The sequence below is a fragment of the Streptomyces sp. NPDC041122 genome (genome assembly GCF_055592445.1).
The window spans coordinates 230,686-287,135 of the sequence record NZ_JBVIYQ010000002.1 but is presented as its reverse complement, the minus strand read 5'-3'; the positions used below and the strand labels follow the sequence as shown (position 1 = coordinate 287,135).

The 56,450-nt window shown below is 73.7% G+C and carries 50 protein-coding genes, 1 pseudogene and 1 riboswitch (2 of these 52 only partly in view); of the genes and pseudogenes, 39 read left to right on the top strand and 12 right to left on the bottom strand.

Annotated features, from left to right (window positions below):
- Nucleotides 1-198, bottom strand: the 5' portion of a protein-coding gene (tsaD, locus tag ACZ6B8_RS07580) for a tRNA (adenosine(37)-N6)-threonylcarbamoyltransferase complex transferase subunit TsaD (protein ID WP_471077098.1). The gene continues 894 nt to the left of window position 1, outside the view; the window shows 198 of its 1,092 coding nt (coding positions 1-198); its start codon is at nt 196-198; the stop codon falls past the left edge of the window.
- 145 nt (nt 199-343) lie between these two features.
- Here tsaD and cbiE point away from each other — a divergent pair, with 145 nt between their 5' ends.
- Nucleotides 344-1,594: a precorrin-6y C5,15-methyltransferase (decarboxylating) subunit CbiE gene (gene cbiE, locus ACZ6B8_RS07575; protein WP_471077095.1), complete on the top strand. Its 1,251-nt coding sequence runs from the start codon at nt 344-346 to the stop codon at nt 1,592-1,594.
- Nucleotides 1,591-2,340 carry a precorrin-4 C(11)-methyltransferase gene (cobM, locus tag ACZ6B8_RS07570; RefSeq protein ID WP_471606597.1) on the top strand — a complete coding sequence of 250 codons (750 nt, stop codon included), beginning with the start codon at nt 1,591-1,593 and terminating at the stop codon, nt 2,338-2,340. Before cbiE ends, cobM begins: the two co-directional genes overlap by 4 nt.
- 180 nt (nt 2,341-2,520) lie before the next feature.
- On the opposite strand, the gene ACZ6B8_RS07565 is transcribed toward cobM, so the two are convergent.
- Nucleotides 2,521-3,717 (bottom strand): cobalt-precorrin-5B (C(1))-methyltransferase, encoded by a 1,197-nt coding sequence (locus ACZ6B8_RS07565; protein ID WP_471606596.1) that lies wholly within the window; start codon nt 3,715-3,717, stop codon nt 2,521-2,523.
- Nucleotides 3,718-3,734: 17 nt separating this feature from the next.
- Here ACZ6B8_RS07565 and ACZ6B8_RS07560 point away from each other — a divergent pair, with 17 nt between their 5' ends.
- Complete coding sequence (locus ACZ6B8_RS07560) at nt 3,735-4,505, top strand: cobalt-precorrin-6A reductase (RefSeq protein ID WP_471606595.1); 771 nt, start codon at nt 3,735-3,737, stop codon at nt 4,503-4,505.
- A gap of 415 nt (nt 4,506-4,920) precedes the next feature.
- Here the strand turns inward: ACZ6B8_RS07560 and ACZ6B8_RS07555 are convergent, their stop codons facing one another.
- The 3 genes from ACZ6B8_RS07555 to ACZ6B8_RS07545 are packed head-to-tail and all read right to left on the bottom strand — an operon-like array spanning nt 4,921 to nt 8,401.
- On the bottom strand, nt 4,921-6,459 hold the full coding sequence (locus ACZ6B8_RS07555) for a precorrin-2 C(20)-methyltransferase (RefSeq protein ID WP_471606594.1): 1,539 nt from the start codon (nt 6,457-6,459) through the stop codon (nt 4,921-4,923).
- On the bottom strand, nt 6,456-7,082 hold the full coding sequence (locus tag ACZ6B8_RS07550) for a precorrin-8X methylmutase (protein WP_471607168.1): 627 nt from the start codon (nt 7,080-7,082) through the stop codon (nt 6,456-6,458). The genes ACZ6B8_RS07555 and ACZ6B8_RS07550 overlap by 4 nt, the downstream gene beginning before the upstream one ends.
- 11 nt (nt 7,083-7,093) lie before the next feature.
- The gene (locus ACZ6B8_RS07545; RefSeq protein ID WP_471607167.1) at nt 7,094-8,401 is read right to left on the bottom strand and encodes a cobalamin biosynthesis protein CobG; all 1,308 of its coding nucleotides are present in this window, start codon (nt 8,399-8,401) and stop codon (nt 7,094-7,096) included.
- A 107-nt stretch (nt 8,402-8,508) separates the two neighbouring features.
- Nucleotides 8,509-8,642: riboswitch (cobalamin riboswitch) on the top strand.
- 36 nt (nt 8,643-8,678) lie between these two features.
- On the opposite strand from ACZ6B8_RS07545, the gene cobN reads away from it, so the two are divergent.
- Nucleotides 8,679-12,287: a cobaltochelatase subunit CobN gene (gene cobN, locus ACZ6B8_RS07540; RefSeq protein WP_471606593.1), complete on the top strand. Its 3,609-nt coding sequence runs from the start codon at nt 8,679-8,681 to the stop codon at nt 12,285-12,287.
- A gap of 33 nt (nt 12,288-12,320) precedes the next feature.
- On the opposite strand, the gene ACZ6B8_RS07535 is transcribed toward cobN, so the two are convergent.
- Nucleotides 12,321-13,667 (bottom strand): amidohydrolase, encoded by a 1,347-nt coding sequence (locus ACZ6B8_RS07535; protein WP_471606592.1) that lies wholly within the window; start codon nt 13,665-13,667, stop codon nt 12,321-12,323.
- Nucleotides 13,668-13,872: 205 nt separating this feature from the next.
- Here ACZ6B8_RS07535 and ACZ6B8_RS07530 point away from each other — a divergent pair, with 205 nt between their 5' ends.
- Together ACZ6B8_RS07530 and ACZ6B8_RS07525 are read left to right on the top strand one after the other, a co-directional pair.
- Nucleotides 13,873-14,520 carry a histidine phosphatase family protein gene (locus ACZ6B8_RS07530; protein WP_471606591.1) on the top strand — a complete coding sequence of 216 codons (648 nt, stop codon included), beginning with the start codon at nt 13,873-13,875 and terminating at the stop codon, nt 14,518-14,520.
- A 114-nt stretch (nt 14,521-14,634) separates the two neighbouring features.
- Nucleotides 14,635-14,814: a hypothetical protein gene (locus ACZ6B8_RS07525; protein WP_471077070.1), complete on the top strand. Its 180-nt coding sequence runs from the start codon at nt 14,635-14,637 to the stop codon at nt 14,812-14,814.
- 52 nt (nt 14,815-14,866) lie between these two features.
- Here the strand turns inward: ACZ6B8_RS07525 and ACZ6B8_RS07520 are convergent, their stop codons facing one another.
- Nucleotides 14,867-15,310, bottom strand: a complete 444-nt coding sequence (locus ACZ6B8_RS07520; RefSeq protein WP_471077067.1) for a DUF5994 family protein — start codon at nt 15,308-15,310, stop codon at nt 14,867-14,869.
- Between the two features lie 582 nt (nt 15,311-15,892).
- Here ACZ6B8_RS07520 and ACZ6B8_RS07515 point away from each other — a divergent pair.
- The 3 genes from ACZ6B8_RS07515 to ACZ6B8_RS07505 all read left to right on the top strand — a co-directional run bounded on the left by ACZ6B8_RS07515 (nt 15,893) and on the right by ACZ6B8_RS07505 (nt 17,383).
- On the top strand, nt 15,893-16,237 hold the full coding sequence (locus ACZ6B8_RS07515) for a hypothetical protein (protein WP_471077064.1): 345 nt from the start codon (nt 15,893-15,895) through the stop codon (nt 16,235-16,237).
- A gap of 162 nt (nt 16,238-16,399) precedes the next feature.
- On the top strand, nt 16,400-16,978 hold the full coding sequence (locus tag ACZ6B8_RS07510) for a DUF5994 family protein (protein WP_471606590.1): 579 nt from the start codon (nt 16,400-16,402) through the stop codon (nt 16,976-16,978).
- A 48-nt stretch (nt 16,979-17,026) separates the two neighbouring features.
- Nucleotides 17,027-17,383, top strand: coding sequence for a hypothetical protein (locus tag ACZ6B8_RS07505; protein WP_471077058.1), 357 nt, complete (start codon nt 17,027-17,029; stop codon nt 17,381-17,383).
- 47 nt (nt 17,384-17,430) lie between these two features.
- On the opposite strand, the gene ACZ6B8_RS07500 is transcribed toward ACZ6B8_RS07505, so the two are convergent.
- Entirely contained in the window at nt 17,431-18,486 is a 1,056-nt protein-coding gene (locus ACZ6B8_RS07500; RefSeq protein WP_471606589.1) for a fatty acid desaturase family protein, read from the bottom strand.
- A gap of 328 nt (nt 18,487-18,814) precedes the next feature.
- On the opposite strand from ACZ6B8_RS07500, the gene ACZ6B8_RS07495 reads away from it, so the two are divergent.
- On the top strand, nt 18,815-19,312 hold the full coding sequence (locus ACZ6B8_RS07495) for a peptidylprolyl isomerase (protein WP_471077052.1): 498 nt from the start codon (nt 18,815-18,817) through the stop codon (nt 19,310-19,312).
- Between the two features lie 192 nt (nt 19,313-19,504).
- The gene (locus ACZ6B8_RS07490; protein WP_471606588.1) at nt 19,505-20,440 is read left to right on the top strand and encodes a restriction endonuclease; all 936 of its coding nucleotides are present in this window, start codon (nt 19,505-19,507) and stop codon (nt 20,438-20,440) included.
- 54 nt (nt 20,441-20,494) lie between these two features.
- Here the strand turns inward: ACZ6B8_RS07490 and ACZ6B8_RS07485 are convergent, their stop codons facing one another.
- Both ACZ6B8_RS07485 and ACZ6B8_RS07480 read right to left on the bottom strand, forming a co-directional pair.
- A complete protein-coding gene (locus ACZ6B8_RS07485) occupies nt 20,495-21,547 on the bottom strand; it encodes a MerR family transcriptional regulator (RefSeq protein ID WP_471077047.1) in 1,053 nt (350 codons plus the stop codon).
- Nucleotides 21,541-22,251, bottom strand: coding sequence for a HEAT repeat domain-containing protein (locus ACZ6B8_RS07480; protein ID WP_471077044.1), 711 nt, complete (start codon nt 22,249-22,251; stop codon nt 21,541-21,543). Before ACZ6B8_RS07480 ends, ACZ6B8_RS07485 begins: the two co-directional genes overlap by 7 nt.
- Nucleotides 22,252-22,550: 299 nt before the next feature.
- Between ACZ6B8_RS07480 and ACZ6B8_RS07475 the strand changes: the two genes are divergently transcribed.
- From ACZ6B8_RS07475 to ACZ6B8_RS07340, 28 genes and pseudogenes are all read left to right on the top strand, one after another.
- A complete protein-coding gene (locus tag ACZ6B8_RS07475) occupies nt 22,551-22,790 on the top strand; it encodes a DUF3253 domain-containing protein (protein WP_471078437.1) in 240 nt (79 codons plus the stop codon).
- 259 nt (nt 22,791-23,049) lie between these two features.
- A complete protein-coding gene (locus tag ACZ6B8_RS07470) occupies nt 23,050-23,427 on the top strand; it encodes an STAS domain-containing protein (RefSeq protein WP_471077041.1) in 378 nt (125 codons plus the stop codon).
- 32 nt (nt 23,428-23,459) lie between these two features.
- A complete protein-coding gene (locus ACZ6B8_RS07465; protein WP_471606587.1) occupies nt 23,460-24,116 on the top strand; it encodes a response regulator in 657 nt (218 codons plus the stop codon).
- Complete coding sequence (locus ACZ6B8_RS07460; protein ID WP_471077035.1) at nt 24,113-25,231, top strand: PAS domain-containing sensor histidine kinase; 1,119 nt, start codon at nt 24,113-24,115, stop codon at nt 25,229-25,231. Before ACZ6B8_RS07465 ends, ACZ6B8_RS07460 begins: the two co-directional genes overlap by 4 nt.
- Nucleotides 25,228-25,629 (top strand): response regulator, encoded by a 402-nt coding sequence (locus ACZ6B8_RS07455; RefSeq protein ID WP_471077032.1) that lies wholly within the window; start codon nt 25,228-25,230, stop codon nt 25,627-25,629. Before ACZ6B8_RS07460 ends, ACZ6B8_RS07455 begins: the two co-directional genes overlap by 4 nt.
- A 128-nt stretch (nt 25,630-25,757) precedes the next feature.
- The gene (locus tag ACZ6B8_RS07450; protein WP_471606586.1) at nt 25,758-26,627 is read left to right on the top strand and encodes a helix-turn-helix domain-containing protein; all 870 of its coding nucleotides are present in this window, start codon (nt 25,758-25,760) and stop codon (nt 26,625-26,627) included.
- Nucleotides 26,624-26,827, top strand: coding sequence for a DUF397 domain-containing protein (locus ACZ6B8_RS07445; protein WP_471077025.1), 204 nt, complete (start codon nt 26,624-26,626; stop codon nt 26,825-26,827). Before ACZ6B8_RS07450 ends, ACZ6B8_RS07445 begins: the two co-directional genes overlap by 4 nt.
- A 468-nt stretch (nt 26,828-27,295) precedes the next feature.
- Complete coding sequence (locus ACZ6B8_RS07440; RefSeq protein WP_471077022.1) at nt 27,296-28,774, top strand: sugar transferase; 1,479 nt, start codon at nt 27,296-27,298, stop codon at nt 28,772-28,774.
- Nucleotides 28,775-28,864: 90 nt separating this feature from the next.
- Nucleotides 28,865-30,190: a nucleotide sugar dehydrogenase gene (locus ACZ6B8_RS07435; RefSeq protein WP_471606585.1), complete on the top strand. Its 1,326-nt coding sequence runs from the start codon at nt 28,865-28,867 to the stop codon at nt 30,188-30,190.
- Nucleotides 30,180-31,454 (top strand): glycosyltransferase family 4 protein, encoded by a 1,275-nt coding sequence (locus ACZ6B8_RS07430; protein WP_471077016.1) that lies wholly within the window; start codon nt 30,180-30,182, stop codon nt 31,452-31,454. The genes ACZ6B8_RS07435 and ACZ6B8_RS07430 overlap by 11 nt, the downstream gene beginning before the upstream one ends.
- Nucleotides 31,451-32,818: a Wzz/FepE/Etk N-terminal domain-containing protein gene (locus ACZ6B8_RS07425; protein ID WP_471606584.1), complete on the top strand. Its 1,368-nt coding sequence runs from the start codon at nt 31,451-31,453 to the stop codon at nt 32,816-32,818. The genes ACZ6B8_RS07430 and ACZ6B8_RS07425 overlap by 4 nt, the downstream gene beginning before the upstream one ends.
- Nucleotides 32,815-34,338: a Wzz/FepE/Etk N-terminal domain-containing protein gene (locus ACZ6B8_RS07420; protein ID WP_471606583.1), complete on the top strand. Its 1,524-nt coding sequence runs from the start codon at nt 32,815-32,817 to the stop codon at nt 34,336-34,338. Before ACZ6B8_RS07425 ends, ACZ6B8_RS07420 begins: the two co-directional genes overlap by 4 nt.
- 3 nt (nt 34,339-34,341) lie before the next feature.
- The gene (asnB, locus tag ACZ6B8_RS07415; protein WP_471606582.1) at nt 34,342-36,267 is read left to right on the top strand and encodes an asparagine synthase (glutamine-hydrolyzing); all 1,926 of its coding nucleotides are present in this window, start codon (nt 34,342-34,344) and stop codon (nt 36,265-36,267) included.
- A gap of 27 nt (nt 36,268-36,294) precedes the next feature.
- Nucleotides 36,295-38,505: a bi-domain-containing oxidoreductase gene (locus ACZ6B8_RS07410; RefSeq protein ID WP_471606581.1), complete on the top strand. Its 2,211-nt coding sequence runs from the start codon at nt 36,295-36,297 to the stop codon at nt 38,503-38,505.
- Nucleotides 38,502-40,496, top strand: a complete 1,995-nt coding sequence (locus tag ACZ6B8_RS07405) for a heparinase II/III family protein (RefSeq protein WP_471606580.1) — start codon at nt 38,502-38,504, stop codon at nt 40,494-40,496. Before ACZ6B8_RS07410 ends, ACZ6B8_RS07405 begins: the two co-directional genes overlap by 4 nt.
- A 15-nt stretch (nt 40,497-40,511) precedes the next feature.
- Nucleotides 40,512-42,026, top strand: a complete 1,515-nt coding sequence (locus tag ACZ6B8_RS07400) for a right-handed parallel beta-helix repeat-containing protein (RefSeq protein ID WP_471607166.1) — start codon at nt 40,512-40,514, stop codon at nt 42,024-42,026.
- Between the two features lies 1 nt (nt 42,027).
- A complete protein-coding gene (locus tag ACZ6B8_RS07395) occupies nt 42,028-43,260 on the top strand; it encodes an O-antigen ligase domain-containing protein (protein WP_471076998.1) in 1,233 nt (410 codons plus the stop codon).
- A 2-nt stretch (nt 43,261-43,262) separates the two neighbouring features.
- A pseudogene (locus ACZ6B8_RS07390) lies at nt 43,263-44,534 on the top strand (glycosyltransferase); the annotation flags it as partial.
- Between the two features lie 3 nt (nt 44,535-44,537).
- Nucleotides 44,538-45,791, top strand: a complete 1,254-nt coding sequence (locus ACZ6B8_RS07385; protein WP_471078431.1) for a class I SAM-dependent methyltransferase — start codon at nt 44,538-44,540, stop codon at nt 45,789-45,791.
- A complete protein-coding gene (locus tag ACZ6B8_RS07380; RefSeq protein ID WP_471606579.1) occupies nt 45,788-46,594 on the top strand; it encodes a glycosyltransferase family protein in 807 nt (268 codons plus the stop codon). The genes ACZ6B8_RS07385 and ACZ6B8_RS07380 overlap by 4 nt, the downstream gene beginning before the upstream one ends.
- Nucleotides 46,591-47,238 (top strand): PIG-L deacetylase family protein, encoded by a 648-nt coding sequence (locus ACZ6B8_RS07375; RefSeq protein WP_471076992.1) that lies wholly within the window; start codon nt 46,591-46,593, stop codon nt 47,236-47,238. Before ACZ6B8_RS07380 ends, ACZ6B8_RS07375 begins: the two co-directional genes overlap by 4 nt.
- A gap of 3 nt (nt 47,239-47,241) precedes the next feature.
- Nucleotides 47,242-48,267, top strand: coding sequence for an NAD-dependent epimerase/dehydratase family protein (locus ACZ6B8_RS07370; RefSeq protein WP_471606578.1), 1,026 nt, complete (start codon nt 47,242-47,244; stop codon nt 48,265-48,267).
- 17 nt (nt 48,268-48,284) lie between these two features.
- Nucleotides 48,285-49,538 carry a DUF4910 domain-containing protein gene (locus tag ACZ6B8_RS07365; protein WP_471607165.1) on the top strand — a complete coding sequence of 418 codons (1,254 nt, stop codon included), beginning with the start codon at nt 48,285-48,287 and terminating at the stop codon, nt 49,536-49,538.
- Nucleotides 49,535-50,854, top strand: coding sequence for a hypothetical protein (locus ACZ6B8_RS07360; protein ID WP_471606577.1), 1,320 nt, complete (start codon nt 49,535-49,537; stop codon nt 50,852-50,854). The genes ACZ6B8_RS07365 and ACZ6B8_RS07360 overlap by 4 nt, the downstream gene beginning before the upstream one ends.
- Nucleotides 50,851-51,816, top strand: coding sequence for a glycosyltransferase family 2 protein (locus ACZ6B8_RS07355; RefSeq protein WP_471606576.1), 966 nt, complete (start codon nt 50,851-50,853; stop codon nt 51,814-51,816). The genes ACZ6B8_RS07360 and ACZ6B8_RS07355 overlap by 4 nt, the downstream gene beginning before the upstream one ends.
- On the top strand, nt 51,813-53,123 hold the full coding sequence (locus tag ACZ6B8_RS07350; RefSeq protein ID WP_471606575.1) for a polysaccharide pyruvyl transferase family protein: 1,311 nt from the start codon (nt 51,813-51,815) through the stop codon (nt 53,121-53,123). The genes ACZ6B8_RS07355 and ACZ6B8_RS07350 overlap by 4 nt, the downstream gene beginning before the upstream one ends.
- On the top strand, nt 53,120-53,671 hold the full coding sequence (gene rfbC, locus ACZ6B8_RS07345; protein WP_471076978.1) for a dTDP-4-dehydrorhamnose 3,5-epimerase: 552 nt from the start codon (nt 53,120-53,122) through the stop codon (nt 53,669-53,671). The genes ACZ6B8_RS07350 and rfbC overlap by 4 nt, the downstream gene beginning before the upstream one ends.
- Before the next feature lies 1 nt (nt 53,672).
- The gene (locus ACZ6B8_RS07340) at nt 53,673-55,016 is read left to right on the top strand and encodes a glutamate-1-semialdehyde 2,1-aminomutase (protein ID WP_471076975.1); all 1,344 of its coding nucleotides are present in this window, start codon (nt 53,673-53,675) and stop codon (nt 55,014-55,016) included.
- Nucleotides 55,017-55,078: 62 nt separating this feature from the next.
- On the opposite strand, the gene ACZ6B8_RS07335 is transcribed toward ACZ6B8_RS07340, so the two are convergent.
- Nucleotides 55,079-55,849 carry a phosphatase PAP2 family protein gene (locus ACZ6B8_RS07335; RefSeq protein WP_471607164.1) on the bottom strand — a complete coding sequence of 257 codons (771 nt, stop codon included), beginning with the start codon at nt 55,847-55,849 and terminating at the stop codon, nt 55,079-55,081.
- A 156-nt stretch (nt 55,850-56,005) separates the two neighbouring features.
- Nucleotides 56,006-56,450: the 3' portion of a flavin reductase family protein gene (locus tag ACZ6B8_RS07330; protein ID WP_471606574.1), read on the bottom strand. 80 nt of this gene lie beyond the right edge of the window; 445 of the gene's 525 nt are visible here — the last part of the coding sequence; its start codon lies beyond the right edge, outside the window — the gene reads right to left on this strand; it ends in the stop codon at nt 56,006-56,008.

Below are 56,450 nucleotides of genomic sequence, written 5' to 3'. Positions count from 1 at the left end.
GTCGAGCGCCCGGCGGACCACCGGGGTGAAGGAGTGGAGGTGGGCGCGGGCGGCGATCTCCGGGACGACCCCGCCGTAGCGGGCGTGCTCGTCCATGCTCGACGCGACCGCGTGGCCGAGCAGCCGGCCCTCGCGGACCAGGCCCGCGCCCGTCTCGTCGCAGGACGACTCGATGCCGAGCACCACCGGAGAGCCCATCGCACAGCGGCCTTTCTGCCCAGGGGGCCGCGCGGGACGGCCGCACGGCTTATTGCAAGTAGTTCGCAATAAGGGTACGCCGCCCGGTCACCAGTAGAGTGCGGCTGCGCAGCTTCTTCCCGAACCCCGAGGTCAGGTACCCGCAGTGACCCCCGCACCCCCCGCAGACATACCGGCCGTGACCGTCGTCGGGATCGGGGCCGACGGCTGGCAGGGGCTGCCGGACGCCTCGCGCGCGGCGCTGCGTGCCGCCGAGGTCCTGATCGGCGGCCCGCGCCAGCTCGATCTGCTGCCCGCCGACCGCTGCGCGGGCGAGCGCGTCGCCTGGCCCTCGCCGCTGCGGCCGGCCGTGCCCGGTCTGCTCGCCGCCCACGCGGGGCGCCGCGTCGCCGTCCTGGCCAGCGGCGACCCGATGTTCTACGGCATCGGGCGGGCCCTGAGCGAGGAGCTCGGCGCCGCCGCGCTGCGCGTCCTGCCGCACCCGTCCTCCGTCTCCCTCGCCTGCGCGCGCCTCGGCTGGCCCGTGGAGGACACCGAGGTGATCACCGTCGTCGGCCGTCCTGCCGCGCGGCTCGCCGCCGCGCTGCACGACGGGCGCCGCCTCCTGGTGCTCAGCGCGAACGCGGCCACGCCCGGTGAGATCGCCGCCCTGCTGCGCGAGCGCGGCTTCGGCCCGAGCCGGCTGCGGGTCCTCGAACAGCTCGGCGGGGCGGGCGAGTCGACGTACGACGGACACGCCGACACCTGGTCGCGCCCGCCCGGCGACGCGCTGAACGTCGTCGCCGTCGAGTGCCGCCGCTCCCCCGACGCGCTGCGGCTCGGCGTGGTGCCCGGCCTGCCCGACGCCGCGTACGAGAACGACGGCCAGCTCACCAAGCGGTACGTGCGCGCCGCCACGCTCGCCGCCCTCGCGCCCGCCCCCGGCGAGCTGCTCTGGGACATCGGCGGCGGCTCCGGATCGATCGCCGTGGAGTGGCTGCGGGCGCACCCGTCGTGCCGTGCCGTCACCGTCGAGAAGAACCCCGTGCGCGCCGAGCGGATCACCCGCAACGCCGAACGCCTCGGTGTGCCCGCGCTGCGCGTCATCACCGGCGCCGCGCCCGCCGCGCTCGCCGGACTCCCCACGCCGGACGCCGTGTTCATCGGCGGCGGCCTCACCGCGCCCGGCCTCCTCGACGGCGCGTTCGCCGCGCTGCCGCCCGGCGGGCGCCTGGTCGCCAACACCGTCACGCTGGAGTCGGAGGCGCTGCTCACCGAGTGGTACCGGCGCCACGGCGGCGAGCTGGTGCGGCTCGCCGTCGCGCAGGCCGTCCCCGTGGGCGGCTTCACCGGCTGGCGGCAGGCCATGCCGGTCACCCAATGGTCCGTCACCAAGTCTGGAGAGCAAGAACGATGACCGTGTACTTCATCGGCGCGGGTCCCGGCGCCGCCGACCTGATCACGGTCCGCGGCGCGCGGCGGATCGCCGCCTGCCAGGTCTGCCTGTACGCGGGCAGCCTGGTCCCGCGCGAACTGCTCGCCGAGTGCCCGGACGGCGCACAGCTCGTGGACACCGCTCAGCTCACCCTCGACCAGATCACCGAGAAGCTGGTGCACGCGCACGAGCGGGGTCTCGACGTGGCACGGCTGCACTCGGGCGACCCCTCGGTGTTCAGCGCGGTCGCCGAGCAGATGCGGCGGCTCGACGCGGCCGGGGTGCCGTACGAAGTGGTACCGGGCGTCCCGGCGTTCGCCGCGGCGGCGGCCGCGCTGAAGCGGGAGCTGACGGTGCCGACCGTCGGCCAGACCGTCATCCTCACCCGGATCGCCCAGCGCGCGACCGCCATGCCGGAGGGCGAGGACCTGGCCACGCTCGGCCGCAGCGGCGCGCTGCTCGTGCTGCACCTGGCCACGGGGTACGTCGACCGCGTGGTCGAGGAGCTCCTGCCGCACTACGGCGCCGACTGCCCCGCCGCCGTGGTCGCCCTCGCGAGCCGTCCCGACGAGGTGATCCTGCGGGGCACGCTGGAGTCCATCGCGGGGCAGGTCAAGGAGGCGGGGATCGTACGGACCGCCGTCATCATGGTGGGCCGGACGCTGGGCGCCTCGCAGTTCCGCGACAGCCATCTGTACTCGGCGGAGCGGGACCGGCACGCGTGCTGAGCGCGGGCTTGCGGGGGATTGTCGTCCGTGACCGCGGCTCGTCCGGGGCTGGGTGCGCAGCTCCCCGCGCCCCTTACGCAGCACCCCGCGTCTTCCCGGGCACGGCCGTTCGCAGAGCCGCGGTCCGTCCGTGGCCGGGCGCGCAGTTCCCCGCGCCCCTCACTTAGCAACCCGCACCTCTCACGGGGCGCGGACCCCGCTGCGGCCCACCACCGTGCCCGCGCGGTCGATGCAGATGACGTCCACCCGGACCGGGGCGCCCCGCAGCACCGCGAGCGCCTCGTCGCGGGCGGTCTCGGCGACCAGATCCCCGAGCGGCACGCCCGCCGCCGCGCACAACTGGAGTGCGGCGAGGCCCGTGTTGGCGTCGGCGACCCGAGCGGCCAGGCCGTCGTCGGCGCCGCCCCGGCGGGCGAGCTCTGCCAGGAAGCCCTTGTCGACCTGGGAGCGGGCCGAGTGCAGGTCCAGGTGGCCCGCCGCGAGCTTCGACAGCTTGGCGAAGCCGCCGCAGACGGTGAGGCGGTCGACGGGGTGGCGGCGCACGTACTTCAGGACCGCGCCCGCGAAGTCCCCCATGTCCAGGAGCGCGTCCTCCGGCAGGCCGTACTCGGCGACGACGGTCCGCTCCGACGTCGACCCCGTGCACCCGGCGAGATGGGTGCGCCCGGCCGCCCGCGCCACGTCCACGCCGCGCCGGATGGAGTCGATCCACGCCGAGCAGGAGTAGGGGACGACGACGCCGGTCGTGCCGAGGACCGACAGGCCGCCGAGGATGCCGAGGCGCGGGTTCCAGGTGGAGCGGGCGATCTCCTCGCCGTGGTCGACGGAGACGGTGATCTCGACGTCGCCGGTGCCGCCGTGCGCCGCGGCGACCGCCGCCACGTGGTCGCGCATCAGCTGTCGGGGCACGGGGTTGATCGCGGGCTCGCCCACGTCCAGGGGCAGGCCGGGCCGGGTGACGGTGCCCACTCCCGGGCCCGCCTTGAAGACGACGCCCGCGCCGGGGGGCAGCAGCCGTACCGTGGCCCGCAGCAGTGCGCCGTGCGTGACGTCGGGGTCGTCGCCGGCGTCCTTGACGACGCCCGCCATGGCGTACGTGTCGCGGGGGTGCGGTGCGGTCGGCCCCTCGGTCGGTTCCCCGACCAGCTCCTCCGCGGCGAGCGCGAAGGCCGGGGTCTGGCCCTTGGGCAGCGTGATGGTGACCGGGTCGGGGAAGTTGCCGGTCAGCAGCGCCGTGTACGCGGCGGTGGTGGCAGCGGTCGCACAGGCGCCGGTCGTCCAGCCGGGCCGCAGGCCGGTGTGCTTGAGTTGGGCGCCGCGTCCGCCCTTGGGCTCGCTCGCCGCACTCGGCTCGCCGGCCGCATGTGCCTCACTCATGAAGGAAACCGAACTCCGTGCACGTACTGATTCTGGGTGGGACGACCGAAGCGCGCCGGCTGGCGGAGCTCCTCGTGGGCGAGGCGGGGCTGCGGGTGACCAGCTCCCTGGCGGGGCGGGTGGCCGCGCCCCGGCTGCCGCCCGGTGAGGTCCGCGTCGGCGGCTTCGGCGGGGCGCAGGGGCTGGCGGCGTGGCTCAGCGAGCACCACGTGGACGCGCTCATCGACGCCACCCATCCTTTCGCCGGGACGATCTCGTTCAACGCGGCGACGGCCGCCGCCACCGCCCATGTTCCCCTGCTCGCCCTGCGGCGGCCCGGGTGGGTCGCCGGTGCCGGGGACGACTGGCATCCGGTCGACTCCCTGGAGCAGGCGGCACGGGTGCTTCCCGCGCTCGGTGAGCGGGTGTTCCTGACCACGGGGCGGATGGGGCTCGCGGCGTTCTCCGGGGCCGCCGCTCTGGACGCGCTGTGGTTCCTCGTACGGTCCGTCGACGCGCCCGAGGCGCCGGGCCCGGCCCGGATGGAGGTCCTCCTCGACCGGGGGCCGTTCACGCTGGACGGGGAGCGGGAGCTGTTGCGCAGGCACCGGATCGATGTGGTGGTGACGAAGGACAGCGGGGGTTCGGCGACGGCGCCGAAACTGGTTGCTGCGCGGGAGGTAGGGGTGCCGGTGGTGGTGGTCCGGCGGCCCCCCGTCGTGCCGGGGGTGGAGGTGGTGGCCGCCTCGCCGCAGGAGGCGGCGGACTGGGTCCGCCACCTCTTGGGGGGTGGGGTCCGGGGGGTGTAGCGCGGACTTGTCTGCGGGTGGGTGGGGGCGGGTCGCGCAGTTCCCCGCGCCCCTGAGGTAGTCCCGACCGGCGCCCGCACGACAGCGACCGCCAGCCTCCGCTGGCCCCGTACGGCTGACCGCCCGTGGGGGCTTGGCGCGCAGTTCCCCGCGCCCCTGAGGTAGTCCGCGTCGGCGCCCTATCCGGCGGGCGACCGCCACCCGGCGTGAGGCGCGTATGGCTGACCGCCCGTGGGGGCTTGGCGCGCCGTTCCCCGCGCCCCTGAGGTAGTCCCAGCCGGCGCCCGCACGACAGCGACCGCCAGCCTCCGCTGGCCCCCGTGGGGCTGACCGGGCGTCGTGGCTTGGCGCGCGGTTCCCCGCGCCCCTGGGGTAGTCCTCGTCGGCGCCCCGCTCGGTAGGTGACCGGCGGCGTCTACCCCGGGTTCGGTTCCGGGTAGCGTCTTGGGGTCCAGACGATCTGGTCCTTGCCGCCGCGGCGGCGGACCCATTGGGTCTGTGAGGAGCCGACGATCAGGAGCGTGCGCATGTCGACGTCCGCCGGGTCCAGGTCGCCCAGGCGGACGATGCGGACGCTCTCCTCGGGGCCGCCCACGTCCCGGCCGAGCACCACCGGGGTGTCCGGGGTGCGGTGTTCCAGGAGGAGTTCGCGGGCCTTGCCCACCTGCCAGGTGCGGCTGCGCGAGCCGGGGTTGTAGAGGGCCAGCACCAGGTCCGCCGCTGCCGCCGCCGCCAGGCGCTCCGCGATGACCTCCCAGGGCTTGAGGCGGTCGGAGAGGGAGAGCGTGGCGTAGTCGTGGCCGAGCGGGGCGCCCGCGCGGGCCGCCGCCGCGTTGGCGGCGGTCACCCCGGGGAGCACCCGTACGGGGACGTCCTCGTACGCGTCCTGCGAGGCGACCTCGAGGACCGCCGTGGCCATCGCGAAGACGCCGGGGTCGCCGCCCGAGACGACGGCGACCCGTCGCCCGCGCCGCGCCAACTCCAGTGCGTACTCCGCGCGTTCGGACTCCACGCGGTTGTCGGAACCGTGCCGGCGCTGGCCGGGGCGGTGCGGCACCCGGTCGACGTACGTGGTGTAGCCGACCAGGTCGTCCGCGGCGGCGAGCGCGCCGCGCGTCTCGGGGGTCAGCCACAGCGGGCCCGCCGGGCCGGTGCCTACGACCACGACCTCGCCGTGTCCCGGCGCATCGACCGGCTCGGGCGCGGGGCCGCCCGTCAGCGGCGCCACCCGGCTCGGCAGCACCGCCACGGAGAAGTACGGGACCGAATCCGGGTCGACGTCGGCCAGCCGGCCGGTGCGTTCGCCGGTCATGGTGGCCCGCTCCACATAGCGCGCCTCGTCGAGGCGGCCCGCGCTCTCCAGCGCGCCGCGCACCTTGCCGAACGTGCGGCCCAGCTTCATGACGACCGCCGAGTCCGTCGCCGCGAGGCGCGCCGCGAGCTCCTCCTCCGGGAGCGTGCCGGGCAGGATCGTGAGCACCTCCTCGGCCTCCACCAGCGGCTCGCCGAGGCGGGCCGCCGCCGCGCTCACCGAGGTGACGCCGGGGACGACCTCGGTCGGGTAACGGTGCGCGAGGCGCTTGTGCATGTGCTGGTAGGAGCCGTAGAAGAGCGGGTCGCCCTCGGCGAGGACGGCGACCGTGCGGCCCGCGTCGAGGTGGGCGGCGAGGCGGGCGGCGGCCTCCTCGTAGAACGCGTCGAGCGCGCCCCGGTAGCCGCCGGGGTGGTCGGTCCGCTCCGTGGTGACGGGGTAGACCAGCGCCTCCTCGATGTGGTCGGCGCGCAGGTGCGCGGCCGCGATCGAGCGGGCGATGGAACGGCCGTGCCGCGCCGAGTGGTACGCGACGACATCGGCCGCCGCGATCACCTCGGCCGCGCGCAGGGTCATCAGCGACGGGTCGCCGGGGCCGAGGCCGACCCCGTACAGCTTGCCCTGAGTGGTCTCGGTGTTCACTCCGCCTCGCTCGCAATCGCGTTGATCGCCGCCGCGGCCATCGCGCTGCCGCCGCGACGTCCCCGTACGACCAGGTGCTCCAGGCCCGAGTGGTGGGCCGCGAGCGCGTCCTTGGACTCGGCCGCGCCGACGAAGCCGACCGGGATGCCGAGGACGGCGGCCGGGCGCGGCGCGCCCTCCTCGATCATCTCCAGGAGGCGGAAGAGGGCGGTGGGCGCGTTGCCGATGGCGACGACCGAACCTTCGAGGCGGTCGCGCCAGAGTTCGAGGGCGGCGGCGCTGCGGGTGGTGCCGAGGCGCGCCGCGAGGTCCGGCACGGACGGGTCGGCGAGGGTGCAGACCACGTCGTTGTCGGCGGGCAGCCGCTTGCGCGTGACGCCGCTCGCGACCATGTTCGCGTCGCACAGGATCGGCGCGCCGTCGCGGAGCGCCTTGCGGGCGTCGGCGATCACCCGCGGGCTGAAGGCGAGATCCTTCACGAGGTCCACCATCCCGCAGGCGTGGATCATCCGGACCGCGACCTGGCTGACGTCGGCGGGCAGGCCACCGAGGTCCGCCTCCGCGCGGATGGTGGCAAAGGACTCGCGGTAGATCGCCGCGCCGTCCTTCTCGTAGTCGAACACTGTGCTCTCGCTCATCTCGTGGCCGTGGTTTTCGTGGTGGTACGTGCGGTGGTGACCGTCTCGGTCAGGGTCCTGCCCGTGACGTGCGCGGGTTCCTCGCCGGGGGCGTGCACCGTGACCTCGTACCGTCCTTCGCCGGTGGCGAGCACGTCGACCCAGGCGCCGTGCGGGTGCCCGCAGCGCCGTTCGCAGCCGGACCAGTGGACGGGAAGCCCGCCGGGGCCCGGGACGACGTCCGCGCGGACGTCGGCGCGGGACTTGGCGCAGCCGGGGCGGCCGGTGCAGGCGCCGACACCGAGCCAGGGCGAGTCGGGGGTGGTGAGGTATCCGGCGTCGCCGAGCGCGGCCAGCCGTTGCCGGGCGGCGTCCTCGTCGGCGAAGCCGGGCAGCACGAAGCCGCGCCAGGGGGTGACCCGGAGTTCGTCGCCGGGCAGCGGCAGGAGGGCCCGCCAGGCGGCGACGCTCACGCGGCCGAGGGGGGCGTTGACGACGACCGCGCGCCCGTGGACACCGGGGACGGGCCCACCGGTGCCGGGCGGGCCCGGGGCGGCGACCGGAGCCCCCGGCACGGCAGTCGGCACCGGCGTCGCCGCGATCCCCGCCCCCGCCAGCGCCCCCGCCACCTCCACGGTCCGCCCCACCGGCAGCTCGCGCACCCGCCACGCGCCGTTGCCCGCCTCGCGGGCCTCGTCCAGGAAGGCACCGGCGGCGGCGAGGGCCGCGCGCGGGGCGTCGGAGGCGGCGACCCGGAGGGCGCGCGCCCCGACCTGTACGAGCGCCGTCCCGCCCAATTCTGCGATCAAGGTCACATCGCCGCCGAGTCCGGTCACGTCGCCGCGGCCGTCGTCCAGGGCGAACAGGAAGCGGCCGGAGAGCTCCGTCGTCCACTCCTCGGCGCACAGCAGCACGTCCAGCTCACGGACCCACAACTGCACGTCGGCGTGGCCGAGTCCGTCGGTTCCCGCCAGTGGGGACGCCACGATGTTGCGGACGCGCTCGTGCCGCTCGGAGGGCAGCAGACCCGCCTCGGCGAGCAGTCGGGAGAGTTCGCCGCCGCAGGCCTCGCCGAGGCCGCGCAACTCGATGTTGCCGCGCGAGGTGACGCTGAGGCCGCCGTCCGCCAGGCGCTCCGCCACGTCACCGAGCACCGCGACCTGATGACTCGTCAAGAGGCCGCCGGGCAGCCGGAGTCGGGCCAGGCGGCCGTCGTCGGCGAGGTGCAGGCGGAGGGCTCCGGGGCAGGCGTCACCCCGGTCACGTATGGGGGATTCGCCCTGGTCTGGGGAGGGTGTTCGGGTGGGCGGCATGGCGGCGAGCATACCCACGCCGATCCGGCCGGTCGCCTCCCGAGACGGGCCGTCCCGGCAGGTGGCCGCCCCGCTCGCGGCGGGCAGGACTTACTATGCAGGCGGCGGGCTGCCAAGTCCGTCGACGCCAGCGACGGCGTGGGTCCACCAGGACCCGGGGGAGGAAGCCCGGTGCGAATCCGGCGCGGTCCCGCCACTGTGAGCCCCACCCGCGTGGGGTGAGCCAGGAACTCCCGCCGTCCATACGACCACCCGGGGCGCGGACACCCCGAGGAAGGCCTGCGCCCGCATGCTTCTGCTGTTGTCGACCTCCGACACCGACCTGCTCAGCGCCCGCGCGGCGGGAGGCCCGGTCGACTACCGGTTCGCCAACCCCTCGCGCCTGGACCTCGACGGGCTGCCCGCCCTGCTCGACGGCGTCGACCTCGTCGTCGTACGCCTCCTCGGCGGCGTCCGCGCCTGGCAGGACGGCCTCGACCAGCTCCTCGCGAGCGGCCTGCCGGTCGTCGTGCTCACCGGGGAACAGGCACCCGACGCCCAGCTGATGGCGTCCTCCACCGTGCCGGTCGGCATCGCCGCCGAGGCGCACGCCTACCTGGCGCACGGCGGCCCGGCCAACCTGGAGCAGCTGGCCCGCTTCCTCTCCGACACCGTGCTGCTCACCGGCCACGGCTTCGAGCCGCCCGCGCCCGCCCCGTCCTGGGGACCGCTGGAGCGCACCGCCCGCGCCCACGTCGAGGGCCCGACCGTCGCCGTGCTCTACTACCGCGCCCACCACATGAGCGGCAACACCGCGTTCGTGGACGCGCTGTGCGGCGCCATCGAGGACGCCGGGGCCCGCCCGCTGCCGCTGTACGTGGCCTCGCTGCGCGCCCCCGAGCCCGAGCTGATCGACGCGCTGCGTGCCGCCGACACCATCGTGACGACGGTCCTCGCGGCCGGCGGCACCAGGCCCGCCGAGGCCTCCGCGGGCGGCGACGACGAGTCGTGGGACGCGGGCGCGCTCTCCGGCCTGGACGTGCCGATCCTCCAGGCGCTCTGCCTGACCGGTTCGCGGTCGTCCTGGGAGGAGAACGACGAGGGCGTCTCGCCGCTGGACGCCGCGAGCCAGATCGCGGTGCCGGAGTTCGACGGGCGCCTCATCACGGTCCCGTTCTCCTTCAAGGAGATCGACGAGGACGGGCTTCCCGCGTACGTGGCCGACGCCGAGCGCGCGGCCCGCGTCGCCGGCATCGCCGTGCGCCACGCCCGCCTGAAGCACATCCCGGCCGCCGACAAGCGCCTCGCGCTGGTCCTGTCCGCGTACCCGACCAAGCACTCCCGCATCGGCAACGCGGTCGGCCTCGACACCCCGGCGTCCGCCGTGGCGCTGCTGCGCCGGCTGCGCGCCGAGGGCTACGACTTCGGGCCCGAGGCCGACATCCCCGGCCTGGTCTCCGGTGACGGCGACGAGCTGATCCGCGCGCTGATCGACGCGGGCGGCCACGACCAGGAGTGGCTGACCGAGGAGCAGCTCGCCGCGAACCCGGTGCGCATCCCGGCCGCCGACTACAAGCGGTGGTACGCGACGCTCCCCGCGGAGCTGCGCGAGTCCGTCGAGGGGCACTGGGGCCCGCCGCCCGGCGAGATGTTCCTGGACACGTCCCGGGTGGGCGACGGCGGCGACCCGGAGGGCGACATCGTGCTCGCCGCCCTGCGCCGCGGCAACCTGCTGATCCTCATCCAGCCGCCGCGCGGCTTCGGCGAGAACCCGATCGCGATCTACCACGACCCGGATCTGCCGCCGTCGCACCACTACTTGGCGGCCTACCGCTGGATCGCGGCCTCCGCGTCCGACGGCGGCTTCGGCGCCGACGCGATGATCCACCTCGGCAAGCACGGCAACCTGGAGTGGCTGCCCGGCAAGAACGCCGGCCTCTCCGCCGCCTGCGGCCCGGACGCCGCGCTCGGCGACCTGCCGCTGATCTACCCGTTCCTGGTCAACGACCCGGGCGAGGGCACGCAGGCCAAGCGCCGCGTGCACGCCACGCTCATCGACCACCTGGTGCCGCCGATGGCGCGCGCCGACTCCTACGGCGACATCGCGCGCCTGGAGCAACTCCTCGACGAGTACGCCCAGATCAGCTCCATGGACCCGGCGAAGCTGCCCGCGATCCGCGCGCAGATCTGGACGCTCATCCAGGCCGCGAAGCTCGACCACGACCTGGGGCTCGAGGACCGGCCGGACGACGACGGCTTCGACGACTTCCTGCTGCACGTCGACGGCTGGCTCTGCGAGATCAAGGACATGCAGATCCGCGACGGTCTGCATGTGCTGGGCGCGGCCCCGGCCGGCGCCGACCGGGTCAATCTGGTCCTCGCGATCCTGCGGGCCCGCCAGATCTGGGGCGGCACCACCGCGCTGCCGGGTCTGCGCGAGGCCCTCGGTCTCGACGAGTCCGCGGCGACCCGCACCGGCGCCGACGAGGCCGAGGAGAAGGCCCGCGCACTGGTCCAGGCGATGGACGACGCGGACTGGGACCTCGCGGCGCTCCCCACCGACCAGGGTGAACAGGTCGCCGCCGTCCTGGAGTTCGCGGCCCGCGAGGTCGTGCCGCGGCTGGCCGGCACCACCGCCGAGCTCGACCACGCGGTGCACGCCCTGAACGGCGGCTTCGTCCCCGCGGGCCCCTCGGGTTCGCCGCTGCGCGGCCTGGTCAACGTCCTGCCGACCGGCCGCAACTTCTACTCGGTCGACCCCAAGGCCGTCCCGTCCCGCCTCGCGTGGGAGACCGGCCAGGCGCTGGCCGACTCCCTGCTGGAGCGGTACAAGTCCGACAACGGCGCGTACCCCACCTCCGTCGGCCTGTCCCTGTGGGGCACGAGCGCGATGCGCACCGCGGGCGACGATGTCGCGGAGGCCATGGCGCTGCTCGGCGTCCGCCCCGTCTGGGACGACGCATCGCGCCGCGTCACGGGCCTCGAAGCCATCCCGTACGAGGAGTTGGGCCGCCCGCGCATCGACGTGACGCTGCGCATCTCGGGCTTCTTCCGCGACGCGTTCCCGCACACCATCGGCCTGCTCGACGACGCGGTACGGCTCGCGGCCTCCCTGGAGGAGCCCGCCGAGCACAATCACGTACGCGCCCACGCCCAGGCGGACCTGGCCGAGCACGGCGACGAGCGCCGGGCCACCACCCGCATCTTCGGCTCCCGCCCCGGCACGTACGGCGCCGGTCTGCTCCAGCTCATCGACTCCCGCGACTGGCGCACCGACGCCGACCTCGCCGAGGTCTACACGGTGTGGGGCGGCTACGCGTACGGCCGCGGGCTCGAAGGGCGCCCGGCGCGCGCCGAGATGGAGACCGCGTACCAGCGCATCGCGGTGGCGGCCAAGAACACGGACACCCGCGAGCACGACATCGCGGACTCGGACGACTACTTCCAGTACCACGGCGGCATGGTGGCGACCGTGCGCGCGCTGCGGGGCACCGCCCCGGAGGCGTACATCGGCGACTCCACCCGCCCGGAGACGGTCCGCACCCGCACCCTGGTGGAGGAGACGAGCCGCGTCTTCCGCGCCCGCGTCGTCAACCCCAAGTGGATCGAGGCGATGCGCCGCCACGGCTACAAGGGCGCCTTCGAACTCGCCGCCACCGTGGACTACTTGTTCGGCTACGACGCCACGACGGGCGTCGTCGCCGACTGGATGTACGACAAGCTCACCGAGACGTACGTCCTGGACCCGACGAACCGTCAGTTCCTCCAGGAGAACAACCCCTGGGCGCTGCACGGCATCGCGGAGCGCCTCCTGGAGGCGGAGTCGCGCGGCATGTGGGCGAAGCCGGACCCGGCGGTGCTCGAAGCGCTGCGCCAGGCCTACCTGGAGACCGAGGGCGACCTGGAGGACGAGGGCTGAGTCCCTCGCCCTCCGGCGGTGGCCGGCCGGCCCTCAGGGTGCCGTCCGGCCGCCGTCGAGCCAGGCCAGCGCGGCCGTCGTCAGTGCGGTGACGCCGGTGGTGAGTGTGGGCTCGACCAGCGGCGCGAAGAACGGCGAGTGGTTCGAGGGGATGTCCCGCTCGAACGTGCCCGCGCGCTGCGCGGCGATCACCGCCTCGGCGTCGGCGCCGCCGAACAGCCAGTAGCAGAGCGGGACTTCGCCCTCCGCCGCGGTGGCGAGGATCCCGACGTCCTCGCTGCCGGTGACCTGTCCCGGGTCGATGACCCGCTCCGCGCCGATGACGGCGCCGATCGCGGCCATCGTCCGGTCGACGGCGTCCGCGTCGTTCGTGACGACGGGGAAGGTGTCGATCTCCGTGATCTCCGGCTCCTTCTCCGCCCCGGCCGTGGCCGCCTCGCCCTTGATGATCCGCTCGACGGCGGCGAGGACGCGGGTGCGGACCTCGGGCGTGTAGGTGCGGATGTTGAGCTGGAGTTCGGCCTCGTCGGGGATGATGTTGTGCTGCGTGCCCGCCCGCATCGAGCCGACGGTGACCACGGCCGTCTCGCCGCCCGCGATCTCCCGGGACACGACCGTCTGGAGCCGCATCACGGTGGACGCGGCCAGCACGACGGGATCGATGGTCGTCTCCGGGCGTGAGCCGTGCCCGCCCTTGCCGAACAGCCGCACCCGCAGCGCGTCGGTGGCCGCGAAGGCCGCGCCCGGGTGGGCGCCGATCATCCCGGCGGGCAGCGGCGCGACGTGCTGGCCGAGCACGACGTCGGGCGTGCCGAACCGCTCGTAGAAGCGGTCGTCGACCATCTTCTGCGCGCCCTGCCCGGCCTCCTCGGCGGGCTGGAAGACCGCGACGATCCGACCGGACCAGTCGGCGCGGGCGTCGGCCAGCAGTTTCAGCGCGCCCAGCAGACAGGTGACGTGCATGTCGTGGCCGCAGGCGTGCATGACGCCGTCGGTGCGGGAGGCGTACGGCAGCCCGGTGCTCTCGGTGACCGGGAGCGCGTCCATGTCGGCGCGGAGCAGGACGGTGGGGGCGCCGTCCTCCCGCAGGCCGCCGTTGTCGAGGACGGCGACCACGCCGGTGCCGCCGACGCCGGTGGTGACCTCGTAGCCGTACGAGGCGGCGCGGCGGGCGGCCTCGGCGGCGGTGCGGTGTTCCTCGAAGGAGAGCTCCGGGTGGGCGTGCAGATCGCGGTAGAGGCCGGCCAGGTCGTCCCTGATGGCGTCGAGGCCGCGCAGGGCGGCGGGTCGCGATGTGCTGTCGAGCTCGCCGGTGGCGGCGGGATGGGGTCCGGCTGCCGTCTTCGGTTCGGCGGCGGACTTCGGTTCGGCGGCGGTCATGTCACGCTCCTCGTCTGTGGCGCTCCCGCCGTCCAACGTACGGGTTCGTGATCGCGCCGGGGCCGTACGACGCCGGCCGGCCGCGGCGTCCGGTCCATGGCCGCGGCCCACGCCCGGCCCCGCCCCGCCCGCAGGAACCGGACCGCGGGCTCGCGGCGTCCCCTCGCTTGCCCGCCACCGGAGATCGAAAGGGACCGCGCCCCCCATGACCACGCCCCAGGCCGCACCCGCCACCCCCACCGCCGCCCGCCACCTCTACATCGCCCGGCACGCCGAGGCCACGCCCGACGAGAGCGGCCTGACCGAGGCGGGCCTGCGCCAGGCGGTGCTGCTCGGCGAACGGCTCAGGGACATACCGCTCGCGGCGGTCCACCACGGCCCGCTCCCCCGGGCCGCGCAGACCGCCCAGCTGATCGGCGAGCGCCTCGCGGGCGTGCCCCTGCACCGCTCGGAGCCGGCCGGCGACTACATCCCGTACCTGCCCGCGCGGGACGAACTGCCGCCGGAGACGGCACAGGCCACGCTGGCGCGGCTCGCCGCGTTCCCCGAGGCGGAGCGCTCGGGCGGCCCGGCCCTGGCCCGCGAGGCCGTCGCCCGCTTCACCGGCCCCGTCGCGGGGACCGCACCGCGGCACGAACTCCTCGTCACCCACAACTTCCTGATCGGCTGGCTGGTCCGGGCCGCGCTCGACGCCCCGCCCGCGCGCTGGCTGGGCCTGAACCACTGCAACGCGGCGCTGACCCTGCTGCGTTACACCCCCGGCCGCCCCGCCACGGTGGTCTTCTTCAACGACATGCGCCACCTGCCGAAGGAGCTGCGCTGGACGGGGTTCCCGCCGGAGCTCCGCGGCTGAACGGGCCGCGTACGCGAGCTCGTCGGCCGACTTCTGTCTGATCACCCCTCGGCGGGGAACACGGCGGACAGCGGGATCCCCCGCGCATCCCCGTCCCCCGGCAGGAGAAGACAGATGCTTGCAATCGCGGCAGCCGTGCTTTTCGTCATCGCCTTCGTCATCAACGCCACCGAGACGTCGACCGACGCCGTCTTCAGCCCGACGAGCCTCATGCTCGTCGGACTCGCACTCCTCGCCCTGCACTCGGCGGGCCTCGGATCCGGCTGGTCCGCGGGCCGCGGACGCCGGCGCTGAACCACGGCCGCGGGCCGTCCGCCCGGCGTGCCCCCGGAAAGGGAGCGGAGCGTCACCGGACGGGGGCTCGCGGCGAGTCCCCGTGCCCCGCGGCCCGGGCGGTGCCTTCCGAAGCGGCCGCCATGAGCGGCGCCGCCTCCTGTTCGGTCGTGTCCGGCGGCACGACCAGCAGATCCCAGCGCCCCCGGCCCGGAGCGAGCAGGAGGACGGTGTGCGGGAGAGGCGCCGTCGGGTTGCGGTGCACCTGGACGACCTGGTTGGCCACGAACATCCGGCCCGGCGCGTCGGACCACATCGGCCCGTTGACGGTGACGGAGCTGACATCGCCCCACGAGTGGGGCAACCCCGCCAACAGGTGCGGGAGTTCGGCGAGCACGTCGTACGAGCGCGGCCACCATGCGCCGTCGATGGCCCGGGGCAGCGTGCCGCGGGGTGCCAGACTCAGCCGGAGGACGGGATCGGTGGGCGGGAAGAGGGGTTCCGGGGCGAGGACCATGATGCGCCTGCCAACTTTCTTACGGGGGTGGGCGGTTGGGTTCAGCGGCGCCGGGCCTAGGCCCGGGCGGGGGCCGGCCGGTGGACGTCGTGCACCCGGCCGCCACGGGTGCGGCGCTTCGGGGTGTCCGACAGGAAAGGTGACGTCCCGTCACGCAGAAAGGGTGACGACCCGTCACGTGTCCCGGATGTGTCGCGGTCCGGCGTGTCGCGGTCCCGGGGGACGGCCGTCGTGTGGGTGCCGGATACGAGAGTCATGACGGGGCTCCTCGGCCTCGGCTCGGTGCGAATGGCGCGGCCGGGGTCACGGGCTGCCCCTGTGGAGGGAGTTGCGCGGGCGGGCGGGCCGGGAACGACGTCGCGGGCCCTCGCCCTCTCCACCGTACTCCCGCGCGTCCGAAAGCGGAGCGGCCCGGATCGGCCGACCTCCGCGTTGACACGGACCGTGGCCGGACGTTGACTGACAACAGCCCGGCGGGACGACCAGCTCTCCGCAGGGCCGGACACGAGCCGTGCACACCATCGATCACGCCCGCACGCCGGGCACCGATCATCCCTACCTGCGGAACGGAAACGGCACCTGATGTACGACCAGACACGCGCCCAGCAGCCCGCGGACCAGCCAGGGGGCCGTGCGGAACGCCCCGCGGCCGGCCCGGAGCCGCTGCTCCCGTCGGACGAACGGGACAGGATCACCCGGCGCCTCGGCCACTCGGTCAACACCTTCGCGGACACCCCGCGCGAGGCGCTGGAGGAGGCCGACGCCCTGCTGGAGGAGACGTCCGCCAAGTTGCTGGAGGCCATCGCGGAGCGGCGGCGTGCCCTGCGCGCGGGCTGGCAGGAGCAGGACCTCGACACGGAGTCCGCCGAGGCCCGGCTCGCGCTGCGCCAGTACCGGGAGACCATCCAGCGGTTGACCCGTCTCTGATCATCCGGCCGCGGGGACCGGCCCGCCGCACGCGGCCGGTCCCCGGAGTACTGTGGAAGGTACCGAGGGCATTTCGCACACCGGCCTCCGAGCCGGGTCGTCCTCGGTGAGCGATGAACCCCGGGCCGGTCGCAGCGGCCGACCCGGAGACGGGTCCGCGCCATGTCGGCGACCTTGTACCCACTCCTGCCGCCCGTCGAGCCCGACGCGGCCCCTGCCGTGCGTCTCACGCTCAAGAGCGGCGGCGCGCACCGAGGACTGCTGGACGGCGCCTGGTGGCCCCGCTCCCGGGACCTGCTGAGCGAACTGCCCGCGCTGACCGCGGCGTTGGAACCGGCGTGGGGCCGTATCACCCGCGTCGCCGTCAATCCGAAGTACTGGCCGGTCATCCCGCGCAAGGTCCCCGTGGACGGTCACGTCGTCAGGGTCGGCTGGTTCACCCCGGAGATCGACCCGCACAAGCTGCTCCTGCTCTCGTACGGCGTGGGCCGCTGGGACCTGCTGGTCGTCCCGCCCGGGACGGGGGCCGAGGCGGCGGCCCGTCTCATGGCGGCCGCGTCCGACCAGGAGGGCCCGGAGCTGACCGCGAGCGCGCTCATGGCCGCGGACGCGGCCCGGCACGGCGCCCACGCGCCGGCCGAGCCCCTGAGCCTGGACCAGGCGTGGGAGTACGAGGGCGGGGCCTCGGCGGTGTCGGCGGTGGTCGACGACCGGGGAGGCAGCCCGGCCGGCGTCCGGTGAGGGTCGCCGTGAACGCCCCGCGGTCGGCCGCTGCATAGAATCTGCCTCATGTCGAAGCCTGACGAACTGCTCGTTGACGTCGCCGCCCTGGTGGAGTCCGGGCAGAGCAACCAGATGTCCCTGACCGTGGTCACCGGCGGCGCCGTGATCACCGGCCGACTGGCTCCCGAAGCGGTGTGGAGGCAGCGGGTGTCCGAGGTCCTGACGGACTCGGTCCGCCTGGGCGCGTTCTCCGCCGTGTTCGACACCTCCACGAAGGACGGGCCTCCCACCCATCTGCACTTCCACGTCGCCCGGATCCTGCAGGGCACGGTGGGGATCCCCGAGACGGGTGGGATGTACCGCGTGGCGATCGACGACGTCAGCGCCTGGAGCATGGGCGACTTCAGCTACTCCGACCACTGAGCCCGCACTCCGACGACCGCGCACGACGACCGCGCACGGCGCCCGGGTCAGCCGGCCCGCTGCTCCCGCAGGGGCCGGCCGGCCCGGTGCAGGCTCCTGAGCGCCTGGGCGTAGGACGCGACGAGCGAGGTCTGGAGGTACGTCACCCCCAGCTCGTCGCAGTAGCGGTGGACCAGGAGCTGCGCCCTGCGCAGGTTCGGCGAGGGCATGCTGGGGAACAGGTGGTGCTCGATCTGGTGGTTGAGCCCGCCCAGCACGACGTCCGTGAACCAGTTGCCGCGCACGTTGCGCGAGGTGAGCACCTGGCGGCGCAGGAAGTCGGGCCGGTCGTCGCCGGTGAGCATCGGCATGCCCTTGTGGTTCGGGGCGAAGATGGCGCCCAGATAGAGGCCGAACAGGCACTGGTGCACGACGATGAACAGCACCGCCTTGCCCGGCGAGAGCGTCAGGAACAGGGCCGAGAGGTACAGGACGAAGTGGGCGGCCAGCAGCGTCCCTTCGAGCCGGCGCCGCTTGAGCGACCGGTCCGCCAGGGCGCGCACCCCCGCGACGTGGAGGTTGAAGCCCTCCAGCGCCAGGAGCGGGAAGAACAGGTACGCCTGCGCCCTCCCGATCAGCCGGGGCAGACCGCCGGCCGCCCGGGCCTGTGCCTGGCTCCAGACCAGGATGTCGGGGGCCACGTCGGGGTCGAGCTCCTCGTGGTTGGGGTTCGCGTGGTGGCGCGAGTGCTTGTCCTGCCACCAGCCGTACCCCATGCCGATGCCGAGGTTGCCGGCGAGTCGTCCGGCCAGCGCGCTGGAACGGGTCCTGCGGAACACCTGGCGGTGGCCGACGTCGTGGGCGAGGAGCGCGACCTGTCCGAAGACGAGCGCCAGGAACGCGCCGACGGCCAGCGTCCACCAGCTGTCGCCGATGGCCGCGAAGGCTGTCCAGCCGCCCGCGAAGGCCGCTGTCACCAGGGCCATCCGCACGGCGTAGTAGAACGGCCTGCGCCGCATCAGCCCGGCGTTCTTGATCTCCTTCGCCAGCCGCGCGAAGTCGCTGCCCTGCCGTCGGGCGGGACCCTCCCGGGCCGTCGTGGGAGGGCGGAGGGTGGTCGACATGGGTCGCCTCGTTTCGCGCCGCGAGCCGGATCGCTGTCGACGTCGCGGGGACGTCGGGGCGGCGCCGGGGCGGGGCGGTAGGAATGAGATCAGTCACGCAGCCGCGGTGGCGTGGTGGACGGATCGGGCCCGCGCGGTCCCGGCGCGTCGTCCTTGTCGGCCCGCGTCTCGGGGGCGAGGAGGGGGCCGGTGCGCCGTCCCGGGCCGGAGGCCGGAAAGGGGAGCCGAGGGCTGGGGCGTCCTCGCCTCAGCGTACACAGGGCCACATTCGCGCGGCGTAAGGCCATACCCGGCGTCACACGCCCCGAGGCCATGGCAGGATCGCCTCATGGCTACAAACGTTTTCTTCGACATCACCATTGACGGCGACGCCGCGGGCCGGATCGTCTTCAAGCTGTACGACGACGTCGTCCCCAAGACGGCGCAGAACTTCCGTGAGCTGGCCACCGGCCAGCACGGCTTCGGATACGAGGGCTCGGGCTTCCACCGCGTCATCCCGGAGTTCATGCTCCAGGGCGGCGACTTCACCCGCGGTGACGGCACCGGCGGCAAGAGCATCTACGGCGAGAAGTTCGCCGACGAGAACTTCAAGCTCAAGCACGACAAGCCGTTCCTGCTCTCGATGGCGAACGCGGGCCCGAACACCAACGGCTCGCAGTTCTTCGTCACCACGGTGCTCACCCCGTGGCTGGACGGCAAGCACGTGGTCTTCGGCGAGGTCGTCGAGGGCGAGGACCTGGTGAAGAAGATCGAGTCCCTGGGCTCGGGCTCCGGTGCCACGAAGGCGAAGATCGTCATCGCGTCCTCGGGCGTCGTGGGCGAGTAACACCTGGTTCCCGCACCACCACGTCTCGGACCGCGAGGGCCGGCGTCGACACCTGTCGCGCCGGCCCTCGTCCGTCCCTCCCCCTCCCCCCTTCCGACCATCCCTTTTGGCGTTGCCGATCTTGGGCACTCGTGGACGCGTGATCTTCGTTGTCGTCCACCGGGTCCGTCGTGACCATCGTTGAGGGAGGGGATGACCGTGCCCGCGCGCCCGGTTCGCCGCACGGATCGTGAGCGGCGGTTCGATCTGCGGACGACCGCCCTGTTCTTCGTCCTCGTGGCCGTCGCCCTGTGCGGCACGGTGTTCCTGCTCCGGACCGCCGCGCGGATGGCCGAGAGCAGGCCGCTGTGGACCGGCGCGCTCGCCGTCGTGGCTTTCTCTGCCGCCTGTCTGGGAGGTTCCAGGTGGCGGCGCTTCTCCGCGGCACGGTACGCGCGGCGCGCCGCCGAGGTGCTGGAGGAGGCGGCCGAGCGGGCCTCCGCCAGCCTCGACGCCGCGGCGCCGGCGGGGGCGGTGCCCGCCGTCGCCGGAGCGCCGGACCTGCGCGGGGCCGGTGGCTGGGCCCCCACGGAGCCGGCCCCGGTGACGCCCACCGCGGTCGCGGAGCCCGCGTTCGACGCGGGCCATGCCGACGAGGTCTACGTCGCCGAGACCACGTACACCGTGTCCGACACGCTCGTGCTGGACGACGAGGCGGAGGCGACGACGACCGTCGTCCTCGACGCCCCGGTGGACTACGCCGCCCTCGACCCCGACGGCTTCGAGCAGGCCATAGCCGACCTGTGCGCCCGCGACGCCTGCCGGGACGCCCAAGTCGTGGGCGGCGCCTGCGACTTGGGCGCGGATGTCCTCGCGGTGACCCCCGACGGCCGCCGGATCGTCATCCAGTGCAAGCGGTACGGCGCCGACAACAAGGTGGGCTCCCAGGACCTGCAGCGCTTCGGGGGCACGTGCTACACCGTCCACGAGGCGGACGTCGCCGCCCTCGTGACGACGAGCGACTTCACCGCGCCCGCCCTGGAGTACGCGGAACAGTGCGGCATAGTCTGCGTGAACGGCGCGGACCTCCAGGCGTGGTGCGACGGCACCGGCCCGAGCCCTTGGGAACTGGTGCCGGTCGAGGCCTGAGTCTCGGTCGGGCCCGAGCCTTCCGGTGCCGGGGCTCCCGGGTGACCGCGGTCCTCAGGCGCCCGGAACCACGCCCGGGGCGGGCGGGGCGTCGTCCGGGAGGACGCCGAGCAGGGCCGTGGCGACCAGGGCCACCGCCGGGTCGGGGTCGTGGGTCAGGCCGCGCAGGGCCTCGCGCGCCGGGGCGTCCCCGATCTCCACCAGCGCCTGGGTGAGGCGGATCCGGGTCGCGGAGTCCGCGGACGGCGCGGCCAGCTCGCCGGCCAGGGCGCTCGTGATCCGGCGCGCGCTCTCCGGGTCGCCGGACAGCGTGCCGAGCACCTCCGCCGCGTCCACGTCGTTGACGCCCTCGACCACCATGTCGACGAGGACCGGCACGGCCGCCGGCGCGGTGGCGGCCGCGCCGTGCCGTCCCAGCGCCAGCGCGGCCCGTCGGCGCACCGTCGTGTCCGCGTCGCCGAGCGCGTCCGCGAGCACCGCGGTGGCGCCCGGGGCCCCCGGCATCTCGGCGAGCGTCAGCACCGCGCGCCGCCGGACGTCGACGTCCGGGTCGTGCGCCCCGGCGGCCAGCGCCGCCACCCCGTCCTCCCCCGCCCGGGCCAGCGCCCAGCGCAGCGCGCCCGCCACGTGCGGGTCGGACTCGGCGAGGACCGCTGCGGCCAGCACCTCGGCGGGCACCGGCGCGCCCTCCGGCCGGGCCAGGACCGCCTGCTGACGGCGCGCGGCACTGGCCGAGTCGAGCTCCCGCATCAGCTCGACGACGCGCAGCACGTCCTGCCAGCCGGCCGGCGCCGACGCGTCGATCGCGCGGAGCCTTTCGAGCAATTCCCGCTCCCGTGCCAAGCGGTCCTCGGTCCACCGGACGAGGTCGCCGACCAGGGCGGACGGCGTGAAGTCCGGGTCCTTCAGGGCGCGCCCGATCTGCTTGAGCGAGAGCCCGAGGGACCGCAGGCTCTCCACGTGGAAGATCCTGCGGATGTCCTCGGCGGAGTACTCGCGGTAGCCGCCGACCGTACGGCCCGTCGGCCGCACCAGGCCCAGCGCGTCGTAGTGCCGGAGCATGCGGGCGCTCACCCCGGAGCGCCGCGCCACCTCACCGATCAGCAATCCACCGCCTCCGCACTCCCTGGCACCGTCTCGGCCGCCCGTGCCGCGTCGGCCGCCCGTTCCGGGCCCAGCGCGACCAGCCGCTTCGCCTCTTCGACGGCCGCGTCGAATCCCCTCTCGGGGTCCTGCCGGAGCAGCTCCGTGGCGCGGGCGTGCGCGGCCACCTCGGGGTCGGGGTCCGCCGCGGCCTCCTCCAGTACGGGCTGGACCCCTTCCCCCAGTTCCCCCAGATCGACGAACGCGCGGCTCAGGCTCAGCCGCACCTCGCGGTCGCCGCGGGCGAGCTGCCGGGCCAGCTCCTCGGCGAGGCCGCGCTGCTCCCCCTCGCCCTCCGCCCCGCCCCGGGGCACGAGGGCCACCGCCACCCGCCACGCGGTGCGCGCCACCTCGTCGTCGGCGTCGCGGAGCAGGTCACGGGTGATCCAGGACCGGGCCGCGCCGTCACCGATCTTGGAGAGCGTGTGCAGCGCCTGGCTTCGGGCCTGCGGGCGTTCCGCGTCCAACTCCCGGCGGATCCGGGGCAGGGCGGCCTCCGGCGGGAGACGGGTGAGCGCCCACGACAGCATGTCCCGTACGAAGAAGTCCGGCTCGACCGCGCACCGCTCGACGAGCGGCTCCAGGAACACCGGGTCCGGCCGCGAGCCCACCGCGAGGGCCGCCTGAAGTCGCAGGGATGAGTCGTCGGCGCCCAAGGCGTCGATCACGCGGGCGTGTTGCGGGGTCACCTGGGTCGAGTGGGTCGAGTCGTTGATCGGGACCACCTCCTGCGCCCAAGGGGAGACCTTAACACCGTGTCAAGGTCAAGCCCGGGATCGGAGGGGCGGCTGAACGCGCAGGTCAGACGGCATACGGCAGCCCCGAGGCGCCGGGTGCTCCGGGCGGCCCCGCGTACCGCGCGAGCGGCGACCACCGGTGCGACACTGACCGCGTGACGGAGAGCGAACGGCGGGACGAGCGGCGGAAGGGGCCGGACGGCGACGACCGGTCCGCGACGGACCAGCGGCTGGAGCGGGCCATCCTGGACCTCCTGGAACGCCGTGACCCGAGCGCGTCGATCTGTCCCTCCGACGCCGCGCGGGCGGTCCACCCGGCGGACGACGACGGCTGGCGCGCGCTCATGGAGCCGGCCCGCCGGGCGGCCCGGCGCCTGGTCGCCGCGGGCAAGGTGGAGATCACCCAGGGCGGCGAGCCCGTCGACCCCGCGCGGGCCCGCGGCCCGATCCGCATCCGCCGCGCCCGCTGAGGACCCGCCGGCCCCCGCCGGCCGCTCACCGGCGGCCCGTACGCGTGTCACCGCCGCCGTACGCGTGTCTCCGTCAACCCCCATGAGCGCGTGTTGACTTCCGCGACTAGTGCAGATTCACTAGACCGCGACTGATGCCCTCGCACTATGGGGTGGGGATGTCGTGGCTGACCACAAGGGGCCCCTCCGCGGGAAGGGCTCACGGGACCCCGCAGCGCTGCTACGCGCCGCACGTGACCACGGAGAGGCTCGGGACACTGTGACCGTTCATCCGTTCACGACGCAGACAGACGTCCGTTCGGACATCGCCCGGGTGACCTTCACCGGCGAACTCGACCTGGACAGCGCCCCGCACGTCCGGGACGCCGTCGCCGCCTGTCTGGTACGGCGGCCGACGACCCTCTTCCTCGATCTCACCGGCATCTCCTTCTGCGACTGCGCCGGGCTGAACTCCCTCCTGAAGGCGCGCAACACGGCCCTCTGGGCCGGCGTGGAGCTCCATGTCGAGGGGATCGGCCCGCAGTTGTCGCGGCTGATCGCCCTGATCGGGGCCGCGCACCTGTTCCCCGGCGCCGCGCCCCGGGCCACTCCCGCGACGACCACCGCCGGGTCGCCGCTCCGCGACCTCCTGGCATGATCGTGCGGTCCGCCACCTGCGAGGATGCCTCCATGCCTGCACCGTCCCCGAAGAGCCGCCCGGTAAGGGTCCTGCTGGTGGAGGACCACGACATGGTGGCCGAGGCGATCCGCCTCGCCCTGGAGCGGTCGCCCGATCTGCGGATCGTGGGGCACTCGGCATCGGTGGCCGCCGCCCTGGCCGACGCGGCACGGTGCGAGCCCGACGTCGTCCTCATGGACCGGCGCCTCCCGGACGGTGACGGCATCGCCGCCATCGCCGACCTGGTGGCCCTCATACCGGACGTCCGCGTCCTGGTCCTGACCGGCGAGGGGAGCGGATCGGTGGCCGCCCGCGTCGCCGAGTCGGGCGGGGCCGGGCTGATCCTGAAGGCCCGCGGGCTGAACGAACTGGAGGAAGCCGTACGCCGGGTGGCGGCCGGCGAGGTGGTGTTCAGCCCGGACCTGCTGGGCGACGTGCTGGAGCGGCTGAGCGGCAGGGCCCCGGGCATCGGCGCCAACCTCACCCCGCGGGAGCGCGAGGTCCTCGGCCTCCTCGGCGAGGGGCGCACCACCGCGCAGATCAGCGAGCGGCTGGGGGTCGCGCTCAACACCGGGCGCAACCACGTCCAGCGGGTGCTGGAGAAGCTGGGCGCGCGCTCGCAGCTGGAGGCCGTGACGATCGCCCGGCGCGAGGGGCTCCTGACGTGACGCCGGAGCCGTGGGACGAGCGGCAGCCGCGCAGGCAGGCGGCGCCGATGTCGGAGGCCGCCTTCACGCTGCTGGTCCAAGGGGTGCTGGACTACGGCATCTTCATGCTCGACCCGCAGGGCTACATCATCAGCTGGAACGCCGGGGCGGAGCGGATCAAGGGCTACCGCGCCGAGGACATCGTCGGCCGGCACTTCTCCGTCTTCTACCCGCCGGAGGACCAGGCCTCCGGCAAGCCGCAGTGGGAGCTGGAGACCGCCGTGGCCGACGGCCGCCTGGAGGACGAGGGGTGGCGCGTCCGCAAGGACGGCTCCCGGTTCTGGGCGAACGTCGTCATCACCGCGCTGTGGAACGACGAGGGCGTGCTGCAGGGGTTCGGCAAGGTCACCCGCGACATGTCCGAGCGGCGGGCCGCGCAGCACGCGCTCAGTGAGCGCCGGCGCCTCTTCCACCACCTGGTCCAGGCGCAGGAGACGGAGCGGCGCCGCATCGCCTGGGACGTCCACGACGACTCGATCCAGGCGATGGTCGCCGTCGGGATGCGGCTGGAGCTGCTGGCGGACCGGGTGCCGGAGGCGTACGCGGCCGAACTGACGCGGCTCGACACGTCGGTGCGCGAGGCGATCACCCGCCTGCGCAGCCTGACCTTCCGGCTGCACCCGCCCGGCATCGACCGGCACGGCCTGGTCGAGGGCCTCTCCAGCCACCTGGAGGACGTGGTCGGCTCCTCGTGGGAGATGGCCTACTCGTTCACGCACGAACTGGAGCACGAGCCGTCCCCCGAGACAGCCGTCACCATCTTCCGTATCGTCCAGGAAGCACTCCTGAACGTGCACAAGCACGCGCGCGCCGGCCGGGTCGACGTGCGGCTCGCGTCGGCCGACGGGGGCATCGTGACGCGGGTCGTGGACGACGGCACCGGCACGCCGGTGTCGCGGGACGGGGTCCGCGACCACTTCGGGGTGATCGAGATGCGGGAGAGGGCCGAGACGGCCGGAGGATGGTGGTCCATGCACAGCCGCCCCGGGACGGGGACGACCGTCGAGTTCTGGGTGCCGAACCCGCCCCCCGCCGTGCCGGCCGCCGGACCGGAGCCGAAGAGCGACATGCCGTGACCGCTGCGGCCGAGGACGGCTCCCCCCGTTCACCCTTCTCGGTGCTCCTGTGCGACGACAACGCCCTGCTCCTGGAGACGCTGGACGAGGTCGTGCGGTCCCAGCCCGACCTGATGGTCGTCGGCACCGCGCGCGACGGCGAGGAGGCGCTCCGGCTCGCGGCGCTGCACCGGCCGGACCTCGTCGTCCTCGACGTCCGCTTCCCCGGCGGCGGCCCCACCGTCGCCCGGGGCATCGCCGACTGCTCGCCCACCAGTCGCGTCGTGGCGTTCTCCGCCTACGACGACAAGGGCTCCGTGGAGCAGATGACGAACGCGGGCGTCCGCGAGTACGTGCTCAAGGGAGCGAGCAACCGCACCCTCCTCGCGGCCCTGCGCCGGGCGGCGGAGGCGGCCTAGTCACCGGACCGGCGACTGGTACTCCGCGATGGAGTACCAGTACGGAGGGTGGACACCCCGGCGACGGAACGTGACGATGGCCGGGTCGGGAGTGGAGCGCGGGGCAGGCGTACGGGAGGTGTCCGCGCATGACGGACGGTACGGGCGGCAGGGGCGGTACGGGTGGTTGGTCCGGCGGGAGCGAGCCGGAGGTGTCGGACAGCCTCAGGACGTTCGGCGAGGTCTTCAAGGCCTTCCGCAAGCGGGCGGGCCTGACCCAGGAGGAGTTCGCCGAACTGGTCCCGTACTCGGTGCAGACCGTCGCCAAGATCGAGCAGGGCCGCCGCTTCCCCCAGCCGGACTTCGTGGAGCGGGCCGAGGAGGTCCTGGACGGGTTCGGGGCGCTGCGGGGCGCGGCGCGGCATCTGTCCCGGCAGCCGGGGCTGGCGAGCTGGTTCCGGCGGTGGGCGCAGTTCGAGGCGGACGCGGTGAGCCTGAACACGTACGAATGCCGGGTGGCACCGGGCCTGTTGCAGACGCAGGCGTACGCGCGGGCGGTGTCGTTCAGCGTGCCGCCGCTGCCGGACGAGGAGCAGTTGAGCGAGCGCATCAGCGCCCGGCTCGCGCGGCAGGACCTGCTGGCCACGAACCGCAAACCGCCGACGTCGTTCAGCTTCATCGTGGAGCAGGCGGTCCTCGAACGGCGCACGGGCGGCGACGAGGTGACACGGGAACTCTTGGACCATCTGCTCGGCGTGATCGACCGGCACTGGAACGTGGAGTTCCAGCTGATGCCGCTGCGCCAGCCGAAGCACGCGGGGCTCGATGGTCCGCTCCAGCTCGCGGAGACGCCGGACCACCGGTGGTTCGGCTACTCGGAGGGGCAGGAGAACGGACGGCTGATCCAGGACCCGAAAGAGATCAGCCGTCTCCAGCAGCGCTATGCCAAGATGCGCTCACAGGCCCTGACCCCCGAGGGCTCCCTGGGCCTGCTGGAGCGGATGCGAGGAGCGCTATGAGCACGTCCGAACTGGCCTGGTTCAAGAGCAGTTACAGCGGCTCGCAGGGTGACAGCTGTGTCGAGGTGGCGCTGTCCGGAGCGGCCACGACGCCCGAAGGGGCCGTCCACGTACGGGACTCGAAGCTGGCGCGGAGTCCGCGGCTCGCGGTGGCGCCCGAGGCATGGCTCCGCTTCCTCTCGTACGCGACACGCGACTGACCCCGTCACACCCGCCACAACACCCGAGGGCCCCGCCGGTTTCAACTCCGTTGCGGGGCCCTCCATTTGTGGCCAAGCGACGCGAATAAGCCTTTCCAGCGGCCGGTCGGCAAGCCTGAGCACAAATTCCACACATCCCCTCTCCATAGCGGGCTCGATGGTCTAGATTGACCGTGCTTCAGCTGTTCAGAACTGAAGCGACCGGTTCCTGGAACCCGAGAGGGGTCCTTGGGTGTGGGGAGCACCCGAGGTTGAGACGGGTTCCCGTGTGCGCACAAAGCCGGCAGGGACTGCGCGTTCGCTGTCGCCTGCGTGAATCACATCCAGTAACGCGGCAGGGGCCAGTACGTCATGCGCGGAAGGCCGAGCCTTCCGCGGGGGGAAGAACAGCGCGGAGCGGGAGGCTGGGGTGCCTTCCGGGGCACCAGTGCGAGTTGAACACGAACCACTGCAGACCTGGGGGGTCCTGTGCAGCAGGGGGAATTAGTCAACCCGTTTCCGTCGGCGCGGGGGCGTCTGGCGAACGGGACCATCAGCCGGCCCGCGATGGAGTGGGAGCAGCGGTACCGCCGCATCGTGATCACCAGCGATACGGTCGCCACTGCCTTCGTCGTGGCATCGATCGGCGGGTTCTTCGGAGTCAGAGACGCCGCCAACTGGCACGAGAAGTGGAGGATTCTCGCCTTCGGCACCGAACTGCTGGTGCTGGTGGCGCTCGCGATGAGCCGGGCGTGGGCACCGGCCGTGCTCGGCCAGGGCGCGGAGGAGTTCCGCAGGCTCGGGCGCTCACTGTTCACGGCGGCCGTCGTGCTGTCGCTCGGCGGGATCGCCCTGGCCTCCCGCAACATCAAGCTCTGGATATTCGTCGCCATCCCGGCCATCGCGCTCGTCACCATGACCGAGCGGTATCTGCTCCGGCTCTGGCTGCACAAACAGCGCAAAGAGGGGCGGTGCCTGCGCCCGGTGCTCGCCGCCGGGAGCCCGGCCACCGTGCGCGACCTGATCGCCAGGACCCGCAAGTTCCCGCACCTCGGCTGGCGCGTGGAGGCGGTGTGCACACCGGACGACCACGGCATCGACAGCGACCACGTGGACGGCGTGCCGGTCGTCGGGCGGCTGGCGGACGTCGCGGGCCACGTGCGCGGCGACGGCTACCGGGTCGTCGCGGTCACCCCGGACCCGCACTGGTCACCGGACCGGCTGCAACGCCTTGCCTGGAACCTGGAGGGCAGCGACGCCGAGATGGTCGTCGCCCCCGTCCTGATGGAGGTGGCGGGGCCGCGGCTGCACGTCGACGCGGTGCTCGGGATCCCGCTGCTGCGGGTCAGCATGCCCACCTTCACCGGCGGGCGCCGGGTGGTGAAGGGAGTCGTCGACCGGCTGGGCGCCGCGCTCCTGCTGCTGCTCTTCGCGCCGCTCATGGTGGTCGTCGCGCTGCTCGTCATGGCGGACAGCCGCGGCGGAGCGCTCTACCGCCAGCGAAGAGTGGGCAAGGACGGCTGCGAGTTCACCATCTTCAAGTTCCGCACCATGGTCACCGGCGCCCACACGGCACGGGCCGCGCTGGCCGACCACAACGAAGGCGCCGGGCTGCTGTTCAAGCTCCGCCAGGACCCGCGGGTCACCCGAGTGGGCACGGTGCTGCGCCGGTACTCGATCGACGAGCTCCCGCAGCTGTTCAACGTACTCACCGGGTCGATGTCGCTCGTCGGCCCGCGGCCCCCGCTGCCCGAGGAGTCCGCCGCGTACGGCCCGGACATCCGGCGCCGGCTGCTGGTCAAGCCCGGGCTCACCGGGCTGTGGCAGATCAGCGGACGCAGCGACCTGCCGTGGGAGGAGGCGGTCCGGCTCGACCTGCGGTACGTGGAGGACTGGTCGCTCGCGCTCGACTCGGTGATCTTGTGGAAGACGCTGCGGGCCGTGCTCAAGGGCCAGGGGGCCTACTGATGTCCGGGGGCCATTGATGTTCGGGGGGCGCCGCATCACCGGCGCAGGAAGCGCGGGCCGACAGGGCCCGCCTGGGGGGAGGAGAGCGTCATGAGAGTCAGCGTCTTAGGGCTCGGATACGTGGGCTGCGTGTCGGCCGCGTGCCTGGCGGGACAGGGTCACCAGGTCATCGGGGTCGACGTCAACCAGGCCAAGGTCGACCTGGTCAACGCCGGCAAGGCCCCGGTGGTCGAGGAGAGGATCGGCGAACTCGTCGCCGGCGTCGTGGAATCCGGGGCGCTGCGCGCCACCCGCGACGTCCGCGACGCGGTCCTCAACAGCGACATGTCGCTGATCTGCGTGGGCACCCCGTCGGAGCCCAACGGCAGCCTGTGCACCACCTACTTGGAGCGGGTCACCGAGCAGATCGGCGCCGCGCTGGCCGAGCGGGGCAAGGAGGCGGGGCGGCACACCGTCGTCTTCCGCAGCACCATGCTCCCGGGCACCTGCCTGAACCTGCTGGTGCCGATCCTGGAGAAGCACGCCGGCGGCACCGCCGGGACGGACTTCGGGGTCGCGGTCAACCCGGAGTTCCTGCGCGAGGGCACCAGCGTGCGGGACTTCTTCGACCCGCCGAAGACCGTCATCGGCGAACTCGACCCGGCCAGCGGCGACGTGGTGGCGGCGCTCTACGACGGCCTGCCCGGCGAGGTGTTCCGGGTGCCCGTCCCGGCGGCCGAGGCGATCAAGTACGCGGACAACGCGTTCCACGGCCTCAAGATCGGCTTCGCCAACGAGCTGGGCTCGGTGTGCCAGGCGCTCGGGGTGGACTCGCACCAGGTGATGGACGTGTTCCTCGCCGACCGCAAGCTGAACATCAGCCCCGCCTATCTGCGGCCCGGCTTCGCCTTCGGCGGCTCCTGCCTGCCCAAGGACCTGCGCAGCCTGGTGTACGCGGCACAGCGCGCGGACGTCTCGGTGCCGATCCTGTCCCACGTCCTCGCCTCCAACGCCGACCATCTGCAGCGCGCGGTGGACCTCGTCGAGCGCACCGGCAAGCGGCGCGTCGGGCTGTTCGGGCTCTCGTTCAAGCCCGGCACCGACGACCTGCGCGAGAGCCCGCTCGTCGAGCTGGCGGAGCGGCTCTTCGGCAAGGGGTACGACCTGCGGATCTACGACGCCAACGTGAGCCTGTCCCGGCTCATGGGCGCCAACCGCGAGTACATCGAGACCCGGTTGCCGCACCTCGCGCAGCTGCTCGCCGACTCCGTCGACGAGGTGCTCGACCACGCCGAGGTGTGCCTCGTCGGCAGCAGCGATCCCACCGTCCTCGCGGCGCTGCCGCACGGCGGAGCACCGGTGATCGTCGACCTCATCCGCCTTCCCGACGCCGAGACGCGCCGGACCGAACCGGGGTACCTGGGCCTTGCTTGGTGACACGACGTCCGGGGACGCGACGGCCGGTGCGGGCCGGCGCGCGCTGGTCCTGGTGGAGAACCTGTCCGTGCCCTTCGACCGGAGGGTGTGGCAGGAGTGCACCACGCTGCGCGACGCCGGGTGGGAGGTGCACGTCATCTGCCCGCAGGGCACCAAGCGGGACACGGAGCCGGAGGCCGAGATCGACGGGGTGCGCATCCACCGCTACCCGCTGCGCGCGGCCACCGGAGGCCCGGCCGGCTATCTGCGCGAGTACGGCACGGCGCTGTGGCACACGGCCCGGCTGGCCCGCGCGGTCGGCCCGGTCGACGTCGTCCACGCCTGCAACCCGCCCGACCTGCTGTTCCTGCCCGCGCTGTGGCTGAAGCGGCGCGGCGCGCGGTTCGTCTTCGACCAGCACGACCTGGTGCCCGAGCTGTACCTCTCCCGGTTCGACCGGGGGAAGGACCTGCTCTACCGGGGCGTGTGCGCGCTGGAGCGGATGACGTACCGGGCGGCGGACGTCGTGCTCGCCACCAACGAGAGCTACCGGGACGTCGCGGTGCGCCGCGGCGGTCAGCGGCCGGAGGACGTCTTCGTGGTGCGCAGCGCGCCCGACGTCGACCGCTTCCACCCGGTGCCCGCGGAACCGGAGTTGAAGCGCGGCAAGCCCCATCTGCTGTGCTACCTGGGCGTCATGGGGCCGCAGGACGGCGTCGACTACGCCCTGCGGGCACTGGCGAAGCTGCGCGACGACCTCGGACGGACCGACTGGCACGCGGTGTTCGTCGGCGCGGGCGACGCCTTCGACGCGATGGTGGAGCTGTCGAAGCGGCTCGGCCTGTCGGATCAGGTGCAGTTCACCGGGCGCATCCCGGACGCGGACCTGGCGCGCTATCTGTCCACCGCGGACGTGTGCCTCTCCCCCGACCCGCGCAACCCGCTCAACGACGTGTCGACCATGAACAAGGTCCTGGAGTACATGGTGATGGGCCGCCCGATCGTCTCGTTCGACCTGCGCGAGGCGAGGGTCTCCGCAGGTGACGCGGCGCTCTACGCGCCCGCCAACGACGAGGCCGAGTTCGCCCGGCTCGTCGCGCTGCTCCTGGACGACCCGGAGCAGCGGGCCGAGATGGGCAAGCTCGGCCAGGAGCGGATCGGCGGACAGCTCTCCTGGCGGAACTCCCAGCGCTCGCTGCTCGACGCCTACGCCGCCGCCACCCGAGGCCGCGCCCCGGTCTCGGCGGCCTCCCGAGTCCGCACAGGGAAGAGGCAGCGCAGTTGAGTGAGGACGCCATACGCCTGGTCACCATCGGGCGGATCTTCCGGCGGCGCTGGCGGCTCCTCGCCGTCGCCGCCGTTCTGGGCGCCCTGGTCGGCTACGGCGCCTCACTGCTGTTCCCGCCGACCTACACGACGTCGACCTCGGTCCTGCTGGCCGGTCAGTGGGAGGAGCGCGAGCTGCTGACCCAGGCCGAGATCGCGTCCAGTTCGGCGGTGGTCGACCGCGCGGCCGCCGCACTCGACTGGGACGGCGTCGACGCCGGTGACCTGGGCGACCAGGTGAGCGCCAAGGCGGCCGACGGCAACATCATCAAGATCTCCGGCACGGCCGAGACCCCGGGGCGCGCCCAGCGCCTCTCCGACCAGGTGGCCCAGGAGTTCGTCACCTTCGCCGCGCGGATCGCGGGCGACGGCACCAACGCCGACGAGGAGGAGGGGCCCCAGGCGCTGCGCGACCGGGTGACGGAGACCAACCGCCGCATCTCCGACCTGGCCGACGCGGCGGACCCGGGGCGGACCGTGGAGAGCGTGCAGGCCCGCACGGAGCTGGAGAAGCTGCGCACCGCGCTGCAGGAGGCCATGAAGAAGCTGGACGACGCGGACCCGGCGACCAACAAGGCCAACATGGTCGTCATGGGCCCCGCCGCCCGGCCGAGCGGCGAGGCGCCGCCGACGCGGACGCAACTCATCGTCGCCGGGGCGGTGTTGTTCTTCCTGCTCGCCGTCGTCGGCCACCTGGCCGCCGCCCGGACCCACCGCGGGCTGCGCACCGAGGGGGAGATCGCCGCGGCGCTCGGCTCGACGCCGATCGGGACCGTCGACGTGCCCGGCGACCGCGGCCTGCCCCGCTCCCGGGGCCGCGGCCCGCGCTGGCTCCGCCGGCTCCTCGGCGCCGACGTCCGGTGGGACCTGCCGGCCCCGCGGCCGTCGGCCGGCGCGGCGGGACGGCAGACCAGATACCGGCGGGTGTGCGTCCGGCTGCGCAACCAACTCCCCTCCCCCAGACGGATCCTGGCCGTCGTGCCGGAGGGCGACGAGATCGCGCTGCGGGCCGCCGGGCAGCTCGCCGCCGAGGCCGGGAGCGACCCGCTGCTGCGCGTGGTGGAGGTCTCGGTGACCCGGCCGCTGGTGCCGGACCGCGGCACCGAGTCCGGCGCCCTGGTCGTGCTGAGCCCGGGCTGCTGGACCGCGGGAGAGCTCGCCGGTGTCGCCGGGGCGTGCGCGGACGGCCGGCACGAGGTCGTGGGCGTCGTCCTCGCCGACCCGGTCAGGGCCGACCGTGCGGAGCGCGCGACCGAGGCGCCGGGCCCCCGGCGCGCGCGGGCGTTCGCCGTGGGGGACGACGCGCGAGGAGGTGCGGTGTGACGACGGACAGGACATCGGAGCCGGGATCCTCTCCCCTCTTCGACCTGCACGCGCTGGTGGTCGCCGTGCGCAGACGCCGCCGCTTCTGGTGCTCCCTCGCGCTGCTCGGGCTGCTCGCCGGTGCCGCGCTCGCCGTACTGCGCCCGCCGCCGCCCGCCGCGACGACCAAGGTGCTCGTCACCCACCAGGACGACCAGCCCAACGACACCGGCACGCTGATCCGCACCGACGTCGAACTGCTCGGGACCACCCGGATCGCCGGACAGGCCCTGCGGGCCCTCAAGTCCCCGGAGAAACCGGAGGACTTCATGGCGGACTACCGCGGGACCGGCGTCACCAACAACCTGCTCCAGATCGACGTGACCGGCGCGAGCGACGCGGACGCGGTGGCCCGGGCCAAGGCGCTGGCCGACGCGTTCGTCGCCGACCACGTACGGCGGATGCGGGAGACCGCCAAGGCCGAGGCCAAGGCGCTGACCGCGCAGCGGGACCGGATGCGCAAGGAGCTCGGGCAGATCAACGACTCGATCGGGACCCGCTCGCCGGACAGCGACCCGCAGGGCTCGGCGAGCATCGAGTCGCTCTACGCCCGCCGCGCCGAACTGAACTCGCGCATCGCCGACTTCGACCAGCGCGCCGAGGAGGCGCGCATCGGCACGCCCAAGCTCGTCGCGGGCACCCGGATCGTGGACACCCCGCGCGCCGTGCACCAGTCCCTGCCGAAGTCGGCCGTCACCAACGCCGGGATCGGGTTCTTCCTCGGGCTCTTCCTCGGCCTCGCGGTGGCCGCGGTCGGCTCGGTGGTGGCGGACCGCCCCGTGCTGCGCCGGGAGATCGCGGCGAACCTCGGGGCCTCGGTCATCACGGAGCTGCGCGCCCTGCCCCGGCGCTTCTCCTGGCCGTGGCGGCTGCGCAGGACCCGGGCGGCCCACGAGCGGGTCACCACGACGCTGGCCCGCACCGTGCGCGGCGCCTCCGAACCGGTGTCGCTGCTCGAACTGGGATGCGCGCACAGCACGAGCGTGCTCGCCAGGAACGTCGCCGCCGCCCTGGCGGCCGAGGGCCCCGTGGTCCTCGTCGACGGCCTGCCGGGCCCGCACCTCGCCGAGGCCCGCCGGGGGCCCGGCGACCCGGACGTGGTCAGCGGCGAGCAGGCCGCCGCCCTGCCGCGCCAGGTGCGCAGGATCGGCGTCGGCTCGGTCGCGCCCGGCACCGCGTGGACCGACCTGCAGTACCTCGGCGGCCAGACGGTGCTCGTGGTGCGCGCCGGACACGGCAGCGCCGGCTGGCTGCACACCGTGGCGCGGCAGCTCGCCGACCAGAACATCCCCGTGCTCGGCGTGGTGCTGGTCGACCCCGACCCGCGCGACCGGACCGACGGCACGCTCTGGGACGGGCTGCACATCGCGCTGCGCGGCCACGGCGAGCGGCTGGCCCGGGAGAGCGTACGGGGCCGGGCGCGCACGGAGCGCCCCACGAGAGCGGTACGCGTACCCGACAGTGACAAGGAGGCGAGGTAGCACATGTGTGGCATCGCAGGCACGTACCGGTGGCCGGACGGAAAGGCCGTGACCGACCGGCTCACCGAGACCCTCGCCCATCGCGGGCCGGACGGGGCGGGGCGGTACAGCCACCCCGCCGGTGACGGCGACGTCCAGCTCGGCCACCGCCGGCTGGCCATCATCGACCTGTCCGAGACCGGCGCCCAGCCGATGGTCTCCGACGGGCTCGCCCTCACGTACAACGGCGAGCTGTACAACGCCCCCGAGCTGCGCGCCGAGTTGGCCTCCGCCGGGGTGCGCTTCCGCGGCACCTCCGACACCGAGGTGGTCCTTCAGGCCTGGCGGCGCTGGGGCACCGACTGTCTGCACCGGCTGCGCGGCATGTTCGCGTTCGGGATCTTCGACGAGCGCACCGGCGAGCTGGTGCTCGCCCGCGACCAGCTCGGCATCAAGCCGCTGTTCCTGCTCCGCCGCGGTCCGGGCCTGGTGTTCGCCTCCGAGCTCAAGGCGCTCGCCGCCGTGACCGGCGGCTCCCTCGACGTGGATCCCGGGGCGCTGGTGGCGTCGCTGCTGTACTACTGGGTGCCGGACTCGCGCTGCGCGTACCGCGAGGCGGAGAAGCTGCCGCCGGGGAGCTGGCTGCGGTGCCGGCCCGACGGCCGGGTCGACCGCGGGCGGTTCTGGAGCCTGAAGGACGTCGCCGCGAAGGGCCAGGAGCGGGCCCGGTCGGGCGAGTCGCCGGACATCGCCGCCGTCGTGGCGGAGTCGACGCGCCGGCACATGCTCTCCGACGTGCCGGTGGCGACGTTCCTCTCCGGCGGTCTCGACTCCAGCTATCTGACCGCCCTGGCCGCCCGCCACCAGCCCGGCATCTCCGCGTACACGATCGGATTCCGCGCGGAGGACGCCAAGTTCGAGGCGATGCCGGACGACCTGCGCTACGCCCGCCAGGTGGCCGCGCGGTACGGCGTCGACCTGCACGAGATCGAGATCGCGCCGAACGTCCTCGACCTGCTGCCGCAGATGACGTACCACCTGGACGAGCCGATCGGCGACCCCGCCGCGATCAACACCTATCTGATCTGCTCGGCGGCCCGGGAGGCCGGCGTCAAGGTGATGCTCTCCGGGATGGGCGCCGACGAGCTGTTCGCCGGGTACCGCAAGCACCTGGCCAACACGCTCGCGCTGCGCTACCAGCGCGTCCCGCGGCCGTTGCGGCGCGCGCTGTCGGGGGCCGTGGACCGGCTGCCGGTCGCCACGGCCCGGCGGGGGTACCGGTCGGTGCGGTTCGCCAAGCGGTTCCTCTCCTTCGCCGATCTGCCGGAGGAGACCGCGTTCCGGCGCAGCTACACCATGTACGACCGGGAGGAGCTGCTCGCCCTGGTCGATCCGGACCTGGCCGGGACGGTCGACGACGTGGTCACCGAGCATGCGGACGTCTACGAGGACAACGACCTCGACGACTTCGTCAACCGGATGTGCCTGGCCGACGCCCGGATGTTCCTGCCGGGCCTGAACCTCGCCTACACGGACCGCTCCAGCATGGCCGCGTCGACCGAGGTGCGGGTGCCGTACGTGGACGTCGAGGTGGTCGAGGCGGCGTTCGCGGTGCCCGGCAGCCGCAAGATCGCGGGGCGGCAGGGCAAGGCCGTCCTCAAGGAGGCGGCCACCTCGGTCCTGCCCCGGGAGATCGTGTACCGGCCCAAGGGCCTGTTCAGCGCCCCGCTGCGGGCCTGGATGAGCCGCGACCTGGCGCCGCTGGTGCGCGAGGTGGTGAACGACGGGGTCCTTGTCACCTCGGGGATCCTGCGCCGCGACGCGCTGGCGCGCATGGTCGCCGAGGACGCCGCCGGACAGCGGGACTTCTCCAAACATCTGTGGCATGTGCTGACCCTCGAGTACTGGTATCGCGGCGCGACCTCTGGGTCCGACCGGAGCACTCGGTAAACGGCTTAGGAATTCAGAGGAGTACGGGTGAAGCAGGTTGTACAGAACTACAAGAGCGGCGAGCTGGCGGTCCTGGACGTGCCGGTTCCCGGGTGCAAGGCGGGGGGTGTGCTGGTCCGCAGCGCCTTCTCGCTGATCTCCACCGGGACCGAGCTCATGAAGGTCTCCGAGGCCGGCATGTCGATGGTCGGCAAGGCCCGCTCGCGCCCCGACCAGGTGGCCAAGGTCATGCAGAGCGTCGCCACCAACGGGGTGCCCGCCACCTATCGCAAGGTGATGGGCAAGCTCGACTCCTACACGCCGCTCGGCTACTCGCTGTGCGGGGTGGTCGAGCAGGTCGGCGCCGGGATCGACGACGTGTCCGTCGGCGACCTGGTGGCCTGCGCGGGCAACGAGCACGCGCTGCACGCCGAGGTGAACTGGGTGCCGAAGAACCTCTACGCCCCGGTGCCGGACGGCCTCGCCTCCCGGCACGCGGCCTTCGGCACCGTCGGCTCGATCGCCCTGCAGGGCGTCCGCCGCGGCGAGCCCCAGCTCGGCGACGTGGCGCTGGTGATCGGCCTCGGTCTGATCGGACAGCTGGTGGTGCAGCTCCTGACCGCCTCCGGAGCCCGCGTGGTGGGCGTCGACCCCGACCCGGCGCGCTGCGAGCTCGCCGAGCGGCTCGGCGCCGCGGCCTGCGGCGACCCCGAGTCCTCCGCGGTGGAGAACGCCGTCGCCGAGCTGACCGACGGCCACGGCGTGGACCAGGTGTACCTGGCCGCCGGCGGCGGCAGCAACCAGCCGGTCGAGCTGGCCGCCCGGCTCTGCCGGGACCGGGGCCGGGTGGTCGACATCGGCAAGTGCCGCCTCGACCTGCCGTGGAACGCGTACTACGAGAAGGAGCTCGACGTACGGTTCTCCCGCAGTTACGGCCCCGGGCGCTACGACCCGGCGTACGAACTGGAGGGGCGCGACTACCCGATCGGCTATGTGCGCTGGACCGAGCGCCGCAACCTCGCGTGCTTCCTCGACCTCGTCGCCCGCGGCCGCGTCGACGTGGAGCCCCTGGTCTCCCACACGGCCGACTTCGCCGACGCCGTCGAGACGTACCAGCGCCTCAAGGACGGCGACCTGAAGGCGGTGGCGGTGCTGTTCCGCTACCCCGAACCCGCCGTCGAGGAAGGCGAGTCGGGAGAGAAGGACGGGGCTGGCGCGCCCTCGGTCACCGTGCCCGAGGTGAGGCGGAGCTCCGGCGGCACGTCCGCTCCGGTCCGGGCCGCGAAGGCCCCCGTGCGCCTCGCGTTCGTCGGCGCCGGGAACTACGCGACGTCGATGCTGCTCCCGCACCTCCAGGGGCGCGAGGGCGTCGAGCTGGCCACCGTCGTCACCACGACCGCGCTCTCCGCGGCCAACGCCCGGCGCAAGTTCGGCTTCACGGAGGCGACCACCGATCTCGACGCCGTCCTCGGCGACAAGTCCGTCGACGCGGTGTTCGTGGTCACCCGGCACAGCTCGCACGCCGAGCTGACCCGCAAGGCGCTCCTGTCCGGCAAGGCCGTGTTCGTGGAGAAGCCGCTGGCGCTCTCCGAGGACGAGCTGGCGAGCGTCCTCGCGACGGTGGAGGAGTCCGGCAACGACCGGCTGCAGGTGGGCTTCAACCGCCGCTTCTCGCCGCTGCTGCGCGAGGCCAAGCAGCGGTTCGGCGCCCGGAGCGGCCCGGCCCACCTGCGCTACCTGGTCAACGCGGGCCGGTTGCAGCAGGGCAGCTGGTACCTCCAGCAGGGCACCGAGGGCTCGCGGTTCGCCGGTGAGGGCGGGCACTTCATCGACACGGCGAGCTGGCTGCTCGGCGCCGACCCGGTCTCGGTGTACGCGGTCGCCACCTCGGGCCACGAGGACCTCCAGGTCGTGCTCCGCTACCCCGACGGGTCGACGGCCACCATCAGCTACGTCACCACCGGCCCTTCGAGCTTCCCCAAGGAGACCCTCGACCTGGTCGCGGACGGCCGCGCCCTGCGCCTCGACGACTTCGTGCGCGCCTCGGTCCACGGCCCCAAGAAGTGGGTCAGTTCCCGGCTGCCCAAGGCCAGGGACAAGGGTCAGTCCGCCGAACTGGCCGCGTTCGTACGGGCCGTGCGCTCCGGCGGCCCGATGCCGGTGCCGCTGGAGTCGCTGGTCGCCACCACGGCGGCCACCCTCGCCGTGCGGACCGGCCTGGCCGCCGGCGCGCCGGTGACGCTGGCGGGCGAGCGATGACGCTGAGCGCGGGCTGGTACCTGCGGCGGCTGTCCCGGATGGGGCCCCGGGAGGTCGGCGGCCGGATGGGCGACGCGGTGCGCCGACAGCGGTGGCGCTCGGAGCCGCCGCACTGCCCGCCCGTGTCCGGCGCCCGCTTCACCGCGGTGCTGCCCGCGGGGGCGGTCGCCGCGATCCCGCCGGACGCCGCGAAGCGCCTGGTCGCCGAGGCGGACCGGCTGATGGCCGGGCACGTCACGTACTTCGGGGTGGACCGCGACGACCTGGCGGATCCGGACTGGTGGCTCGACCCGAAGACCGGGCGCCGCGCCCCGTGGGACTACGCGTTCGACGTGCCGTACCGGGACGAGGACGCGGCCGGGGACGTCAAGCAGATCTGGGAGCTCTCCCGGCACCAGTACCTGACCGTGCTCGCCGCGGCCTACGCGGTCACCGGCGACGAGCGGTACGCCGAGCGCGTGGCCGGGCACCTGCGCTCGTGGTGGGCGGCCAACCCGCCGCTGCGCGGGGTGCACTGGGTCAGCGGCATCGAGCTGGGCATCCGGCTGCTCTCCTGGGTGTGGGTGCGCCGGCTGCTCGACGGCTGGTCCGGGGTGCGGGGCCTGTTCGAGGACAACCCGACGGCGCTGAACCAGATCTGGCACCACCAGCGCTGGCTCGCCGCCTTCCCCAGCCGTGGGTCGTCGGCGAACAACCACGTCATCGCGGAGGCCGCCGGACAGTTGGCCGCGGCCTGCGCCTTCGGGTGGTTCCCCCGGTCCGCGCGCTGGCGGGCCGACGCGCTGCGGTCGCTGGAGCGGCACCTGCGCGGCAACACCTATCCCTCCGGCCTCAACCGGGAGCTGGCCACCGAGTACCACGGCCTGGTGCTCGAACTGGGGCTCGCCGCGGTCGCCGAGGCGGACGCGGCAGGGGCGGTGGTCCCGGCGAGCGTCCGGCCGGTGCTGCTGCGGATGACCGACGCGCTCGCGGCCGTCGTCGACAACCGGCTGCGCCCGCCGCGGCAGGGGGACGCGGACGACGGTCACGGTCTGGTCCTGGACGGCGCGGGCACCGACCGCTGGGGCTCGCTCCTCGCCACCGGGGACGCCGTGTTCGGGCGGCTCGACTGGTGGCCGAAGGTGACCGGCACCGATGTGCGCACGCCGCTGCTCGCCGCGCTCCTGCGCCCCTACGGGAAGCCGGGGACCGCGCAGGCCGCGGCCCGGCCGGAGAGCCGGCCGGACCACTTCGCCGACGCGGGCCTGACGATCCTGCGCGGCCCGGAGGAGATCTGGTGCCGGTGCGACGGCGGCCCGCACGGGTTCCTGTCCATCGCCGCGCACGCCCACGCGGACGCGCTCTCCGTGGAGGTCCGGCACGACGGGGTCGACGTGCTCGCCGACCCCGGGACGTTCTGCTACCACGGCCAGCCCGAGTGGCGGCGGTACTTCCGGTCGACGCTCGGCCACAACACCCTGGAGCTGGACGGGGCCGACCAGTCCGTCTCCGGCGGCCCGTTCCTGTGGACCCGGCACGCCCGCGCCCGCGTCCTGGTCGCGGAGACCGGCGACGCGTCCGAGAGGGGGACGGCCCGCTGGTGCGCCGAGCACGACGGCTACCCGGACGCCACGCACCGCCGTAAGGTCGAACTGACGGCCGCGCGACGGGAGTTGACGGTGGTCGACGAGGTGCGCGGCTCGCGCGGAGCCGTACGCCTCGCCTTCCACCTCGGCCCGGCGGTCGCCGTGGACCTGGTGGACAGCCGGGCCGTGCTGACCTGGACCCGGGACGGCGAGGACCGCTCCGCGGTGCTCGACCTGCCCGGGGAGCTCTCCTGGCGGGCGCACCGCGGCGAGAGCGAGCCGCCGCTCGGCTGGTACTCCCCCGGCTTCGGACGCAAGGAACCCGCCACCACGCTGATCGGCACCGGCACCGGCCCCGTCTCCACAGGGACCCATTCCGTCGACGGCGTGCGGGAGTTCACCACCGTCCTCACGTTCCGGGGTTAGGGAGGCCACGTGGTGATGAAGAGGCGGCTCGGGGCGTGGTCGGCGGCACCGCTGGTGGTGCTCCTGCTGGCGGCGGCCGGCTGTGACGACGCGCCGGCCCCGCGGGCCAGGCCGGCGGCCGCGCCCGCCACCCCCGTGGCCCGGGTGTGCGCCAAGCCCGAACCCGGTCCCGCGAAGGCACCGGCGGGCGCGGTGACGGTCGACCCCGACAAGGTGGGCGACCTGGTCGCCAAGACCAAGAAGAGCCCGCCGCGCACCACGTTCTGGCTGGAGCCGGGTACGCACCGCCTCGCGTCCGACCGGTTCGCCCAGGTCATCCCGAAGAAGGGGAACCGCTATCTGGGCGCGCCCGGCGCGGTCCTCGACGGCGGCAAGCGCAACCAGTACGCCTTCGGCGGCACCGCCCGCGACGTCACCCTCGGCCATCTGACCGTCCAGCGTTTCGTGGCGCCGCCGGACGAGGGCGTGGTCAACCACGACTCGGCCGACGGCTGGGTGATCGAGCACGCGACGATCCAGCACAACACCGGTGCCGGGCTGATGGCCGGCGCCCGGCAGCGGGTCCGCGCCAACTGCCTGCGGGAGAACGGCCAGTACGGCATGAACGCGTACAAGGCCAAGGGACGGATCAGCGGTCTGGTCGTCGAGGGCAACGAGATCGTCGGCAACAACACGGGCGACTGGGAGCGGAAGCGGAAGGGCTGCGGCTGTACCGGAGGCGTCAAGTTCTGGGCCGTCGACGGCGCCGACGTGCGCGGCAACTGGGTGCACGACAACCGCGGCACCGGCCTGTGGGCGGACACCAACAACAACGACTTCCGCATCGAGGGCAACGTCCTGGAGAAGAACGACGGGGCGGCGCTGATCTACGAGACCAGCTACAACGCGGTCATCCGGAAGAACACGATCCGGCGGAACAACTGGGTCGAGGGGCGCCGGTACGCCGACCGCGGCGACTCCTTCCCGCTCGCGACCGTCTACATCTCCGAGTCGGGCGGCGAGCCGCGGGTGAAGGCGCGTACGGACAAGATCGACATCGACCGGAACACGCTGGAGGACAACTGGTCGGGCATCACCCTGTGGGAGAACGCCGACCGGTTCTGCAACAGCCCGGCCAACACCTCGTCCGGCGACTGCACGCTGCTGGTCAAGGACACCAAGCGCTGCGCGCGGCCGGGCATCACCAAGGAGCCGCTCTACGCGGACTGCCGGTGGAAGACCCAGCGGGTGGACATCCACGACAACCGCTTCGTGCTCGACAAGGCCGTCGTCGAGTGCACGATGAAGTGCGACCGGATGGCGGTCCTCGCCAACTACGGCACCTACCCGGACTGGTCGCCCTACATGGGCGAGCGGGTCGCCGAGTCGATCACCGGCAAGCAGCACAACCGCTGGCGCCACAACGCCTACGTCGGACCGTGGAAGTTCGTGGCGCACGACCCGAGCCGGGTCCTCGACTTCGGGCAGTGGCAATCCGCCCCGTACCGGCAGGACGACCGCAGCACCCTCCGCACCCGGGCGGGTGATTGAGATGCCCGCGGACCACACGGCACGGACCGTCGCCGTCGCCTGGGGGCTGCTGGTCCTCAACACCCTCGGCTCCGCCGGGGCGAAGACCATCGTGCCGCTGCCCCGCTCCCTCATCCAGATGGCCACCATGGGCGCGCTGGTGCTGGCGTTCGCGCTGGCGCTCGCGGTCAACCTCACGCTGCGCATCCGGCCGGGCGCGTACGTCTTCCTGCTCACCCTGCTGCTCGTGCCGAGCCTGATCTCCAGCGTCAACCCGGACTCCGGGTTCGGCGCGCTGTTCCGCTGCGGCAGGCTGGCGCTCTTCGTCGCCACTCTGTGGCTGCTCAGCCGCTGGTGGGACGGGGGCGTGAGCTTCGTCAGGCACCACATCCGGATGTACTTCGTGGTGCTCGGGTCGGTCGCCGCCGGCCTGGTCATCTCACCGGGCGCCGCGCTGCCCGACCTCTACGGCGGGCGGCTCGTCGGCGCGCTGTGGCCGCTCACCCCGCCGCAGATCGGGCAGTACGCCGCGGTCATCATCGGGCTCACCGTGCTGCTGCTCCTGGGCCACAGGACCGACCGGACCAGTGCGGCGCTGGTCATCGTGCCGTCCTTCGTCCTGCTCGCGCTGACCCACACCCGGACGGCCACGCTCGGCCTGTTCATCGGGCTGGCGCTCGCGATCTGCTCGCTGCTGCTGACCAGCTCCGCCGCCCGCCGGTTCTTCACCTGGGCGGTGCTGATCGCCACGGTGGCCGCGGTGGCGTTCAGCTCCGCGCTCCAGGCGTGGTTCCTGCGCGGCCAGACCGAGGAGAACTTCTCCAACCTCACCGGCCGGGCCAAGGTCTGGGACGCCCTCCTCGCGGCCCCCCGGTCGACGTCGGAGCAGCTGTTCGGGATGGGCCTCGGCGACAAGTCGTTCGGCGGCCTGCCGATCGACAACAGCTGGCTCGCCGTCTACCAGGAGCAGGGCCTGACCGGCACCGCCATCGTGGCGGCGATCATCCTCGTGCTCGGCGGCGTCGCGCTGCTGCGTCCGCCGTCCCTGCAGCGGGCCTGCGCCATCTTCCTGATCAGCTACTGCGCCATCGCCTCGTACACCGAGGCCGGTCTCGGCGACGCCTCGCCGTATCTGCTCCATCTGGCCGTGGCCGCCTCGCTGTTGGCGGCGCCCGCCGCGGCCCTGCCGCTCCCGGCGCCCGCGGCCTCCCGACGACGTGTCCCGCGCTGGGCGCGCGGTTCGGAGGTGATCTGACCGTGCGCATCCTCGTGGTGCACAACCGCTACGCCTCGGCGCAGCCGAGCGGCGAGAACAAGGTCGTCGACCAGGAGACCGAGCTGCTGCGCGCGGCCGGCCACCACGTCGGCCTGTTCGAGCGGCGCAGCGACACCATCGCCGCCCGGTCCCTGCCGGGCAAGGTCGCGGTGCCGCTGCTCGTGCCCTGGAACCCGGCGGTCCGCTCGGAGCTCGCCGCCCGGCTGCGCGCCGAGCGCCCGGACGTCGTGCACCTCCACAACGTCTTCCCGCTGCTCTCGCCCGCGGTCATCGCCGCCTGCGCCGACGCGGGCGTGCCCGCCGTCGCCACGCTGCACAACTACACGCAGATCTGTCCGCCCGGCACGCTCCAGCGGGACGGCAAGCCGTGCACCGAGTGCGTCGGCAGGGCGCCGCTGCCCGCCGTCCGGCACGGCTGCTACCGGAACTCCCGCCTCGCGACGGTGCCGTTGGCGGTCAGCCTGTCGGTCAACCGGCGCCGGTGGTGGACCGGCGTGGAGCGGTTCTTCTGCATCTCCGCGGCGCAGCGCGAGGTCCTGGTGGCGGCCGGCATGCCGGCCGAACGCCTCGCGGTGAAGCACAACTTCGTGCCGGAGCCGGAGGAGCGCCGGGTGGGCGACGGCGAGCACCTGCTCTATCTCGGCCGCCTCGCGGAGGCCAAGGGCGTGCGGCTGCTGATGGCCGCGTGGGACGAGCTCGCGGCGGACGGCGGGGTGGGCGTGCCGCTGATGATCGCCGGGACGGGCCCGCTGGAGCCGGAGGTGACGGCGTGGGCGGCGGGCCGGCACGACGTGCGCTACGTCGGCCTGTACGACACCGCGGAGTGCCGCAAGGCGCTCGCGCGGGCGGTCGCCGTGGTCGCGCCCTCGACCTGGCTGGAGGCCTTCGGCCTGGTGGTCGTGGAGGCGATGGCGGCGGGCGTGCCGGCGGTGGCCGCCGGGCACGGCGCCTTCGTCGAGCTCGTCGAGGACGGGGTGACCGGGCTGCTGCACCGGCCGGGCGACGCCGCGTCGCTCGCGTCCCGCATACGCCGGATCGCGGTCGATCGGAGCCGCAACCGGGAGATGGGCCGGGCGGCCCGGGGCCGGTACGAGCAGGGGTTCAGCCCCGCCGTCGGTCTGGAGCGCCTGGTGGAGGGGTATCGCACCGCGATCGCGGTGCGGGCCGGCGACGGGAACGGTCCGTCGCCGGCAGGGGGAATGGAAACACGGGCTCGTGGCGGGGACACCCGTACGGGCAGGGATGGGGGCAGTGAGATGACACGATGCCGACTCTGCGGCTCGGCGGCGCTGGAGAGCGTGGTCGACCTGGGGGCGACCCCGCCGTGCGAGAGCTTTCTCGCCGCGGACCGGCTGGACGAGCCGGAGCCCGCGTACCCGCTGCACCTGCGGGTCTGCACGGAGTGCTGGCTCGCGCAGATCCCGCCGCTGATCACGCCGGAGGAGACGTTCAAGGAGTACGCGTACTTCTCCTCCTTCTCGACGTCGTGGGTGGAGCACGCGCGCACCTTCGTCGCCGACGCCGCCCGGCGGGTGGGGCTCGGCGCCGACTCCTTCGTGGTCGAGGTCGCGAGCAACGACGGGTATCTGCTCAAGCACGTGGTGGACCGGGGGATCCGCTGCCTGGGCGTCGAGCCGTCGGTGAACGTGGGTGCCGCCGCCAGGGAGGCGGGCGTGCCCACGGTCACGGAGTTCCTGAGCCCCGAGACCGGCGCGGCCGTCCGTGCCGAGCACGGCCCGGCCGACCTCGTCGTGGCCAACAACGTGTACGCGCACATCCCGGACGTGGTCGGATTCACCGAGGGGCTGCGCGCCCTGGTCGCCGACGACGGCTGGGTCTCCATCGAGGTGCAGCACCTGCTGACCCTGATCGAGGAGAACCAGTACGACACGATCTACCACGAACACTTCCAGTACTACACGGTCGCGTCGGCGGCGCGGGCCCTCGCGAGCGGCGGACTCGCCCTCGTGGACGTCGAGTTGCTGCCCACGCACGGCGGCTCCATCCGGCTGTGGGCCCGCCCCGCCGAGGTCGCGGGCGAGCCGACGCGGCTGGTGAGCGAGGTCCTGGACCGGGAGAAGGCGGCCGGCCTCCAGGACCTGTCCGGGTACACCGAGTTCTCCTCCCGGGTCGCCAAGGTCCGCAGGGACCTGCTGAAGTTCCTCATCGAGGCGGCCGAGCGCGGCGAGACGGTCGTCGGCTACGGCGCCCCGGGCAAGGGCAACACCCTGCTCAACCACTGCGGCATCCGGCCCGACCTGCTCGCGTACACGGTCGACCGGAACCCGTACAAGCACGGCCGGTTCACCCCGGGCACCCGCATCCCCATCCTGGCGCCCGAGCGGATCGCCGCCGACCGGCCCGACTACGTCCTCGTGCTGCCCTGGAACCTGCGGGCCGAGCTGGTCGAGCAGCTGTCCTACGTGCACGAGTGGGGCGGCCGCCTGGTCTTCCCCGTCCCGGAACTGAGCGTCGTCGACGCCCCGTCTTCGAAAGAGGCCACAGCATGAAGGTCGTTCTGTTCTGCGGCGGTTACGGGATGCGGATGCGCGACGGAGCCGCCGACGACATGCCCAAGCCCATGGCGATGGTCGGCCCCCGGCCGCTGATCTGGCACGTCATGCGCTACTACGCGCACTTCGGGCACAAGGAGTTCATCCTGTGCCTGGGCTACGGGGCGCACCACATCAAGAACTTCTTCCTCAACTACGAGGAGACGACGTCCAACGACTTCGTGCTGCGGGGCGGCAGGACCGAGCTGCTGTCCACCGACATAGCCGACTGGACGATCACGTTCGCGCAGACCGGCATCGAGTCGCCGATCGGCGAGCGGCTGCGCCGGGTCCGCCACCACCTGGACGGCGACGAGATGTTCCTCGCCAACTACGCGGACGTGCTCACCGACGCCCCGCTGCCGGAGATGATCGACCGGTTCGCGCGGCGGGACGCGGGCGCCTCGATGATGGTGGTGCCGCCGCAGTCCTCCTTCCACTGCGTGGAGCTGGGCGAGGACAACCTGGTGGGCGGCATCACGGCGGTCAGTGAACTGCCGCTGTGGGAGAACGGCGGCTACTTCGTGCTCCGCCAGGAGGTCTTCGACCACCTACCGGAGAACGGCGACCTCGTCGCCGACGGCTGCGCCCAACTGGCCAAGCAGGGACGCCTGGTGGCCCACCAGCACCGCGGCTTCTGGAAGCCGACCGACACGGTCAAGGAGCGGGCCGCGCTGGATGCCGCGTACACCCGCGGCGAGCGCCCGTGGGCCGTGTGGGAGCGCGACGGCGTCCCGACGGACGCCGGGGTGCGCGCGTGATCCGGCTCGGGGCCGGACGGCTGGAACGGATCGTCGCGGTGGGCGCGCACTGCGACGACATCGCCATCGGCGCCGGCGGCACGCTGCTCACGCTGTGCCTGGCCCGGCCGGGCGTCCGCGTCGACGCGCTGGTGCTCTCCGGCGGGGGCGGCGAGCGGGAGCAGGAGGAGCGGGCCGCGCTCGCCGCGTTCTGCCCCGGTGCCGATCTGCGGCTGACCGTCCTCAAGCTGCCGGACGGGCGGCTCCCCACGCACTGGGAGGAGGCCAAGGCCGCGGTCGAGGAGCTGCGCGCGCAGAGCGATCCCGACCTCGTCCTCGCCCCGCGCACCGACGACGCGCACCAGGACCACCGGGGCCTGGCGCAGCTGATCCCGACCGCGTTCCGCGACCACCTCGTGCTCGGGTACGAGATCGTCAAGTGGGACGGCGATCTCGGCCGGATGGCCGCGTACCAGCCGCTCTCGCCGGAGACCGCCGAGCGGAAGGTGCGCCTCCTTCAGGAGCACTACCCCTCGCAGCGGCACCGGCCCTGGTACGACCGGGAGGCCTTCCTCGGCCTCGCGCGGATCCGCGGCATCGAATGCCACGCGCGGTACGCCGAGGCGTTCGCCGTCACCAAACTCACTCTCGACCTGGGGGAATGAACCTTGCGCGTACTGCTGACCGGACATCAGGGCTACCTGGGCACCGTGATGGCCCCGGTCCTCGCGGCCGCGGGCCACGAGGTCACCGGCCTCGACTCCGGCCTGTTCGCCGACTGCGTCCTCGGCCCGCGGCCCGTCGACCCGGCGGGCCCGCGGGTGGACCTGCGGGACGTCACGGCCGACCACGTGGCCGGGTTCGACGCGGTGATCCATCTGGCCGCGCTCTCCAACGACCCGCTGGGCTCGCTGGCGCCGGAGCTCACCTACGACATCAACCACCACGCGTCCGTACGGCTGGCCCGGCTGGCCCGCGAGGCCGGGGTGGGGCGCTTCCTGTACGCGTCCACCTGCTCGGTCTACGGCGCCGCGGGCGGCGGCGAGCTGGTCGGCGAGGACGCGCCGCTGCGCCCGGTGACCCCGTACGCGGAGTCCAAGGTGCGGGTGGAGGGCGACCTGCACGCGCTGGCCGACGACGACTTCAGCCCGGTGTACATGCGCAACGCCACCGCTTTCGGCTTCTCGCCCCGGCTGCGCGCCGACATCGTCCTGAACAACCTGGTGGGCCACGCGTTGCTCACCGGCGAGGTGCTGGTGCTCTCCGACGGCACGCCGTGGCGCCCGCTGGTGCACGCCGCCGACATCGCGCGGGCCTTCACCGCCGCGCTGAGCGCGCCCAGGGAGGCCGTGCACGACCGGGCGTTCAACATCGGCAGCGAGACCAACAACGTCACGGTCGCGGAGATCGCCGAGCAGGTCGCCGCGTCGGTGCCCGGCTCGAAGGTGGTGATCACCGGCGAGAACGGCGCCGATCCGCGCTCCTACCGGGTGGACTTCTCCCGGTTCCGCGCCGCGGTGCCCGGCTTCGACTGCGCGTGGACGGTGCAGCGGGGCGCGCTCGAACTCGCCGAGGCCTACCGCGCACACGGCCTGACCCAGGACGACTTCGAGCAACGCTTCACGCGGCTGGCCGTGCTGCGCGCGGCGTCCGAGGCGGGCACCGTCGACGACACCCTGCGGCGGCGCCGGTGACCGCGGCGGGCGAGGAGATGCACGCGCTGGTGGAGCGGCTGTACCCGCTCTGCCGGAGCATCACCGGCGACGGTGTGCGCGCCACCCTGCGCATCGTCGACGAGTACCTTCCGCTGCAGGTGCACGAGGTGCCCACCGGGACGCAGGTCCTGGACTGGACGGTGCCGCAGGAGTGGAACATCCGGGACGCGTACGTCGCCGACGCCTCCGGCCGGCGCGTCGTCGACTTCGCCGCGTCCAGCCTGCACGTGCTCGGCTACAGCGTGCCGGTGTCGGCGACCATGCCGCTCGCCGAGCTGCGGAGCCATCTGCACACCCTGCCGGACCACCCGAACTGGATCCCGTACCGCACGAGTTACTACCAGCCGCAGTGGGGGTTCTGTCTGGCCCAGAAGACCCTGGACGCCCTGCCGGACGGCGACTACGAGGTGCGCGTCGACTCCACGCTCGCCGACGGTCATCTGACCTACGCCGAGCACGTGGTCCCCGGACAGGTGCCGGACGAGGTGATCGTCTCCTGCCACGTCTGCCACCCGTCGCTGGCCAACGACAATCTGGCCGGCATCGCGGTGGCGACGTATCTGGCCCGGTCGCTGGCCGGGACCACGCCGTACTACACCTACCGGTTCATCTTCGCGCCCGGCACCATCGGGGCCATCACCTGGCTGGCCCGCAACGCGGAGCGGATCGACCGGGTCAAGCACGGGCTCGTGCTGGCCTGCGCCGGTGACAGGGGCCGGTTGACGTACAAGCAGAGCAGGCGCGGCGACGCGGAGATCGACCGGGTGCTGCGGCATGTGCTCGCCGCCACCGAACGACCGCACCAGGTCAAGGAGTTCACCCCGTACGGCTACGACGAGCGGCAGTACTGCTCGCCCGGGTTCGACCTCGGCGTGGGCTCGCTCAGCCGGACGCCGTACGCCGGCTATCCCGAGTACCACACGTCGGCGGACAACCCGGACTTCGTCTCCGCGGAGGCGATGGCGGACACGCTCGACGTCTGCCGTACGGCGTTCGACGTCCTCGACCGCAACCGGCGGTACGTCAACCTCAGCCCCTACGGCGAACCGCACCTGGGGCGGCGGGGGCTGTACGACTCGCTCGGCGGCCGCAGCGACGCCAAGGAGGCGCAGATGGCGATGCTCTGGGTGCTCAGCCTCTCCGACGGCGAGCACAGCCTGCTGGACGTCGCCGCACGGTCGGGGCTCGCGTTCGACGCCGTCGCCGCGGCGGCCGACGCCCTGCACGGCGCCGGACTGATCAAGGCATGACGCCGATGGCCACCGAGGGAGAGAACACGACGACGCCGAACGCCCCGCCACCGGCCGCGGGGCGGACCGCCAAGCGGGCCATGTTCGGCCGGCTCTCCTGGGGCCTCGCCGACCAGGCGGCCTCCAGCATCTCCAACTTCGTGGTGGGGATCTACGTGGCCCGCTCGCTCGGGCTCGCCGCGTTCGGCGTGTTCAGTCTCGCCTGGGTGACCTACGGCGTGGTGCTCAGCGTCTCCCGCGGGCTCGCCACCGACCCGCTCGTGGTGCGCTTCAGCGGTGTGCCGGAATCCGCCTGGCGCACCGCGGTGGCCCGCTCGTCGGGCACCGCGCTCGGCGTCGGCACAGCCGTCGGCGCGGTGTGCCTGGTCATCGGTCTGGGGGTCGGCGGACGCGTGGGGCCCGCGTTCGCCGGCCTCGGCGTCGTGCTGCCGGGGCTGCTGATGCAGGACGCCTGGCGGTACTCGTTCTTCGCGGCGGGCGCCGGGCGCAAGGCGTTCGTCAACGACCTGGTGTGGGGTATCGCGCTCGTCCCGGCCCTGGTGGTGGCCGCCCGGGTGGGCGGCGTGGCCGCGTTCGTCCTCGCCTGGGGCGCGTCGGCCGCCGTGGCCGCGGTGTACGGGTGCCTCCAGTCCGGCATCCGGCCCCGGCTCACCGGGGCGCGCGTGTGGCTCCGCGACCACCACGACCTCGGTCTGCGGTACCTGGTCGAGAACGTCAGCACCAGCGGCGCTGCCCAGCTGCGGGCGTACGGCCTCGGCGCGATCGTCGGGGTCAGCGCGGTGGGCGTGGTCCGGGGCGCCGAACTCCTGCTCGGCCCGTTCATGGCCGTGCTGATGGGCCTGTCGCTGGTCACCGTGGCGGAGGCGGCGCGGGTGCTGCGCAGGGCCCCGCACCGCCTCGGCACCTTCTGTTTCCTGCTGGGCGGCGCGCAGGCGGTGGCCGCGCTGCTCTGGGGCGCGGCGCTGCTCCTGATGCCCGACCGGCTCGGCGAGCTCACCCTCGGCGACGTCTGGGGGGCCGCCTCCGAACTGATCGTGCCGGCCGCGCTCGGGGTCGCGGGCGCCGGACTCGGCACCGGCGCCGCGGCCGGCCTGCGTGCGCTCGGCCTTGCCCGGCGCAGTCTGCGCAGTCAGCTGTTCGCCTCCACCTGTTATGTCGCCGGCGGGCTCGGCGGCGCGGTCGCGGCCGGCACGGTCGGCTCGGCCTGGGGCGTCGCCGCCGCGACCGTCTGCGGTTCCGCCGTGTGGTGGCTTCAGCTGCGCGCCGCGCTGCGCGAGCACCACCAGAACTCCATCACCGAAGTGAGGACGTCATGACCGCGCATCCCCGGCTGAGCATCGGCCTGCCCGTGTACGACGGCGAGGAGTACCTCGCCGAGGCGCTCGACGCCCTGCTCGGCCAGACCTACGAGGACTTCGAGCTGGTCATCTCGGACAACGCCTCGACCGACGGCACCGAGGACATCTGCCGCGAGTACGCCGCGAAGGACGCGCGCATCCGCTACCTCCGGCTGCCGCGGAACATCGGCGCGGCGCCCAACCACAACTACGTGTTCACGCAGTGCCGCGGCGAGCTGTTCAAGTGGGCCTCGCACGACGACCTGTACGCGCGCGACCTCCTCAAGCGCTGTGTGGAGGCGCTGGACGAACGTCCGGAGGTGATCCTCGCGCACAGCGGCCAGGCGGTCATCGACGGCGACGGCGAGGTGAAGGTCCCCTACGCGTACGGGCTCGCCACCGACTCGCCGAGCGCCCCGGAGCGCTTTCGCAGCCTGCTCTTCGAGCCGGGCGGCGACGACTTCTACGGGGTGATGCGGGCCGATGTGCTGCGCCGGGTGAAGCCGCACGACAGCTACCACCACGCGGACCGCACGTTCGTCGCCGAGATCACCCTGCACGGCCCCTTCCACCAGGTGCCCGAGCTGCTGTACTTCCGCCGCGACCACCCCACCCGCGCCGAGCGCGCGAACCCCTCGCTGCGCTCACGGTGCGTCAACCTGGACCCGCGCCGCGCGGGCCGGCTGCACCCGACGCCCCGGCTGCTCGCCGAGTACGTCCTGGGCTTCACCTCGGCGATCCAGCGGGCGCCGCTGTCCGCCGCGGACCGGCGTGCCTGCCACCGCCACGTGGCCGCGTGGCTGGCGAGCCGGGTCCGGCCGGGCGCCGGGGAGCGGGTGGAGGACCGCGCCCCGGTCGCCCCGGGCACGCACACCGTCTCCGTGAACGACCTCGTCGCCGGCCGTGAGGGACGCGCCGGCCATGAGGGGCGCGAGGCATGACGCCGGCGGACCGGTCCCCGGCGCGCATCGGGGTGTTCGGGCTGCTCGGCTCCGGCAACCTCGGCAACGACGGGTCGCTCGAAGCCGTGCTCGGTCATCTGCGCACCGCACACCCGGGGGCCGTCGTGGACGCGCTGTGCGGCGGACCCGAGGTGGTCACGGCACGGTACGGAATCCCCGCGACACGGCTGCACTGGTACCGCGGCGAGTACCGGACCGCGTCGCGCGCGGGCGCCGTCGCGGGCAAGGGGCTCGGCAAGCTCGTCGACGCGGTCCGCACCGCCGCGTGGGTGCGCCGCCACGACGTGGTGATCGTGCCGGGCATGGGCGTCCTGGAGGCCACCCTGCCGCTGCGGCCCTGGGGCTTCCCGTACGCGCTCTTCCTGCTCTGCGCGAGCGGCCGGCTGCTCGGCACCCGGGTCGCGCTGGTCGGCGTCGGCGCCGACACGATCCGCAGCCGGCCGACCCGCACCCTGGTCCGCTGGTCGGCACGGCTCGCGGCGTACCGCTCCTACCGTGACGACCTGTCCCGGGACGCGATGCGGGCGATGGGCGTGGACACCGGGCGCGACCGGGTCTACCCGGACCTCGCGTTCGCCCTGCCGACGGCCGCGGCGAACGCGCCCTCGGACGCGCCGGACACGACGGCCCCGGCGGACACACCGTACGCGTCGGACGCTCCCGGCCCGGTCTGTGTCGGCGTCATGGCCTTCCACGGCAGCGACGCCGACCGCGACCGCGCCGACGAGATCCACCGGCGCTATCTCGACGGGACCACCGCGTTCGTCCGCGCGCTGGTCGAGGAGGGCCGGCCGGTGCGGCTCCTCACCGGCGACGACGTCGACGGGGCGGTGGTGGCCGCGATCCTCGACGCGGTCGGCTCACCGCTGGTCACCGCGGCCGACGCGGCCTCGCTCGCCGATCTGATGCGGGAGGCGGCGGCGGCCGACGCCGTGGTGGCGACCCGATACCACAACCTGGTCTGTGCCTTGAAGTCCGGCACCCCGACGCTCGCCCTCAGCTACGCGGCGAAGAGCGACGCGCTGATGGACCGGATGGGCCTCGGCGCGTACTGCCACCCGGCCCGGGAGGTCGACGCCGACCGCCTCCTGGATCAGTTCCGTGACCTGGAGAAGCGGGCGGCCCGGCTGCGCCAAACCCTCGCCGAGCGCAACCGCACCACCACCGCGCAACTCGCCGACCAATGGGCCGAGTTGACCGCCGCACTGTTCCCCACCAAAACGAAGACCACGTCGAAGTCGAAGACCGATCACGCCGGGTCCCGCCCCCGGCAGGAGGCTCCATGAAAGTGACCGAAGTCCCGGCGATCGCCGGCGCGTACCAGTTCGAGCCGGAGCGCCACGCCGACGAGCGCGGCTTCTTCTGCCGCACCTTCGACGCCGACGTGATCCGCTCGGTGGGGCTCGACCCGCACGCCTTCGTCCAGGACAGCGTGTCCCGATCGGTCCGGGGCGTGCTGCGCGGCCTGCACCTGCGCTCCGGCGCCGGCGAGGCCAAGCTGGTGCGGTGCTCGTCCGGGCGGATCTTCGACGTCGCCGTGGACCTGCGGAAGGACTCGCCGACCTATCTGGGCCGGGCCTTCTTCGACCTCTCCGGCGAGACGCAGACGACCGTGTACATCCCGGCGGGGTGCGCGCACGGCTTCCAGGTCCTGACCGACACGGCGGACACCTCGTACAGGATCGACCGCCCGCACGATCCGAGCGAGGACGTGACGATCGCGTTCGACGACCCGGAGCTCGCCATTCCGTGGCCGCTGCCGGTGACGTCGATGTCCCCGCGGGACCGGGCGGCGCCGAGCCTCGCCGAGGTCCTGAAGCAGCGGGAGGGGTGACATGGACACCGAGAACACCGCAGGCGCCGGGGAGTTGCGGCTGCCCACGTCGCGGGCGCTGAACGAGCGGCTGCACGCACTCGTCCCCGGCGGCGCGCACACGTACGCCAAGGGCGACGACCAGTATCCCGAGCACCTCGCGCCGGTGATCAGCCACGGCCGCGGCGCCCATGTGTGGGACGTCGACGGCAACCGCTACATCGAGTACGGGTCGGGCCTGCGGTCGGTCAGCCTCGGACACGCCCACCCGCGGGTCGTCGAGGCGGTGCGGCGGGAGCTCGACCGAGGCAGCAACTTCGTCCGGCCCTCCGTCGTGGAGGTCGAGGCCGCGGAGCGCTTCCTGGCCACCGTGCCGACCGCCGAGATGGTGAAGTTCGCGAAGAACGGCTCCGACGCCACCACCGCCGCGGTCCGGCTGGCCCGCGCCGCCACCGGGCGGGCCCGGGTGGCCCTCTGCGGCGATCACCCGTTCTTCTCCGTCGACGACTGGTTCATCGGGACCACGCCGATGTCCGCCGGCATCCCGGCGGCGACGGACGAGCTCACCGTGACGTTCCCGTACGGGGATCTGGCCGCCACGGAGGAGCTGCTCACGCGGTACCGGGACGAGGTGGCCTGTCTGATCCTGGAGCCCGCCACCAGCGCCGAGCCTCCCCCTGGCTACCTCGCGGGCCTGCGCGAACTCGCCGACCGGCACGGCTGCGTGCTGGTCTTCGACGAGATGATCACCGGGTTCCGCTGGTCGGAGGCGGGCGCCCAGGGGCTGTACGGCGTGGTGCCCGATCTCTCGACGTTCGGCAAGGCGCTGGGCAACGGCTGTGCGGTCTCCGCGCTGGCCGGGCGCAGGGAGCTGATGGAGCGGGGCGGGTTCCGGCACTCCGGTGAGCGGGTGTTCCTGCTGTCCACGACGCACGGGGCGGAGACGCACTCGCTGGCGGCGGCGATGGCCGTGCAGGCCGTCTACGTCGAGGAGGGCGTCACCGCGCGCCTGCACGCCCTCGGCGACCGCCTGGCCGCCGGGGTCCGCGAGGCGGCGGCGGGGATGGGCGTCGCCGACCACGTCGTCGTCCGGGGCCGGGCCAGCAACCTGGTCTTCGCCACGCTGGACGCCGAGGGCCGCCCGTCGCAGGAGTACCGCACCCTGTTCCTGCGCCGGCTCCTCGAAGGCGGGGTGCTGGCCCCGTCGTTCGTGGTGAGCAGCGCGCTGACCGAGGCGGACATCGACCACACGGTGGAGGCGGTGGCGCAGGCGTGCGCGGTGTACCGGAAGGCGCTGGACGCGGGCGATCCCACCCCTTGGCTGGCGGGGCGCCCGGTGCGGCCGGTGTTCCGGCGGGTGGGGTGAGGTGACAAGCACCCGGTGTGACGGCGTCAGGCCCCGACGGTCGTCCTGGGCCTGACGTCACGTCACGCCGCTTCTCGCTGACGGGAGTCGGCCGACCGCGCCGCCAGGCGGTCGGCCACCCCGTCGGCCACCCCGTCGGCCACCCGGTCGACCAGCCACGCCACCACCGGCACCAGCGCGAGCGCGGTGCACCAACCGCCGAGGACGTCCGTCGGGTAGTGCGCGCCGAGGGCGACCTGCGCCCACCCCATCGCGGCGCCCGCCACCAGCGCCGCGGCGAGCACGAGGAGCGACCCGGCTCCCCTGCCGAGGCCCAGCCGACCGGCCGCGAGCAGCGCCGCCGTGACCGCGAGCGCCGTGAAGAAGGCCGTGTGGCCGCTCGGGTAGGACAGGTTGCCCTCGCCGTGAATGGTGCGCCCCACGAGGTGCTTGAGCAACGTCGCCGTGCCCACGGCCAGGGCGGCGCAGGCCACGACGAGTGCCGCCCCGCGCGGCTGCCGCAGGAGCAGGCAGCCCACGACCGCCGCCACGATCAGCAGCGCCGCGCCCGCGGGCTCGCCCAGGAAGTCGGTGGCCAGAGCGACGCCGCGCCACGGTGACCGCACGCTGTCCGCCGTCGGGTCGACGAACCACCGGTCCACCCGGCCGGGTTCGCCGTGTCCCGCGTACAAGGCCCCGATCGCGCCGACCACCAGCACGGCGATGAGCGCGATCAGTCCGAGCGGGCCCCGCAGCGAAGGGGGCAGCGCGGCGGGTGGCGCAGGCCGGTCGACAGCGGCAGCTCCGGCCCCTTGCTCACCGCGTGCGCCAGGGCTCGGGTCGGCGTCAACCATCGTCACGTCAGGCGCGCTTGAGGGCCGCCCGGTCCGCTTTCGGTCGTGTCCCGTCAGTTTCCCGGCTCCCGCCTGGCCACGAGCATCGGCAATCGGTCTCTCCCCGCCAGCCTAACCAACAATGCGGTACGGCAAGCGGCCGTCCCGCGCACGCGGTCAGCCCCGCCGGCCGCCGGGAGCCGCGGGCGACACCGGCGCGGCGTGCAGGCCGCCGTGCAGATGGACCAGACCGCCGCCCGGCGCGCCGACCCGCACGTGCTCCACGAGGCACACGATCAACTCGTGGTCGCCCAGCGTCAGGTGGCGGTGGCGGGCGCCGATCAGCCAGGCCCCGCAGTCGTCGAGCAGGGGCACCCCGTGCGGGCCCGTGTGCCAGCGGGTGGGCGGGGCGAACCGGTCGACGCCGCGCGCCGCGAACCGCTCGGCCACCTCCCGCTGGGCGGCGCCGAGCAGCTGGATCCCGAACCGCCGGCAGTCCTTGATCCTGGCCCATGTCGAGGACGTCTTGGCGAGCGCGAAGGAGACCAGCGCCGGTTCGGCGCTCACCGAGGTGAACGACGTGATCGTCACCCCGGCGGGCCCGTCGGGCGTGGCCGCGGTG

What these genes read in the sequence shown, in the direction of transcription:
- ACZ6B8_RS07525 (WP_471077070.1), top strand. Translation starts at nt 14,635, where the DNA reads ATGCTTGCAATCGCGGCAGCCGTGCTTTTCGTCATCGCCTTCGTCATC.
- ACZ6B8_RS07565 (WP_471606596.1), bottom strand. Translation starts at nt 3,717, where the DNA reads ATGAGTGAGGCACATGCGGCCGGCGAGCCGAGTGCGGCGAGCGAGCCC.
- ACZ6B8_RS07335 (WP_471607164.1), bottom strand. Translation starts at nt 55,849, where the DNA reads ATGGTTGACGCCGACCCGAGCCCTGGCGCACGCGGTGAGCAAGGGGCC.
- cobM (WP_471606597.1), top strand. Translation starts at nt 1,591, where the DNA reads ATGACCGTGTACTTCATCGGCGCGGGTCCCGGCGCCGCCGACCTGATC.
- ACZ6B8_RS07530 (WP_471606591.1), top strand. Translation starts at nt 13,873, where the DNA reads ATGACCACGCCCCAGGCCGCACCCGCCACCCCCACCGCCGCCCGCCAC.
- ACZ6B8_RS07515 (WP_471077064.1), top strand. Translation starts at nt 15,893, where the DNA reads ATGTACGACCAGACACGCGCCCAGCAGCCCGCGGACCAGCCAGGGGGC.
- ACZ6B8_RS07450 (WP_471606586.1), top strand. Translation starts at nt 25,758, where the DNA reads ATGACGGACGGTACGGGCGGCAGGGGCGGTACGGGTGGTTGGTCCGGC.
- ACZ6B8_RS07350 (WP_471606575.1), top strand. Translation starts at nt 51,813, where the DNA reads ATGACGCCGGCGGACCGGTCCCCGGCGCGCATCGGGGTGTTCGGGCTG.
- ACZ6B8_RS07545 (WP_471607167.1), bottom strand. Translation starts at nt 8,401, where the DNA reads ATGCTCGCCGCCATGCCGCCCACCCGAACACCCTCCCCAGACCAGGGC.
- ACZ6B8_RS07520 (WP_471077067.1), bottom strand. Translation starts at nt 15,310, where the DNA reads ATGGTCCTCGCCCCGGAACCCCTCTTCCCGCCCACCGATCCCGTCCTC.
- ACZ6B8_RS07495 (WP_471077052.1), top strand. Translation starts at nt 18,815, where the DNA reads ATGGCTACAAACGTTTTCTTCGACATCACCATTGACGGCGACGCCGCG.
- ACZ6B8_RS07360 (WP_471606577.1), top strand. Translation starts at nt 49,535, where the DNA reads ATGACGCCGATGGCCACCGAGGGAGAGAACACGACGACGCCGAACGCC.
- ACZ6B8_RS07505 (WP_471077058.1), top strand. Translation starts at nt 17,027, where the DNA reads ATGTCGAAGCCTGACGAACTGCTCGTTGACGTCGCCGCCCTGGTGGAG.
- ACZ6B8_RS07340 (WP_471076975.1), top strand. Translation starts at nt 53,673, where the DNA reads ATGGACACCGAGAACACCGCAGGCGCCGGGGAGTTGCGGCTGCCCACG.
- rfbC (WP_471076978.1), top strand. Translation starts at nt 53,120, where the DNA reads ATGAAAGTGACCGAAGTCCCGGCGATCGCCGGCGCGTACCAGTTCGAG.
- ACZ6B8_RS07405 (WP_471606580.1), top strand. Translation starts at nt 38,502, where the DNA reads ATGACGCTGAGCGCGGGCTGGTACCTGCGGCGGCTGTCCCGGATGGGG.
- ACZ6B8_RS07535 (WP_471606592.1), bottom strand. Translation starts at nt 13,667, where the DNA reads ATGACCGCCGCCGAACCGAAGTCCGCCGCCGAACCGAAGACGGCAGCC.
- ACZ6B8_RS07355 (WP_471606576.1), top strand. Translation starts at nt 50,851, where the DNA reads ATGACCGCGCATCCCCGGCTGAGCATCGGCCTGCCCGTGTACGACGGC.
- ACZ6B8_RS07435 (WP_471606585.1), top strand. Translation starts at nt 28,865, where the DNA reads ATGAGAGTCAGCGTCTTAGGGCTCGGATACGTGGGCTGCGTGTCGGCC.
- ACZ6B8_RS07380 (WP_471606579.1), top strand. Translation starts at nt 45,788, where the DNA reads ATGAAGGTCGTTCTGTTCTGCGGCGGTTACGGGATGCGGATGCGCGAC.
- asnB (WP_471606582.1), top strand. Translation starts at nt 34,342, where the DNA reads ATGTGTGGCATCGCAGGCACGTACCGGTGGCCGGACGGAAAGGCCGTG.
- ACZ6B8_RS07365 (WP_471607165.1), top strand. Translation starts at nt 48,285, where the DNA reads ATGCACGCGCTGGTGGAGCGGCTGTACCCGCTCTGCCGGAGCATCACC.
- ACZ6B8_RS07510 (WP_471606590.1), top strand. Translation starts at nt 16,400, where the DNA reads ATGTCGGCGACCTTGTACCCACTCCTGCCGCCCGTCGAGCCCGACGCG.
- ACZ6B8_RS07385 (WP_471078431.1), top strand. Translation starts at nt 44,538, where the DNA reads ATGACACGATGCCGACTCTGCGGCTCGGCGGCGCTGGAGAGCGTGGTC.
- ACZ6B8_RS07395 (WP_471076998.1), top strand. Translation starts at nt 42,028, where the DNA reads ATGCCCGCGGACCACACGGCACGGACCGTCGCCGTCGCCTGGGGGCTG.
- ACZ6B8_RS07465 (WP_471606587.1), top strand. Translation starts at nt 23,460, where the DNA reads ATGCCTGCACCGTCCCCGAAGAGCCGCCCGGTAAGGGTCCTGCTGGTG.
- ACZ6B8_RS07400 (WP_471607166.1), top strand. Translation starts at nt 40,512, where the DNA reads ATGAAGAGGCGGCTCGGGGCGTGGTCGGCGGCACCGCTGGTGGTGCTC.
- ACZ6B8_RS07500 (WP_471606589.1), bottom strand. Translation starts at nt 18,486, where the DNA reads ATGTCGACCACCCTCCGCCCTCCCACGACGGCCCGGGAGGGTCCCGCC.
- cobN (WP_471606593.1), top strand. Translation starts at nt 8,679, where the DNA reads ATGCTTCTGCTGTTGTCGACCTCCGACACCGACCTGCTCAGCGCCCGC.
- ACZ6B8_RS07445 (WP_471077025.1), top strand. Translation starts at nt 26,624, where the DNA reads ATGAGCACGTCCGAACTGGCCTGGTTCAAGAGCAGTTACAGCGGCTCG.
- ACZ6B8_RS07490 (WP_471606588.1), top strand. Translation starts at nt 19,505, where the DNA reads ATGACCGTGCCCGCGCGCCCGGTTCGCCGCACGGATCGTGAGCGGCGG.